Raw genomic sequence first — 55,407 nt, forward strand, 5'->3', positions numbered from 1 at the left:
TGGCGGGTGCGCGCGGCACCAGCCGCAATTTCCCGTTTCTGCCTTGGCGCGCTCTCCGATCGGGCGCCGAAAGTCAAGAATTATGCGCCCCCGCGCCCCGGAAATCAGCGTTTCGGCACCAGCGTCCTGAACGCGGCGATCGTACAGCGCGCGCCCGATCGCGAGCGGATCGAGTCGCGGCGTGCGCACATCTTCCCGTCGCCGGTCGGCTTCAGGTACAGCCCGGAATAGAAATCCAGCGTCGGGCAATCGTCGTTCAGCTTCGCGCGCACCCGCTTCGTGCCTTCCACGACCAGGTCGACCTCGCCCTCGCGATCCAGCATCGCGCCGGTGATCGCGGTCATCGTGACGCAGCGCGGCGCCTTGCGCTCCTCCCATGTCACCGGAGAGAAGGCGCGCGCCGACATCGCACTGGCCGCCGCTGCGCCGCGCGGCATCCGCGGGATGCGGATGATCAGGCGTTCGTGGATCGTCACCTGCGCCCAGCGGGCCGGCGGTGGCGGCGCGTCCGGCGCGCGCGCCGACACCGCCAGCGGCGCGACCAGCGCGAGGACGAGCGGGGGCAGGCGGGGGGACACGGCGAACGTCATGGCACGGGTGCCGTCCCTGCGGCGAGTCGATTGAACAACCGATGAATTGTCGGCAGGAGAGGGGGGATGACCCCGGCGCTCTCCCGTCTCGCCGATCGCCTCGCGGCGCACATGCCCGCCGCCGCGATCGTCACCGACCGCGATGCGATCGCGCCCTGGGAAACCGACTGGCGCCGGCGCTACCACGGCCATGCCCCGCTGCTGCTCGCCCCGCGCGACGTGGCGCAGGTGCAGGCGATCGTCGCATTGGCGCGCGAGGAAGCCGCACCGCTGGTGCCGCAGGGCGGCAATAGCTCGATGGTCGGCGGCGCCACCCCGCCCGCGGACGGCAGTGCGGCGATCCTGTCGCTGCGCGCGCTCGACCGTATCCGCGCGATCGACCCCGCCGCCGGGCTGGCGGTGGCGGAGGCGGGCGTGATCCTCGCCACCCTGCATGCCGCGGCGGAAGGCGAGGGGCGGCGCTTCCCGCTGTCGCTGGGGGCAAAGGGGTCGGCGACGGTCGGCGGGCTGGTGTCCACCAACGCGGGCGGCGTGCAGGTGCTGCGCTTCGGCACGATGCGCGGGCTGGTCGCGGGCGTCGAGGCGGTGCTGCCCGACGGCTCGCTCTATGAAGGTCTTTCCGCGCTGAAGAAGGACAATCGCGGCTACGATCTGACGCAATTGCTGATCGGTGCGGAGGGGACGCTGGGCGTCGTCACCGCCGCGACGCTGCGGCTGGTCCCCGCGATCGGCGCACGTACCGTCGCCTGGGTCGGCCTCGCCTCGCCCGATGCCGCGATGGCGCTGCTCCACCGGTTCCAGGCGCGCGCGGCCGGACTGGAGAGTTTCGAGCTGCTGCCGGCCAAATCGCTCGATGCGGTGCTGCGCTATCTTCCCGGCGCGCGTGCGCCGCTGGCGGGCGCGCATCCGTGGCATGTCCTGCTGGAGGTCACCGCCCCACCCGGCGACGCCGACCCCGCCGCGCTGGTCGAGCAATTGCTCGCCGACGGCCTGACCGCGGGCGAGGCGCAGGATGCCACGATCGCCGCCAGCGAGGCGCAGGCCGCCGCCTTCTGGCGCCTGCGCGAATCGATCTCCGACGCGGAACGCGCGACCGGCCCCGCGGCGCAGCACGACATCTCGGTCCCTCCCGCCGCGATGCCGCGCTTCATGGTGGAGGCGGCGGCGGCGTGCGAGGCGCGCTTCCCCGGCACGCACGCGTCGGGCTTCGGGCATCTGGGCGACGGCAACGTCCACTTCCACGTCCGCGCCGCGCCGGGCACCGATCCCGCGCATTGGTATGCCGATCAGGTGCCGGTGGTGTCGCGCTTCGTCCACGACCTCGTCGTCGCAGCCGGCGGGTCGATCTCCGCCGAACATGGCATCGGCCAGATGAAGCTGCACGAGCTGGAGCGGCTCGCCGCGCCCGCACGGCTAGCGGCGCTGCGCGCGATCAAGCAGGCGTTCGATCCCGGCGAGCTGTTCAACCCCGGCAAGCTCGTGACGCTTGCGCCGCGCGACGCCAATCAATAGGCCCGGCGACCGTCCGGGCAGCGACAGGACGCGACGCGCCCGCCAGAGACACGACACCTTCCACGTCCGCTACGGAGATTCCCATGGCCAGCGCGCCGCAGCTTCCGATTTTCTACAACGGCCTCGAACCGCTTTCGAGCGAGACCCACGCCCATTACAAGGTCCGCGCCGCCAACACCGCGCCGTTCCTGGCGACGCAGCACGCGATCCCGGTCACGGTCGAGGAATTTCCGCTGATCCAGCGCTACATGCCGATCGTCTTCTCCGCCGGCGACGATCCCGTGCCGATCGCGCTGATGGGCCTGAACGACGGCGTCAACGTCTTCGTCGACGATGCCGGGACGCTGGTGGACGAGAATGTCTATATCCCGGCCTATGTCCGCCGCTATCCGTACATGCTCGCCCGCCTGCGTCCGGAGGCGGAGGAACTGTCGCTGTGCTTCGATCCCACCTCGCCCACGATCGGCGACTTCGAGGATGGCGAGCCGCTGTTCGTCGACGGCCAGCCCAGCGAACTGACGCGCAACATCCTCCAGTTCAACGAGAATTTCGAGCAGGCCGCGGCGCGTACCAACCAGTTCATGAAGGAGATCCGCGAGCTGGGTCTGCTGATGGACGGCGAGGTCACGATCCAGCAGGAGGGCAACGAGCAGCCCTTCGTCTATCGCGGCTTCCAGATGGTGGACGAGGCGAAGCTGGCGGACCTGCGCGGCGACCAGCTGCGCAAGATGTCGCAGTCGGGCATGCTGCCGCTGCTCTACGCGCATCTGTTCTCGCTGTCGCTGATGCGCGACATCTTCGCACGCCAGATGCGCACCGGCCGCGTCCCCGCCCCGCTGCCGATGTAATCCTCCACGCCCTCTCCCCCTTGGGGAGAGGGCCGGGGTGAGGAGCCACCGTCGCCGTCCGCCGGCACCAACCCCCGCCGCCACGCCCTCTCCCCCTTGGGGAGAGGGCCGGGGTGAGGAGCCACCGTCGCCGTCCGCCGGCACCAACCCCCGCCGCCACTCCCTCTCCCCACCGGGGAGAGGGCCGGGGAGAGGGGCCGCCGTCACCGATCCGCCAGCGCCGACCCACGACGGCAATTTCATCGCTCCCGCCGTTACCCCCCTCTCCCCACCGGGGAGAGGGTCGGGATGAGGCACCGGCGTCACCATCCGCCAGCGCCGACCCACAACCGCGATGTCATCGCCCCCGCCGCCCCCAACAACTCGCCGCCCGAAAAAAACATTTCGTCGCCCCGACCCGCGCGGGTCTTGCAACCGTTTGCCGTCTTCCTATGTTGGTGCTGTACGGTTTCGTGTCCCCCCTTTCGCGAGACCGTATGACACGCCTCTGGCGTGTCTCCTCCCTGAACCTCGGCCACCGCGTGCTCTGCACGCGGTGGTTTTTTTATCGGCTCACTCCGCCGCCAGCGCGGCCGGGGGGCGTCCGGCGAAGGCCTCGTCCGCCAGCGCGTCGATCATCGCGCGCACCAGTTGCACGACCGAGGGCATCCCCGTTCCCGGCGCGTCCAGCGCGCGGTCCAGGTAGAGCGAGCGGTCGATCTCCAGCTGGATGCCGTGGACTCCGCCGCGCGGGTCGGCGTGCCGCTCCAGGATGTGCCCGCCGGCATAAGGCGTGTTGATCGCATAGGCGATGCCGTGCGCGCGCGTCGCCGCCTCCAGCCGCCGCACGAAGCGATGCGCCGCGGCACGCCCGAAGCGGTCGCCGATCACGACCCGTGCCGCGCTGCCCGCGATCGGCGGCATCGAATGCACGTCGAGCAGTACCGCCACGCCGAAGCGCGCGCGCGTCCGTTCCAGCAACGCGGCGAGCGCCTCGTGATAGGGGCGGTGGTCGGCGGCGATCCGCTCCTCCACCTCGCCGCCCGCCAGCCGGCGCGACCACAGGTCGCCCGCCGCCGCGGTACGCCGCGGGATCAGCCCCAGCCCGGCGCGCACCTTCGCCGACAGGGGCGAGCCGCGCGCGCCGTCGTCGATCAGCGGGTCGCGCTCGTGCTCGCCGCGGTTCAGGTCGATCCAGGCGCGCGGGCGATGCTGGATCAGCAGCGCCTCGTTGCTGCGCGCGGCCAGCGCGATCGCGTCGACATGGCGGTCCTCCAGCGTGCGCAGGCTGGCCGCCGGCGCGCGCAACGTCGCGTGCAGCGCGGGTGGATAGTCGCGCCCGGCGTGGGGGACCGACAGCACCACCGGGCTCTGCGGATCATCGGCATCGAGGAGGACGAACGAATCCGGCATCGCGCGCCAGCCTATGGGACGTGTCGCGCAGGGGCAACCGCCCGGCGCGCGACGGGTTGACGCCGTGGATGGATGGTTAACGTCTTGGTATGTGACGTCCGTTCACCATCTCCGCTGGTGGAAAGTTCAACGCAGGCAGGGCATAGGCATGGCGACGGGAGTAAGCGACGACATGATACGGATTCTGCTGGCCGAGGACGACGCCGTGATGCGCGAGTATCTGACACGCGCGCTGGAGCGATCGGGCTATGCCGTCACCGCGGTGGACCGCGGCACGGCGGCGCTGCCGCTGATCGAGCAGGAGCGGTTCGACCTGCTGCTGACCGACATCGTGATGCCGGAGATGGACGGCATCGAACTGGCGCAGAAGGCGCAGGAGATCGCGCCGGGGATGCGGGTGATGTTCATCACCGGCTTCGCCGCTGTGACGCTGAAGGCGGGCAGCGCGATGCCGCACGCGCGCGTCCTGTCGAAGCCGTTCCACCTGCGCGATCTGGTGCTGGAGGTGGACCGCCTGTTCGACGTCGGCACCGCGAACGAATTCATCTGACGAAATCGCGTCGCGGACGGCGGAATAGCGCTTGCGCCCCCCGCCAACCCCCGCTAGACGCGCCTCCTCCGGCGGGCGTGTAGCTCAGTGGTAGAGCACTGTGTTGACATCGCAGGGGTCGCAAGTTCAATCCTTGCCACGCCCACCACTTCTAAAAACCCCGTTAGGCCTTCGGCTTGGCGGGGTTTTTGCTATGGCGGGCGAACACATGCCTATCGGGCATGGCGTTGCAGCGTCCACGCGATCAGCCGGGCGTGGAGCAGCTGGATCGCGAGCAGCGTTACGCCGATTCCCGCCAGCACGGGCAGGACCAGCCCCTCCTGGCCGGGGCGAGGGTCGACGGTGATCGCCATGATGAGCTGGAAGCCCGACATCCCCGCCACCAACAGCGGCATGACCGCGAACGCCACGCGGCGCGGTGCCGACCATGTCACCTTGCCCGTGATCCCCCATTGCATCGGGATCCTGTCCTCGCCGCGAAACCGCGCGTTCGCGCGCACGGCGAGCACGACGCTGATCGCCACCAGCATCAGTGAGACGATCAACAGCACCATCCCGTCCCCGGCGTTCACCCCGCATTCTCCACGAACTGCGGCACGCCGGCGGGCACCTCGACCCACGCCACCTTCGATCGCGTGAACACATGCAGCGCCGGGGCATAGGGGTCGGGATCGTCCAGCGTTCCGGCCTTCACCGCGGCGATGCCGGGGCTGGCGTCGATCAGCGAGCGGATCGGCGAGCCGCAGGTGCCGCAGAATTCGCGCTGCACCGCCGCCCCGCTGGTGGTGTCGCGGTCGGTGAACCGCGACAGCGCGCCCGTGACCGTCATCTGCGCGATCGGCACCACCAGATTGACCGAGAAGGTGCCGCCCGACTGGCGGCGGCAGCGGGTGCAGTGGCAGGCCGCGACCGTGATGGGCGCGCCCTCGATCCGATAGCGCACGCCGCCGCAATTGCATCCGCCCTCGATCATGCCCGCTCTCCTCGTCCGTGTTCTCGAACGGGCAGCGTGCGCGATCAGCGCGCCGGCGTCCAGCGTTGCGTCTGGCAGAAGAAGGCGATGCACCCCTTCACGGTCAGCGATCCGTCGCCCTCGCGCATCACGATCGACTTGTAGGTCTTGCCGTTGCGGGGATCGTAGATCTGGCCGCGCCAGTCCTTCCCCTTGTCCGCGAACCCCGACAGGATCGGCATCCCCAGGATCGGGCGCGAGCGCAGCGCGGGGTCGCCGTTGTTGACGTCGGTCCTGGGCGCGCCCGGCGTCGCCTTCAGGATCGTGACCAGCCGCCCGCACACGCTGCCGCCGCTCCCGCCGCACGGCCCGACCTGGATCACGCCGGACCCGTCCGCGGTGACATAGCGCCCCGCGATCGGCGTCGCGGCGGTGGCGGGGAGCGCGGCGACGAGGGTCGCGAGCGCGGCGGCGGGGGCAAGCAAATGACGCATGGCGGCGATGATGCGGAGCAAGCGCGCCGCGCGCAAGCCGGCCGGCGTACAAAGCCGGCGCGCATCATAATGTTGTAATGCCCCGCCGGCTCCCGCATGCAGGCGGCGATGACCGTCGGCACCCGCTCGCTCGAAGACAGTTTCGCGACCATTCCGGTGCCGCAGGGCGCCGGCTTCTGGCGCCGCCTTCTCGCCTTCGTCGGCCCCGGCTGGCTGGTCGCGGTCGGCTATATGGACCCGGGCAACTGGGCCACCGACATCGCGGGCGGGTCCGCGTTCGGCTATACGCTGCTCGCGGTCGTGCTGTTGTCGAACCTGATGGCGATCGTGCTGCAATCGCTGTCGGCGCGGCTGGGGATCGGCGCGGGGCTGGACCTGGCGCAGGCCTGCCGCCGCCATGCGTCGCGTCCGGTGGCGATGATGCTGTGGGCGCTGGCGGAGATCGCGATCGTCGCGTGCGACCTGGCGGAGGTGCTGGGCACCGCGATCGCGCTGAAGCTGCTGTTCGGGCTGCCGCTGGTCTGGGGCGTGATCGTCACCGGGCTCGACGTGTTCCTGATCCTCGCGCTCCAGCGCTTCGGCTTCCGCCGGCTGGAGGCGTTCATCGCCAGCCTGCTGGTGATCATCGCGGGCTGTTTCGCGCTGGAGCTGTTCTGGGCCGGGCCGGACTGGGCCGCGGCGGCGGGCGGGCTGGTGCCGTGCAGCGAGATCGTGACCAACCCGGCGATGCTCTACATCGCGATCGGCATCCTGGGCGCGACGGTGATGCCGCACAACCTGTACCTCCATTCCTCGATCGTGCAGACCCGCGCCTATGGCGAGGGCGAGGCGCAGCGGCACGACGCCTTGAAGCTGGCGACGATCGATTCGACCGTCGCGCTGGGGCTCGCCTTCTTCATCAACGCCGCGATCCTCATCCTCGCCGCGGCCACCTTCCACACCGCCGGGCGCACCGACATCGCGGAGATCGAGGAGGCGCATCGCCTGCTCGCGCCGATGCTGGGGGTCGGCGCGGCCAGCGCGGTGTTCGCGATCGCGCTGCTCGCCAGCGGGCAGAATTCCACCGTCACCGGCACGCTCGCCGGGCAGATCGTGATGGAGGGGTTCCTCGACATCCGCCTGCCGCTGTGGCTGCGGCGGCTGGTGACGCGCGGGATCGCGATCGTGCCCGCGGTGATCGTGGTGGCGGCGACCGGCGACCGCGGCGCGACCGACCTGCTGGTGCTGAGCCAGGTGGTGCTGAGCCTCCAACTGCCGTTCGCGGTCATCCCGCTGGTGGCGTTCACCGCCAACCGGCGTCTGATGGGGTCGTTCGCGGCGCCGCGCTGGCTGGGCGCGCTCGCCTGGGCGATCGCGGCGGTGATCGTGGGGTTGAACGGCTACCTGCTTTGGGGAATGGTCGCGTCGTAAACGTTCGCCCGCGAAGGGCGGCACGGGGGGAAGCGGGGGCGCGATGCGGACGATAGTGGACGATCCGATGTACAGGATCCGCGTCGATGTGGCGCGGCGTCTGATGGACCTCGACCTGCGGGGTCTGTGGGATCAGGCGATCGCCGGCCGCTTCCTCGCTCATGTGGTGGAGGCGATGGCCGTCCTCAACCGCGCAGGCTGCGCCGCGGGGCAGCAGGCGGCGCTCGTCGACATCACCGGCTTCGTGGTGCAGACGCAGGACATCGTCGGCATGATCCAGGGGATGCTGGCCGACCCGCGGCTGGCGACGCGACGGCTGGCGGTGGTGGTGACCGCCCCGCTGCTCAAGATGCAGGCGAAGCGGGTCTCGTCCAGCGAGGGGTTCTTCGCCACGCGCGAGGAAGCGGAGACGTGGCTGTTCGTGCCCGAAGGCGCCGATCACTCCGCCTGATATTTGATCTCCAGGAAGCGCCCGCGCGTCTCCAGCGCGTCCAGGTCGCCCTGCGCCAGCCGCTCGCTCATCTCGCCCATCTCGCGCTCGATCACCGCCAGCCCGTCGACCAGCTGCTGGTCGGGCGTCTTGCCGTTGCGCGGGGTGGCGCGCAGGTCGCGCGGCACGCGCTGATAGTCGCGCACGAAGTCGGGCAGTTGCTCCCCCACCAGCCGCCGCACCTCTGATGCCGCCGGGCTGGCCTCGTCCAGCGCCGCCAATTGCACCCCCAGCGTGTCCAGCCGCCGGTCGACACGGTCCAGCACGTTCAGCGCCGGCGCGGGCAGGGCAGGGCGCTGCGCGTCCAGCCAGCGCGCGGTCTGCATCGGCAGTGCCTTCAGCTCGGCCCGCGCGATCCGCTCCGGCGTCGGCACCGGGGTGGCCGGCGCGAACGCGATCAGCAGCGTGACCGCCAGCATCAGCAGCATCACCGCCAGCGCGCCGAACATGCCCAGCGGCATCACCACGCCACCGACGATCGCCGCCACCAGCAGGATCGCGGCATTGGCGACCGCGATCGCGGCCACCCGCGCCTTCACCCCGCCGCGCCCGCGTCGCGGGCCGCGCGCCAGCGGGATCAGCGCGTCGCCGCGCCGCCGCTCGACCGCCGCCTGCGCGGTGGCGACCGCGTCGTCCACGTCGGTCACAGCGACTCCAGCCGGAACTGGTCGGCGGGGCCGGCGACCGCATTCTGCGTCGCGCCCTCCGCACGCGCGATATAGCCGCGCGATTTCTCCACCTCGTTGCCCAGCGTGTTGACGGTCGCCTTCATGCTGTCCAGCGCCTTCAGCTTGAACGTGTCGATCGCGTCCATCGTGTCATAGATGTTCTGGAACGCGCGTTGCAGCGTCTCCAGCGGGATCGTCGCCGCGGCGGCCTGTTCGTGGATCTGCGCGGTGTTCTGGCGCAGCAGCTTGCCGGTCGAATCGATGATGTTGGCGGTGGTGGTGTTCAGCTGCGTGATCTGCTCCAGCACCAGCTTCTGGTTGGTCAGCGCCTGCGCCACCGTCACCGCGGTGCGCAGCGCGGCGACCGTCGTCGTGCTGGCGCGATCGACGCCCTTCACCAGCTCGACATTGTTCTTCTTGACCAGGTCCAGCGCCAGATAGCCCTGCACCGTCACCGCCATCTGCGTCAGCAGGTCCTGCGTGCGCTGGCGGGTGTAGAACAGCGCCGTCTCACGGATCGCCTTCGCCTTGGCGGGGTCGCTCGCGTCCAGCTCGTTCGCCTTGTCCTCCAGCCGCGCGTCCATCGTGCGCGACAGATGGATCATCTGCTCCAGCCGCCCCATCGCGGTCCACAGGTTCGCGCGCTCGGTATCGATCGCGGCATTGTCCATCAGCAGCTCGTCCTTGCCGCTGGACAGGCTCTTCAGGATCGAGGCGATGTGCGTCTGGCTCGACTTGTAGCTGTCGAAATAATTCCGCATCCTGTTGCCGAAGGGCAGAATACCGAACAGCTTCTGCGGCGCGGTCAGATTGCCCTTCTTGCCGGGGTCCAGATCCTCGACCACGCGGCGCAACTCGGCCAGATCCTTGCCGACGCCCGTCTCCTGATCCATCGCCTTGACCGGGCGGTCGAGGAAACGGTTGGACTGGCCCGCCGCCTCGCGGATCTCCTTCTGCCCCATTGCGGTGATCGCATCGACGCGCTTGCCGAAATCGGGGCTGTTGACGTCCTGCGCGATCAGTTCGTCGACGAACTGGTCGACGCGCTTCTCCAGCTCGCTGCGCGTGCCGCTGTCGACCGGCACCAGCCCGGCGGCCTTTTCGGCGGCCAGCTGCGGCACCGGGGCGGGGGGCGTCAGCACCAGCGCCGGTTCTGCGGTCGCGGTGTCGGACCCGGTCGCGGACGGGGAAGCCATCGTCATGTTCCTTCGCTTGCAAAACCGCGCGCCATTCTCCACGACGCGCGCGCGCCAATCAACTGTATTGCCGATGTAAGACGCCACGACCGCGAAGTCGAGAGCGACACGGACCTGTCATCAATCATCGATAGCGCAGCGCCAACACACGATAAACAAGGGGGAACATCATGTCGCGCTTCATCCGCGGCAGCGTCGTCGCGCTGCTGTCGCTCACCGTGTCCACGCCCGTGCTGGCGCAGGCGATGGCCCAGCCGGACGGCCCCGCCAGTGACGAGATCATCGTCACCGCGCAGAAGACCGAGCAGCGGATCGAGGACGTGCCGCTGACTGTCAGCGCGGTCACCGGACAGCGGATGGCGGATATCGGCGTCAATTCGCTGGCGGAGGTCGCGATGTACGTCCCCGGCCTGCGCATCCAGGAGCAGAGCGCGAACAACCCCGGCTTCGTCATCCGCGGCATCACCTCGGATTCGGGGTCCGCGCAGCAGGGCGCGCGCGTCACGCTCTATTACAACGGCATCGACATCTCGCGCTCGCGCGGCGCCTATCAGGATCTCTACGATATCGAGCGGGTCGAGGTGGTGAAGGGGCCGCAGGCGACGCTGTTCGGCACCGCCGCCGCGATCGGCGCGGTGTCGGTCATCTCGGCGAAGCCGCGCCCCGGCTTCTCCGACGCGATCCAGGCGTCCTACGGCAATTTCAACCGCGCGCAGGTGTCGGGCTTCGTCAACGCCGGCAACGACACGATCGCCGCGCGGCTCGCCTTCGGGTCAAGTATCGCGACGGCTATGTCCGCAACATCGCGGGCGACCCCAACGTCCCCAACCAGAACCAGGGCCGCGTCGATCAGGACGATCTCTACGGCCAGAAGCAGGCCGGCGCGCGCCTGTCGCTGCGCTACACGCCGTCCGACGCGGTCACCGCCGACCTCGTCCTCACCTATGACGGCCAGCGCAACACCGGCACGCCGTTCAAGAGCCGCGCCTTCGCTCCCACCGGCGGGCAGACCGGCGATTATGGTGATGCCGAACTGTCGGGCTCGCCGTACAGCGCGCAGGTGCTGGGCCGCCGCGAGCTCGGCCTCAACCGTGACGTCTATGACGCCAACCTGACCGTCGCGGTCGATATCGCGCCGGGCGTCACCTTCACCACCGTCAACGGCTATCGCCGCTTCGACAGTCTGGAGATCTTCGACGCCGACGGCGGCCCCGCCTGGTATCTGGAGTTCGCCGAGGACGCGCGCGGCGACCAGTGGAGCCACGAAGGCCGCTTCAATGTCGAGGGCGACCGCGCGCGCGCCTCGTTCGGCTGGAACGGCTTCTTCGAAAACGGCATCCAGCGCGTGCCTTTCTCCACCGAGGAGGGGACGTATCTCGCCTGCTCCGTCGCGCCGGCCTATGCCGCGATCCGCGGCGCGCTGAACGCCGCTGGCCTGCCGACCGGCACCGCCTGCGTCGCGGCGAACGGCACCATCCCCGCCACCCGCGCCACCGCCTTGCTGACCCGCGGTGCGGCGACGCAGATCCCCTACGCCTCCTATTTCGCCAATGACGGGCGCAACGCCGCTTACTCGGTCTTCGCCGACGCCACCGTGCTGCCCGATCCGCGCATCGAGCTGACCGCGGGCGCGCGCGTCCTGATCGAGAAGCGCCGCTCGGGCTATATCAACGTCCAGCCCAATTCGCAGATCCTGGCGGCGCTCGGCGTCCGCACCAGCCTGCTCGGCACCGCCAACACCAATGGCGTCCGCTACGTCGCGCAACAGAGCTATTCCGCGGTCCTGCCGCGCTTCAACGCGCTGTTCCGCGCCACCGACGCGCTCAACCTTTACGCCACCGTGTCGAAGGGCCGCCGCTCGCCGGTGGTCCAGCTCGACGCGCAGGCGAGCGGCGGCGTCACCATCCCGCGCGTCCAGCTGGTGCCGGAAGAGAATGTCTGGAACTACGAGGCCGGGATCAAGGTCGCGACCGCGACGCTGACCGGCACGCTGTCCGCTTTCTATCAGAAATATAGCGGTTTCCAGGTCTCGGTCGTCGGCACCGACGGTGTGACCCGGACGCAGAGCGCCGGCTCCGCCTCCAACCCCGGCGTCGAGCTGGAGGCGACATGGCGCCCGGTCCGCCCGCTGCAAGTGTTCGGCGCCTTCGCCTTCGTCGACGGCAAGATCGACCGTAATTCCGCGCTCGCCGCCAGCTATTCCGGCGCGCGCTTCCGGCTCCAGCCGAAATACACCGCCTCGGGCGGCGCGACGCTGCGGCTGCCGGTGGGGGAGGGGGCGACCTTCTATGCCACGCCGTCCGCGACCTACCAGAGCAAGGTGTTCTTCGAACTCCCCAACAGCGAGGCGATCAGCCAGGGCGGCTACACGCTCGTCAACCTGCGCGCCGGGGTGGAGCTGGCCGGCGGCCGCTACACCGTGGGCGGCTTCGCCCGCAACCTGACCGACAAGCGCTATCTGCTCGACGCCGGCAACACCGGCGGCGGCTTCGGCGCGCCGTCGTACATCGCGGGCGAACCGCGCTTCTACGGCGTGGAGGTGTCGGCGCGCTATTGAACATCCCCGTCACCCCGGCCTTGAGCCGGGGTCCCGCTTCTCCCTTACGTCGCCGAAGAAGCGGGACCCCGGGTCAAGCCCGGCGTGACGGCACCTGCTGCACCCGCGAACGCCCCACTGGCGTCGCGCGCAACTTTCGGCTATGCGCGCCCCCGACACAGCGCCTGCGCCAACCGCGGGCCACCCTCAGGAACCCGTATGAACCTGCGCAACATCGCCATCATCGCGCACGTCGATCATGGCAAGACGACCCTCGTCGACCAGCTCTTCCGCCAGTCCGGCACGTTCCGCGACAACCAGCGCGTCGAGGAGCGCGCGATGGATTCGAACGACCTGGAAAAGGAGCGCGGGATCACCATCCTCGCCAAGCCCACGTCGATCGAGTGGGAAGGCACGCGCATCAACATCGTCGACACGCCCGGCCACGCCGACTTCGGCGGCGAGGTGGAGCGCATCCTCTCGATGGTCGACGGCGTGATCCTGCTGGTCGACGCGGCCGAGGGCGCGATGCCGCAGACGAAGTTCGTGACCGGCAAGGCGCTGGCGCTGGGCCTGCGCCCGATCGTCGTCGTCAACAAGGTCGACCGTTCGGACGCCCGCATCCAGGAAGTGCTGGACGAGGTGTTCGACCTGTTCGTGGCACTGGAGGCCAGCGACGAGCAGCTCGACTTCCCGGTCCTCTACGCCTCGGGCCGCAACGGCTACGCCTCGGAGGATATGGACCGTCGCGAGGGCACGCTGACGCCGCTGTTCCAGAAGATCGTCGATCACGTCCCGCCCCCTGCGCTGGACCAGGACGCGCCGTTCAGCTTCCTGGTGACGCTGCTCGACCGCGACAACTTCCTCGGCCGCATCCTCACCGGCCGCGTCCAGTCGGGCGTGGTGAAGCTGAACCAGCCGATCCATGCGCTCGACAATCAGGGCAATGTGATCGAGACCGGCCGCGCGTCGAAGCTGATGAGCTTCCGCGGGCTGGAGCGTGTTCCCGTCGAGGAGGCACGCGCGGGCGACATCATCTCGCTCGCCGGCCTGACCGTCGCGACCGTGGCGAACACGATCGCGGATACGTCCGTCAGCACGCCGATCCAGGCGCAGCCGATCGATCCGCCGACGCTGTCGATGCGCTTCGCGGTCAACGATTCGCCGATGGCGGGGCGCGAGGGCAGCAAGGTCACCAGCCGCATGATCCGCGACCGCCTGATGCGCGAAGCGGAGACCAACGTCGCGATCAAGGTGACCGAGGCCGCAGACCGCGACAGCTTCGAGGTCGCCGGCCGCGGCGAGCTTCAGCTCGGCGTTTTGATCGAGACGATGCGCCGCGAGGGCTTCGAACTCGGTATCAGCCGCCCGCGCGTGCTGTTCGGCGAGGACGAAACCGGCAAGAAGACCGAGCCCTACGAAACCGTCATCATCGACGTCGACGAGGAGCATTCGGGCACGGTCGTCGAGAAGATGAACCTGCGCAAGGCGGAGATGACCGACATGCGCCCGTCGACCGGCGGCAAGACGCGCATCACCTTCTCCGCGCCCAGCCGCGGCATGATCGGCTATCACGGCGAGTTCCTGTCGGACACGCGCGGCACCGGCATCATGAACCGCCTGTTCGAGAAGTACGGCCCCCACAAGGGCAATATCGAGGGCCGCAAGAACGGCGTGCTGATCTCGAACGGCGCCGGCGAGGCGCAGTCCTACGCGCTCGGCCCGCTGGAGGATCGCGGCATCCTCTTCGTCGGCCATGGCGAGGCGCTGTACGAGGGCATGATCATCGGCGAGAACGCCAAGACGGATGACCTGGAGGTCAATCCGATGAAGGCGAAGCAACTGACCAACTTCCGCGCGTCGGGCGGCAAGGACGATGCGATCCGCCTGACGCCGCCCAAGAAGATGACGCTGGAACAGGCGATCGCGTACATCGACGACGACGAGATGGTCGAGGTGACGCCCAAGTCGATCCGCCTGCGCAAGCGCCACCTGGACCCGCACGAGCGCAAGCGCGCCGGCCGCGCCAAGGCAGCGTGAGCCGGGCGGCGACGCCGACAGCGTAGCTGCCGGCGAGCGCCACCGCCCGGCTCCGGCCGGCGGCGCCACAGCGCCGTCCGACGACGCGGGCTTTGCCCGCGGCGAGCCTCCAGCTTCCCGTCACCCCGGGCTCGCCCCGGGGTCCCGCTTCTTCGCCGACGGTGAGGAAGAAGCGGGACCCCGGATCAAGTCCGGGGTGACGTATGTCCGGCCACTGCCGTGCTCCGGCGCAGGCCGGAGTTTAGGGCCTCCTGCGTTCCATCTGACCCTGATCGTTCCCCGGCGAAGGCCGGGGTCCAGTCGCGAGTGGTTTCAGCATCTTACGAGCCGACCGTTGCTGAGGTCTGCCCACCGCGGGCCGTGGCAGCGGCGGCGGGACGTTGCATCAGGCCCTACGCACTCCCGCGAACGCAGGAGCACGATGGCGATTCTGGCAAAGGGCGCGCCTGCGCTGCGAACCCCCAGCAACGCATCGTCACACCCCGCGCCGCGCGCCACCGCTATCTCCGCGCCATGTCCACCCCCACCACCGTCGCGCGCCTGTTCGGCGCCACGCTCGCGCTCACGTCCGCCACCCCCGCGCTCGCCGACACCGCCTATCCGCAGATCCCCGAGCCGATGATCTTCGACATGATGCGCCCGCTCGGCGCCGCGAAGGGCGAGCTGGAGGTGAACGCGCTCGCGGTCACCAATTCGCCGTTCCGCCCGCGCGAGGCGGAATGGGCGCCGGAGATCGAATATGCCTTCGCCGACGGCAAGGCGGTGGAGTTCGAGCTGCCGTTCGACGGCACGCGGCTGGAGGCGCTCAAGCTCGGCCTCCAGGCCGCGTTCGGCGCGTCGGCGGACGGGCGCAGCGCGCATGGCGTCCAGTATCTCGGCATCTACGACCGCGACGGCCGCCGCTACAGCAACAGCCTGCTCTACATGGCCGGGCATCGCTTCTCCGCGCGGTGGAGCATGATGACGATGGTCGGCGTCGACGACATCGCGCTGCGTCGCCGCGCGGGGCGCAACGCGCTGCTGCTCAACAACGCCACCTTCTACGACGTGCAGCCCGGCACCGTCGCGGGCGTGGAGCTGAACGTCGCGGGCGGCGCGGCGCGGCTGGTGCGCGTCGCGCCGCAGCTGCACCAGCGCATCACGCGCCACGTCAACGTCCAGCTGGCGGGCGGCGTGGAGAAGGCGCGCGCGCATCGTGCCCGCCCGATCGCCGGGGTGCGGCTGGTGCGCGAGTTCTGACGATGGCGATCGTCGCGCCGCGGGGGTAGGGGAGGGGGATGCCGATCGACCTCATCTGCCTCGATGCCGACGATACCCTGTGGCACAATATGCGCTTCTTCGCCGCGGCCGAGGAGGCATTCGCCGCGCTGGTCGCGCCCCACGCCGACGATGCCGCGGCGCGCGCGCGGATGCAGGCGATCGAGGTCCGCAACCTGAAGCGCTACGGCTATGGCGCGAAGAGCTTCACGCTGTCGATGATCGAAACCGCGCTGGAGTTGGCCGGCGATGCGCTCGCCGCGGCCGATGTGGCGCGCATCCTCGACATCGGGCGCACGCTGCTCGACCATCCGGTCGAGCTGCTCGACGGCGTCGGCGACACGCTGGAGGCGCTGGCGCGCCAAGGGGCCGGTCAGCGGCGGCTGGTGCTGGTGACCAAGGGCGACCTGCTCCATCAGGAGGTGAAGCTCGCCGCTTCCGGGCTGGGCGACCTGTTCACCGGGGTGGAGATCGTCAGCGACAAGCGCGCCGACACCTTCGTCCGCGTCTTCCACCGTTATGGCTGCGCGCCCGACCGCGCGGTGATGGCGGGCGATTCGATGCGCTCCGACGTGCTGCCCGCGCTGGCGGCGGGCGCGTGGGGCGCGTACATCCCGCAGCCCGGCGCCTGGAGCCACGAGGCGGCCGACGCCCCCACCGGCCACCCCCGCTTCCGCCAACTGGCGCGGCTAGGCGACCTGCCGGACTGGATCGCGACGATCGATAGCATCGCCTGACGCTGTATTCCGGCGAACGACGCAGCATCCATGCCGCAACCCGGACGCGTTCGGAACCTCTGCGAAAGGCCAAATCTCTTCTGTTCCCCGGCGAAGGCCGGGGGCCAGTTGGGAACGGTGTCAGCATCCGACGAGCCGGCCGTCACTGGACCCCGGCCTTCGCCGGGGAACAAGAGAGAGCTTTGCACAGGTTCCGCCATTTTCCGGGGGCCGCCGCTCCGCGCACCCAGCGGCCTTGAGGCGCGCGGTACCCTGGATGCCGGGACGAGCCCGGCATGACGGATAGTCCCGCGGGGCGACCGCCGCGAATCCGTCACCCCGGGCTTGACCCGGGGTCCATCGATCCGCGCACGCGGCGCCGGTGGCAGGATGGATGCCGGATCAAGTCCGGCATGACGGGTGGGGGCCGGACACCTCACCCCACGTGTTCCGGGGTCCAGGGTTCCGCACACCGTCAGGCGCAAGGCGTGCGATGCCGCCCAACGATGGCCCCCTCAACCCCCCGCGCGCGCCTTCGCGATCGCCTCGCGCAGCCGGTCGATCGGCAGCGCGCCGGTCAGCACCTGGTCGCCCACCACCCAGCTCGGCGTGCCGCTGATCCCCAGCTTCGCCGCGGTTTCCATATTCTCGCGGATCGTCGCGTCCGCATCCGCGGGCAGCTTCGCGGCATCGACTCCGCTCGCCTTCGCCGCCTGCGCGATCGTCGCGTCGCTTACTGGGCCGGCGGCGTAGAGCGCGTCGTGGAACGGCTTGAACCGCCCCTGTGCCGCCGCCGCCAGCGCGACGCGCGACGCGACGCGGCTCTCGTCCGACAGCACCGGCAGTTCCTTGAACACCACGCGCAGGTTGCGGTCGCCCGCCACCAGCTGCTCGATCACCGGCAGGCTCGCGCGGCAAAAGCCGCAATTGTAATCGTAATATTCGACCAGCGTCACATCGCCCTTCGGGTTGCCGATCCACGCCCCCGCATACGGCTCGGTGATCGCACCGCGCGCCGCGGCCACCGCCTTCGCGGCATCCTTCTCCTGCAACTTCTGCATCGCCTGCGGGATCAGTTCGGGGTTGGCGAGCACATAGTCGCGCACCACCTGCTCCACCCGCGCGCGATCGGCGCCATTCAGGTCACCCGGCGCCACCCGGTTCGCGATTCCCATGCCCGCGGCGCCGAACAGCGCCCCCAGCACCACCATCCCCAGCAGCAGCGCGCGGTTCACCTTTTCTTCTTCCGGTTCTTGTCGACGTCGTTCTGGCTGGTCATCGCGATATCCTGTGCCCGGATCCAGTCGGGCGAGTTCCTGGGCAGCCCTGCCATGGCATAGCGGGCGCGGTCCACCGCGGTGCGATGGTCGCCGGTCATGCTGGCCCGCTCCGCGCTCGCCAGCGCGGCGCGCGCCTCGTCCCCGGTCAGTTCGTACACGGTGCCGAGCTGGAACCAGGCGAACGGATTCTCGTCGTCGCGCCCCACCGCGGTGCGCAGCACGCGCTTGGCCTCGTCGTAATTCCGGGGGTCCTCGGTCGCGATCAGCGCATGGCCATAGGTGGTCGCGATCAGCGGGTCGGAGCGCGATCCCTCGGTCGCCGCCTTCAGCGGCGCCAGCGCCAGCTTCGGCTTGCCCGCCTCCAGCAGGATCTGTCCCATGATTTCCTGAAAATAGGGGTCGTCGGGCTTCGTCGCGACCAGCGCCTCCGCCTCGGCATCCGCCTTGTCGGGATAGCCTGCGCGATGGAAGGCATAGGCGCGCGCATAATGCGCCTCGGTCGACTGGTCGCTCTCGGGATATTTCTGCAGCGCCTGCGCGGGCGGCATCAGATAGCCGTCCAGCTTCGCCTTCACGCGCTTGAACCGCGCCTGCAACGCGGCGTCGGCGGGCCTGGCATAGGCCTTGGACGCCTGCACGTCCGCGCTCAGCGTCGCGATCCGCGTGCCCGACAGCGGGTGCGACTGCATGAACGGGTCCATGTTCTTCATGCCATAGCGATATTCCTGCTGTTGCAGCTTCTTGAAGAAGCTCAGCATGCCCTTGCCGGTGATGCCCGCGGTATCGAGGTAGCGCACCGCCGAGGCATCCGCGGTCGCCTCCTGCACGCGGCTGAACGACAGATATTTGCCCATCGCCGCCTGCTGCCCCGCGCCCAGGATGCCCGCGCCCGCCTCGCCCGCGCCGGCCGCCATCGCCGCCAGCCCCAGCACCATCGACAACAGATAGATGTGCATCGCGGGCTTCGCGCCCTGTTCGCCGGTGATGACATGGCCGTCGGCGATATGCCCCAGCTCATGCGCGATCACGCCCTGCACCTCATTGGCATTGTCCGCCGCCTGGAGCAGCCCGGAATGGACATAGACGATCTGCCCCCCCGCGACGAAGGCGTTGATCGAATCGTCGTTGATCAGCGCGATCTGCACGTCGGCGGGGCGCAGCCCGGCGGCGGTGATCAGCGGCGCGGACATGTCGCGCAACAGCGCCTCGGTCTCCGCATCGCGCAGGATCGACTGCGCCTGCACCGGCTGCGCGACGGCCAGGATCGCGGCAGCGGCGGCGGCGCACCAGCGGCGCACGGGGCGGAGGGAGGCGAGGCGAGTCATGGCAGCGTGCCACGCCGTGGCGCACCCCCGCTGAACCGCGCGTGAAGTGCGCTGCCGGCCCGCCACGACGGACGGGATCGCGCCACCGGCTGCCCCGCTCGCATCGTCACCCCGGACCCGTTCCGGGATCCACCGTGCCGCATCTCCGGCGGCGTCGGGTGGCGGAGGCGGGTGGATGCCGGATCGAGTCCGGCATGACGGGGCACGACGCCGGCCCCGTACACCCCGTCACCCCGGGCTTGCCCCGGGGGCCAGGGTGTTGCGGACCCAGCGGCGACAACGCGCGCGCAACCGAGGAAGCCGGGTCGACCCCGGGAGGACGGCGCAAATGGCACCGGAGCAGCCGGCCCCGCCCGCCGCCGCGTCGTGCCGATGGCGTGCGACGGGGGGCAGGCAGGGTCGGCGCGCCGGATCACCCGAAGGTGCGCTGCCACCAGCCGCGGCGCGGCGTGTCGCCGGCGTCGGCCGAACCGGACGCCTCGTCCGTCGCTTCCTCGACCGGGGCCGGCTCCGGCTCCGGCGCCACGGCGGCAGGTGCCTCCGCGACCACATCGGCCTTCTTGCGACGCGGTGCGCGCTTCGGCTTGGGTGCGGGTTCCGCCGCCTCTTCGGCCACCGTCTCGGCCGCGGGCAGGCCGTCGCTCACCGGCGCGGCATCGCCTGCCTCGACAACCGGGTCGGCCTTCTTGCGGCGGGTGCGCTTCGGCTTGGCCGGCGCCTCGTCGGTTGGCACGGCGGGGGTCGGCTCGGCGGGGGCCGGCGCAGTGGGGGCCGGCGCGGCGGGTGCCGGCTCGGCCGCGACGGGCGCCTCCGCGGTGGCGGGGCGCGCCCGCGGACGACGCCGCGTCTTGGGCGCCGGTGCCGCTTCCGCCTCGGCAGCGACCGGCTCGGCCGCTGGCTCGGGCGCCACCTCGACCGCCACGGGCTCCGGTGCCGAAGCGACCTCCGCCGGCGCCTCTGCCTCGCCCTCGCTCACCGCACGATCGCCCTCGCGACGACGACCGCGACGCCCGCGACGGCGACGGCGGCCGCCCTCGCGCTCCGCCTCGCCATCGGCGGCGACCGTCTCGACGTCCTCGACGCCGTCCGCGGCGACATCGGCCCCGGTCGCCTCGCCCTCGGGCTGCTCGTCCTCGACCGCCTCGGCGTCGGCCTGCTCGCCCTCGCCCGGCTCGCCCTCGGCGCGATTGCGACCGCGGCGCCCGCGGCGGCGCCGGCGGCGACGGCCGTTGCGGTCGCTATCGTCGCCCTCGTCGCGCGTGCGCTCGGGACGCGCCTCGGAGACGGTCTCCTCGACCTCCTCCTCCTCGATCTCCTCCTCGTCCTCGACGTCGTCGATGTCGTCCTCGATCTCCTCGATCGGGCGGTCGAACTTCGGCGCATGCGCCGGCGGCGGGCCGCTGGCCTCCACCGACATGCGTGCGCCTTCCTCTTCCTCGCCCGCCAGGATCTCGACCTGAACGCCGTAGCGATCCTCGATCTCGGCGATGTCCGCACGCTTGCGGTTCAGGACGTAGAACGCCGCCTCCTGGCTGCACCTGAGCGTCAGCAGCGAGCCGCGCCCGCGCGCCGCCTCGTCCTCGATCAGCCGCAGCGCCGACAGGCCCGACGACGATGCGGTGCGGACGAAGCCGGTGCCCTCGCAATGCGGACACGGGCGCGTCGACGCCTCCAGCACGCCGGTGCGCAGTCGCTGCCGGCTCATCTCCATCAGCCCGAAGGACGAGATGCGGCCCACCTGGATGCGCGCGCGATCGTTCTTCAGCGCTTCCTTCATCGCCTTCTCGACCTTCCGGACATTGGAATTGTTGTCCATGTCGATGAAGTCGATGACGACCAGACCCGCCATGTCGCGCAGGCGCAGCTGGCGCGCGATCTCCTGCGCGGCCTCAAGGTTGGTCGCGGTCGCGGTCTGCTCGATATTATGCTCGCGCGTGGAGCGGCCCGAGTTGATGTCGATCGACACCAGCGCCTCGGTCGGGTTGATGACCAGATAGCCGCCCGACTTCAGCTGGACGACCGGATGGTACATCGCCGCCAGCTGATCCTCGACCCCGGCGCGCTGGTACAGCGGCACCGGGTCGCTGTAATGCTTCACCTTCTTGGCGTGGCTGGGCATCAGCAGGCGCATGAAGTCCTTGGCCTGGCGATAGCCCTCGTCGCCCTCGACGATCACCTCGTCGATGTCCTTGTTGTAGATGTCGCGGATCGCGCGCTTCAACAGGTCGCTGTCGCCATAGACCAAAGCCGGCGCGCTCGACGTCAGCGTCTTGTCGCGGATCTCGTCCCACAGCCGGGCGAGATAGTCGAAGTCGCGCTTGATCTCGGTCTTGGTGCGCTGGAGGCCCGCGGTGCGCACGATGCAGCCCATCGACGGCGGCAGCGCCAGCTCCGCCATGATCGTCTTCAGCCGCTTGCGATCGCCCGAGTTGCTGATCTTCCGGCTGATCCCGCCGCCGTGCGACGTATTGGGCATCAGCACGCAGTAACGCCCCGCCAGCGACAGATAGGTCGTCAGCGCCGCGCCCTTGTTGCCGCGCTCCTCCTTGACGACCTGCACCAGCAGCACCTGCCGGCGACGGATCACGTCCTGGATCTTGTAGCGGCGGCGCAGGTTCATGCGACGCTGGCGCAGCGCCTCCACCTGATCGTCGTTGCCCGCCGCCTTGGCGCGGCGCGGGGCAGGGGCGCCCTCGCCGGCGTCCTCGCTGTCGCCCTCGCCAGCGTCGTCGTGATCGTGATCGTCGTCCTCGCCGATCTCCGCCTCGAAGCCGTCCTCGTCCGAATCGTCATCGTCCAGCGCGTCCTGCTCGGCGCGCAGCGCGGCTTCCTCGGCGGCGTGCTCCGCCTCCTCGCGCAGCAGCGCGTCGCGATCCTCCTTGGGGATCTGGTAATAATCGGGGTGGATTTCGCTGAACGCGAGGAAGCCGTGGCGATTGCCGCCGTAATCGACGAACGCCGCCTGAAGCGACGGCTCTACGCGGGTGACCTTGGCGAGGTAGATATTGCCCTTGAGCTGCTTGCGCTCGGCACTTTCGAAATCAAACTCCTCGATCCGGTTTCCCTTGACGACCGCCACGCGGGTTTCCTCCCGGTGGCGTGCGTCGATCAGCATGCGTATGGTCATTGAATGGTCTCCGCGCGCCGCATCCGCCGACGATGGGCGATGAGGCGCGGTGATAGGGCGCTGCCGGCCGCCCCATGGGGCCGGCGGCGCGGATGGTGATGGGTGCTGCTGTCGCCGGCCGCGAAACGCCGCGAGCCCGGATCGTCCGGGGCATCAGCGGCCTGGCCACGACCGCGCTGCCGCCGGCACGGGCCGGTCGGGACAGCGGTCGGGCGGAATACGGCATGGCGAGCGTCAACCTGATGGCCCGGCACCGGCGGAACTGCCGGGCGGGCGGTTATACCGTCGCAAGTTGCGCGCCAGGGCGCACCTTTGGTCCGGTAACCCATGCAGGTAGCACCGCGCGCGGCGCGCTTCAACCGGCACGATTCGGCCGTCGCGGCAGCGGGTTGCCGGCGGTGCTTCCGTCGCGCTCCCAGTCGTCACACCGGGCTTGACCGGGGTCCCGCTTCTTTTCCGACACCGGCAGAAGCGGGACCCCGGATCAAGTCCGGGGTGACGAAGTGATGACGACCGGATGAGGCACACCCTCTGGAATCCCCCTTAACCATTTGTTAACCATGACGGGTAACCATGTCGCAGGCGGGCCGGGCTACAGGTCCGCGCCGATATGGCGATCGGGGGTGGCGTTCGAATGCGGTGGGGAAGCACGGACTTGACGCGGGCGAGGGCGCTGCCGCAGGCGCGCCGCATGCCGCTTGTTCTCCCCCCGGCGATCCTCGCGCTGGCGTTCCTCTCCGCGGTCGCGCCCGCGCGCGCCGACACGGTCGAGCGGGTCGAGGTGGGGGCGGACAATGTCGTCATCCGCTTCGACACCGCGGTCACCCGCGCCTCCGGCTTCCTGCTCCCCGCGCCCGACCGGATCGCGATCGACGTCGACGGCGTGACGCCCGGCGCGCGCAGCGACGGCAACGGTGCGGTGGCACAGGTGCGCCAGGGCCGCCGCGACAGCGGGACGCGCATCGTGCTCGATCTCGCGCAGCCGATGGTGATCGAACAGGGCGTGCTGCGCGACGAGGGCAGGTCGCTCGCGCTCACGCTGCGCGCGACCGACAAGCGCGGCTTCACCGCCGCGGCGATGGCCGGCGCGCGCCGCTTCCTGCCATGGAACTGGGGGCGCGACACGCCCGCCGCGACCGCGGACTACAAGGTGTCGGTCCCCGTGCCCCCGCCCGCCCGCGCGGTCGCGCTGCCGAAGGTGGAGGGCGACGACGATCGCCCGCTGGTGGTGATCGACGCCGGCCACGGCGGCAACGATCCCGGCGCGATCAACCATGTCACCGGGCTGCGCGAGAAGGACGTCACGCTCAAGATCGCGCGCGCGATCCGCGACAATCTGCTGGAGGGCGGGCGCGTCCGCGTCGCGCTGACCCGCAACGACGACCGCTACATCCTCCACCGCGAGCGCTTCGGCATCGCGCGCCGGCTGAAGGCGGATCTGTTCATCTCGATCCATTGCGACAGCGTGGGCACCGGCACGCCGACCGGCGCGACCGCCTATACCTTGTCCGACGTCGCCTCCGACAAGGAAGCCGCGCTGCTGGCCGCGCGCGAGAACAAGTCGGACGTGATCGCGGGCGTCCGCCTCGACCGCAATCCCGACGTCTCCTCGATCCTGATCGACCTGACGCAGCGCGAGACGATGAACGCCTCGGCCGGCTTCGCGCGCCTGCTGGGGCGCGAGGCGAAGCCGCTGATGCCGACCAAGGCGAACTTCCACCGCACCGCGTCGCTGCTGGTGCTCAAGGCGCCCGACATGCCCTCGATCCTGTTCGAGACCGGCTATATCTCCACCCCCGAGGACGCCGCCTTCCTCGACAGCAAGGCCGGGCGACAGAAGATCGCGGAAAGCGTCCGCCGCGCGATCGACGTCTATTTCGCGAGAAGGCTGGCGGTGCGCTGACGCCGTCCACCCCCTCCGTTCGTGCTGAGGAGGCATTGAGCTTGTCGAAATGCCGTCTCGAAGCACAAGCGTTGCGCTTGCCCTTCGAGACGAGGCTTCGACAGGCTCAGCCTCTCCTCAGGGCGAACGGAGGGGATGAGTGAACTTGCCATCCCATCCCCCACCCCCTAACAGCCCGCCCGCGCCCCGCCTCTTCCGGGTTTCCGGCCGGGCGCCTCCCACCAGAGCCCGCCACCACAGGAGATCGCGCATATGGCGTGGCTCATCCTCGGCATCGCCGTGGTCACCGAAATCGTCTGGGCATTGAGCCTCAAATGGGCCGCCACGACCGGCACCGTCGCCGCCTCCGCGGTCCCGATCACGCTCAGCTTCGTCAACATGGCGCTGCTCGCGCTTGCGATGCGCGGGCTGCCCGCGGGCACGGCCTATGCGGTGTGGACCGGGCTGGGCGCGGTCGGCGTCACCCTCTTCGGCATGATCCTGTTTGGGGAGAAGGTGAACATCGTGCAGGGCGCGTTCATCGCGCTCATCATCGTCGGCGTCGTCGGCACGAAGTTCTTCGCTACCGCCTCCTGACCTTTCCGTTCGCGCAGGACATGCTACACGCCTGACCCAAGATGGCGTCCGAACCCACCGAACCGCACCGCGCGACCCTCTGGAGCCGCTGGTGGGTGCGCTGGTCCACCTACCTCGTGGCGCTCGCGCTGGTCGCGTTCGGCGTCTTCTGGTTCGTGTTCGCGCGCGACCTGCCCTCGGTCGACAAGCTGAAGGCGTATCAGCCGCCGCTGCCCACCAACGTGCGCGGCAACGACGGCGCGCCGATCTATTCCTATGCGCGCGAACGCCGCGTGCAGCTCGCCTTCGCCGAATATCCCCCGCTGCTGGTGCGCGCCTTCCTGGCGGCGGAGGACAAGACCTTCTTCGAGCATCACGGCGTCGACTTCCCCGGCCTCGCCGGCGCGGTGGTCGACTATGCGCGCAAGTTCGGCACCGGCGTGCGCGCCAAGGGCGGCTCCACCATCACCCAGCAGGTGGCGAAGAACCTGCTGATCGGCAACGAATATTCCCCCACGCGCAAGGTGCGCGAGGCGCTGCTGGCGTATAAGATCGAGCAGACGCTGACCAAGCAGCAGATCATCGAACTGTACCTCAACCAGATCTTCCTGGGTCGCAACGCCTATGGCGTGGAGGCGGCGAGCCACGCCTATTTCGACAAGGAGCTGGACCAGCTCACGCTTGGCCAGCTCGCCTATCTCGCCATCCTGCCCAAGGGGCCGGCCAACTACGATCCGTTCCGCAACACGCAGCGCGCGCTCGACCGCCGCAACTATGTGCTGCGCGAGATGGTCCGGAACGGCTTCGTCACGCAGGGACAGGCCAGCGCCGCCGCCGCCGAGCCGATCGGTGCGATCGCGCGGCGCACGCCCAAGTTCGAGCGCGTCGGCGGCTATTTCGTCGAGGAGGTCCGCCGCCAGCTGATCGACACGTTCGGCGAGAGCGCGGACGACGGCCCGCACAGCGTCTATGCCGGCGGTCTGTGGGTGCGCACCTCGCTCGACCGCAAGGTGCAGGCGGACGCGGCCGAGGCGCTGCGCAACGGCCTGCTCCGCTTCGACAGCGGGCGCGGCTGGTCCGGCCCGCTGCGCCATGTCGAGATCGATGGCGACAATTGGCTGGGGCCGCTCCTCAACACCAACATCCAGCTCGATTATTCCGACTGGCGCGCCGGCATCGCGATCGCGCGGGCCAATGACGGGGCGGGCGACGCCTGGCAGCTGGGCTTCACCGACGGTTCGACCGGCACGCTGCCGCGCTGGGCGGCGCAGACCCCGCAGCGCGGCACCGCCACCCCCGCCTTCGCCGCGATCAAGCCCGGCGACATCCTCGCGGTCGCGCCCTCCGGCGGCGCCTTCGCGTTACGCTCGGTCCCGCGTGTCTCGGGCGGGATGGTGGTGCAGGAGCCGGCGTCGGGCCGCATCCTCGCGATGCAGGGCGGGTTCGACGCCAGCGTGCAGTCGTTCAACCGCGCCACCCAGGCGCAGCGCCAGCCCGGCTCGACGATCAAGCCGATCGTCTATTCCGCCGCGCTGGAACACGGCATGACGCCCGCCTCGATCATCGTCGACGGCCCCTTCTGCGTCTATCAGGGCGCGCGGCTGGGGCAGAAATGCTTCCGCAACTTCGGCAATTCGCGCGGCGCCGGGCCGCACACGATGCGCTGGGGCATCGAACAGTCGCGCAACCTGATGACGGTGCGCGCCGCGGCACAGACCGGGATGGGCAATGTCGTCCGGCTGATGAAGGCGATGCAGATCGGCGATTACGCGCCCTATCTCTCCTATGCGCTGGGCGCGGGCGAGACGACGGTCGAGAAGATGGTCAACGCCTATGGCGTGCTCGCCAACAACGGTCGCTGGCACGATCCCTCGCTGATCGACTTCGTGCAGGACCGCAACGGGCAGGTCATCTGGCCGGAGAACTGGCGCGCCTGCGACGCGTGCAACGCCCCCGACTGGAACGGTCGCGCGATGCCGCGTCCCGCGCCGCGCGGGCGGCAGGTGCTGGATGCGATGAGCGCCTATCAGATGGTCCACATCACCGAGGGCGTGATCCAGCGCGGCACCGCCACCCAGCTGCGCGACCTGAACCGCCCGATCTTCGGCAAGACCGGCACCAATTCCGGCCCCACCGACGTGTGGTTCATCGGCGGCACGCCGCAGATGGTGGCGGGCCTGTACCTCGGCTACGACAGTCCGCGCTCGCTCGGCGGCTCTGCGCAGGGCGGCACGGTCGCGGTGCCGATCTTCAAGGAATGGGCGAGGAAGGCATATGACGGCCTGCCCGTGCTGCCGTTCCGCGCGCCGCCGGGGATCCGCATGGTCCGCATCGATCGCGCCAGCGGGCGTCCCGTCTATGGCACCTGGCCCGCCACCGACGATCCCAAGCCCGCGGTGATCTGGGAGGCGTTCAAGCCGCAGAGCGAGGCGCGCCGGCCGCGCCGCGCCGGCCCCGCCGCCGCGCCGACCGCCGCCCCCACCGCCAGTGCGACGCGCGCGACCGGCAGCGACAGCGACTTCTTGCAGAGGCAGGGGGGCATCTACTAAGTCCGCCCGGAACGTTCTTTTTCGTCATCCCAGCGCAGGCTGGGATCTCCCGGTTGCGAAGCGATGCTTGTGCCGCACGAGATTCCAGCTTCCGCTGGAATGACGTGACCTTTGGAGAGTCCCTATGCGCGCCGAAGCGCAGGCCCATGCCGATACGATCAACGAGGCGCTGGCGTTGCTGCGCCGCTTCCTCGACTGGGACCGCGCGCTGCGCCGCCTCGACGAGCTGAACGCGCGCGTCGAGGATCAGGCCTTGTGGAACAACCCCAGGGAAGCGCAGGAGGTGATGCGCGAGCGTCGTCGGCTGGACGAGGCGATCACCGCCACCCGCGCGATCGAACGCGACCTCAACGACACCGTCGAGCTGATCGAGATGGCGGATGCCGAGGGCGATCAGGAGATGGCGGCCGAGGGCACCGCCGCGCTCGCCGATCTCGCCACCCGCGCGCAGGCCGACAAGGTGAAGGCGCTGCTGGCGGGCGAGGCCGACGCCAACGACAGCTATATCGAGATCAACGCCGGCGCCGGCGGCACCGAGAGCCAGGACTGGGCCGAGATGCTCCAGCGCATGTACACGCGCTGGGCCGAGCGCCGCGGGCTGAAGGTCGAGCTGATCGACTATCATGCCGGCGAACAGGCCGGCATCAAGAGCGCGACCCTGCTGGTGAAGGGCGAGAACGCCTATGGCTATGCCAAGGTCGAGAGCGGCGTCCACCGGCTGGTGCGGATCAGCCCCTATGACAGTTCCGCGCGCCGCCACACCAGCTTCTCCAGCGTGTGGGTCTATCCGGTGATCGACGACAATATCGAGGTCGAGATCAACGAAGGCGACCTGCGCATCGACACCTATCGCGCGTCGGGCGCGGGCGGGCAGCACATCAACACCACCGATTCGGCGGTGCGCATCACCCACCTGCCCACCGGTATCGTCGTGCAGTGCCAGAACCAGCGCTCGCAGCACAAGAACAAGGCGGAGGCGTACAATCAGCTTCGCGCACGCCTCTACGAGCGCGAACTCGCCGAGCGCGAGGCCGCGGCCAATGCGGAGAATGCCAGCAAGACCGATATCGGCTGGGGCCACCAGATCCGCAGCTACGTGCTCCAGCCGTATCAGCTGGTGAAGGACCTGCGCACCGGCCACACCTCCACCTCGCCCGGCGACGTGCTCGACGGCGACCTCGACGATTTCATGGCCGCGGCGCTGTCGCAGCGGGTGAGCGGCGAGACCGTCGAGGTGGAGGACGTCGACTGATGATCGCGCGCGCGCGGCCCATCATGCTGATGGCGCTCGTGGCGATGGCGCTCGTGCTGGCGGCGTGCGACGGGTCGCAGCCGCTGATCAAGCCCAAGGTCAAGGAACCCGGCCCGTTCCCCGCGGCCGACCGCCCGGTCGCCAACATCGTCTCCTCGCGCTGGTCGACCGAGGAGGCGCGCGACCGGCTCAACGAGGCGGCCCGCGTCATGGACCTGGCGGAGATCCGCCCCGGCATGACGGTGGCGGATCTCGGCGCGGGCGAGGGCTATTACACGACCCGCCTCGCCGCGCGGGTGGGCGAGGACGGCCGCGTGCTGGCGGAGGATATCGTGCCCGCGGTGCGCGATGCGCTGGCCGAACGCGTCGCGCGCGAACGGCTGGAGAATGTCAGCGTCCGGCTCGGGCTGCCCGCCGATGCGCGGCTGCCCGCCAACAGCTTCGACCGCATCCTCATGGTGCATATGTACCATGAGATCGAGCAGCCCTACGAGTTCCTGTGGCGGCTGCGCCCCGCGCTGCGCACGGGCGGGCTGGTGGTGGTGGTCGACGCCGATCGCTCGACCCGCAACCACGGCACTCCGCCCGCGCTGCTGCGCTGCGAATTCGCCGCGGTCGGCTATGCGCAGGTCTCGTTCCGCGAGATGCGCTCCGCCGGCGGCTATTTCGCCACCTTCCGCGCCGCCGGCGAACGCCCCGAACCCGAAGAGATCCGCGCCTGCCGTATGGAAGGTCAGGCGAACTCCTGACACCCGTCGCCCGTGGAAGGGAAGGGGCAGCCCCACCCGCCGTCACCCCGGCCTTGAGCCGGGGTCCCGCTTCTTCTGCCACGTCGGTGAGAAAGCGGGACCCCGGATCACGTCCGGGGTGACAGGATCGGAGCGAACCGCCCCGTGCCCCTGTCCTACACCCACCCCCTCATGCGATACCGCCCCTCGCTCTTTCGCATCGTCACCCTCCCTGCGGAAACATCGCCAACATCCGCCCCAAAACCGTCTGACATCAAGACACTACGCCCGACACCGTAACACCTTTCACCCGTACCACCGTCACCATCCACCCCGTCACCACCAACAAACCGCCACCTTCCGCGCCCCTTCCACACCCGCTATCCTCGCCCCCGTGCAGCAATATCTCGACCTCATGCGCCGCGTGCTCGATTCGGGTGCGCCCCAGATGGACCGTACCGGCACCGGCACGCTCAGCGTCTTCGGCCACCAGATGCGCTTCGACCTGGCGGACGGCTTCCCGGTGCTCACCACCAAGAAGCTCCACCTGCGCTCGATCATCGTCGAGCTGCTGTGGTTCCTGCGCGGCGACACCAACGTCCGCTGGCTACAGGATCGCCGCGTCAGCATCTGGGACGAATGGGCCGACGAGCAGGGCGATCTCGGCCCCGTCTATGGCAAGCAATGGCGCGACTGGGCGACCGCCGACGGCCGCCACCTCGACCAGATCGCCGAGCTGGTCGAGCAGATCCGCACCAACCCCGCGTCGCGCCGCCAGATCGTCACCGCCTGGAACCCCGGCGACCTCCACGCCATGGCGCTCGCACCCTGCCACTGCCTGTTCCAGACCTATGTCGCGAACGGTCGCCTCTCGCTTCAGCTCTACCAGCGCTCCGCCGACATCTTCCTCGGCGTCCCCTTCAACATCGCCAGCTATGCGCTGCTGACGCACATGCTGGCGCAGCAATGCGGGCTGGAACCGGGCGAGTTCATCTGGACCGGCGGCGACTGCCACCTCTATTCCAACCACCTGGATCAGGCCCGCACCCAGCTCGACCGCGCGCCCACCGCGCTCCCCCGGCTGGAAATCGCCCGCCACCCCCCCTCGCTCGACGCCTATGAGGCGGAGGACTTCATCCTCCACGGTTACGAGGCGCAGCCGCATATCAAGGCCCCCGTCGCGGTCTGACCTAATTCCGTTCGTGCTGAGGAGAGGCTGAGCCTGTCGAAGCCTCGTCTCGAAGCACAGATGCGACGCTGTGTTCATCCCCCGTTCAGCCGCTCGATTACAAATGTAATCACAAGTTGATGAGGGAGGCGATGATGCGGGGTTACCTGATGCTGATCGTGGTCGCGACGCTCTGTGCGCTGGCGCTTCAGGTCGTCCACGCCTGACTGCCCGCCCTGACTGCCCAGCCCGACTGGACGTGACTGTCACGCGGGCGTAGCGCCTGCGGGCATGATCGTCTTCGTCCTCGCGCGTGCCGACAATGGCGTCATCGGCGTCGACGGCCGCCTGCCGTGGCACCTGCCCACCGACCTCAGGCGGTTCAAGGCGCTGACCATGGGCAAGCCGATGGTGATGGGCCGCAAGACCTTCGAGAGCTTCCCCGCGCCGCTCCCCGGCCGCCGTCACATCGTCCTCACCCGCGACCCGCACTGGCAGGCCGTCGGCGCCGAGGTCGCGCACACGCCGGCCGAAGCCCTCGCGCTGGCAGGGGAGGGCGAGGTCGCGGTGATCGGCGGTGCGGAGGTGTTCGCGCTGTTCCTCGACCGCGCCGACCGCATCGAACTGACCGAGGTCCATCTCGCACCCGAAGGCGACGCGATCGTCCCTGCGATCACCGGCTGGCGCGAGATCGCCCGCGACCCCCATCCGGCGGACGGCGACCGCCCCGCGCACGATTTCGTCACGCTGATACGTCACGACAAGCCGCTATGAACCCCACCCTCCGTTCGCCCTGAGGAGAGGCTGAGCGTGTTGAAGCCTCGTCTCGAAGGGGACGCGCGCAGTACGTCGAGACAGCATGTCGACAGGCTCGATGCCTCCTTGGAATTAACGGCTCGGATGTCGAGCGTGACGGCATACGGTTCCTCCCGGGATTGCCCCGCCCGCCGCACCCCCCTAGAGCCATGCGCATGGAGCGGCTGGACGGCGGCTCGGCGGTGCCCGCGCATCTCGCGGGCGGGATCGTCGCGCTCGGCAATTTCGACGGTTTCCACCTCGGCCACCAGGCGGTGGTGCGCCGTGCGGTGGAGCGCGCCCGCGCCGAAGGACGCCCGGCGCTGGTCGCCACCTTCGATCCGCACCCGGTGCGCTATTTCCGCCCCGATACGCCCCCGTTCCGCCTCACCACGCTCGATCAGCGTCAGCGGCTGTTCGCCGACGCCGGGGCGGACGCGATGGTCGTCTTCGCTTTCGACGATGCCTTTGCGCATCTCACCGCCGACGCCTTCGTCGCGGAGCGGCTGGTCGGCGCGCTTCAGGTCGGCGGCGTCGTCACCGGGGAGGATTTCACCTACGGGCTGAACAAGGGCGGCGATATCGCCACGCTGCGCGCCGCGGGGGCACGCGACGGCTTCTCGGTCGATACCGTCGGCGCGGTGACGCTCGACGGCGCGCCGGTGTCCTCCACCCGCGTCCGCGAGGCGCTGCGCAGCGGCGACCCACGCACCGCCGCGCGGCTGCTGACCCGTCCGTTCGCGATTCAGGGGCGCGTCCAGCATGGCGACAAGCTGGGGCGCACGATCGGCTATCCGACCGCGAACGTCGATATGGGTAATTACCTCCGCCCCGCTTACGGCATCTACGCGGTGCGCGCGCGCCTCGCCGACGGGCGGCGCGTGATCGGCGCCGCGAACCTCGGCATCCGCCCCACCTTCGATCCGCCCAAGGAGTTGCTGGAGCCGTATTTCTTCGATTTCTCGGGCGACCTGTACGACACCGTGATCGAGGTCGCGCTGATCGACTATCTCCGTCCGGAGGCGAAGTTCGACAGCCTCGACGCGCTGGTGGCGCAGATGGACCGCGATTGCGCACGGGCGCGCGAGTTGCTGGCGGAATAAGGGCGCGCTAAGGCCCGGTTTCCATGGCCGATGCATCCGACACGCCGCGCGACTGGCGCGATACCGTCTTCCTGCCGAAGACCGACTTCCCGATGAAGGCGGGGCTGCCGCAGAAGGAGCCCGCGATCCTCGCCCGCTGGCAGTCGCTCGACCTTTATCGCCGCCTGCGCGAGGCGCGTGCCGGGCGCGAGAAGTTCATTCTCCACGACGGCCCGCCCTATGCCAATGGCGACATGCACATCGGCCATGCGCTCAACCATATCCTCAAGGACATGGTGGTCCGCACCCAGTCGCTGCTGGGGAAGGATGCGCCCTACGTTCCCGGCTGGGACTGCCACGGCCTGCCGATCGAATGGAAGGTCGAGGAGGAATATCGCAAGAAGAAGCGCAACAAGGACGAGGTGCCGGCGGAGGAATTTCGCGCCGAGTGCCGCGCCTATGCGCAGAAGTGGGTCGATACCCAGCGCGAGCAGTTGAAGCGGCTGGGCATCAACGGCGACTGGGACAAGCCCTATCTGACGATGGACTTCGCCGCCGAGGCGACGATCGTTGCCGAGCTGTTGAAGTTCGCCGAAAGCGGCCAGCTCTATCGCGGCGCCAAGCCCGTGATGTGGTCCCCGGTCGAGAAGACCGCGTTGGCCGAGGCGGAGGTCGAATATGAGGATATCACCTCGACCCAGATCGACGTCGGGTTCGAGGTGATCCAATGCCCCGAATATCCCGGGCTGGCGGGCACGATCGCAGTCATCTGGACCACCACGCCCTGGACGATCCCGGTCAACCAGGCGCTCGCCTATGGCTCCGCGGTCGATTACCTCCAGTTCGAGAGCGGCGGGAAGCGCTACCTCGTCGCGGAGCCGCTGTTCCCCGCCTTCTCCAAGCGCACCGGCCTCAAGCTGGAGGGGATCGTCGCGCTGGTGAAGGGGCCGGTGCTGGAGGGCGCGACCGCCCGCCATCCCATGCACCATCTGGGCGGCTTCTTCGCCACCCCGCGCCCGTTCCTGGAGGGCGATTTCGTCACCACCGACGCGGGCACCGGGCTGGTCCATATGGCGCCCGACCATGGCGAGGACGATTTCGATCTGTGCAAGAAGCACGCGATCGAGCCGGTCTTCGCGGTCGACGCCGCGGGCATGTACCGCCCCGACTGGGCGTGGCTCGGCGGGCAGGGCAGCGTCATCAACAAGAAGTTCGTCGCCAGCGACGGCCCCATCTGCACCGACCTGCGCGATGCGGGGATGCTGCTCGCCGCGACCGACGACTTCCAGCACAGCTACCCGCATTCGTGGCGCTCGAAGGCGAAGGTGATCTACCGCTGCACCCCGCAATGGTTCATCCCGGTCGACAAGCCCTTATCTCCCTCTCCCCTCCGGGGAGAGGGTCGGGGTGAGGGGCAGGAGCCTCGCAGAGAGGTTCCTCTCGGTGAGACCTCGCCCCCTCACCCCAACCCTCTCCCCGCAGGGGAGAGGGAGCAGGGGTCCGACACGCTGCGCAACCGCGCCCTCGCCGCGATCGCCGTCACCCGCTTCGTGCCGGAGAAGGGCCGCAATCGCATCGGCGCGATGGTGGAGGGGCGCCCCGACTGGGTCATCTCGCGCCAGCGTGCGTGGGGCGTGCCGATCACGTTGTTCGTCGATCGCCGCACCGGCCAGTATCTGGTCGACCCCGCGGTCAACGCGCGCATCGTCGCCGCGATCGGCGAACGTGGCGTGGACGCGTGGAGCGACGGGGCGGCGGCGGCGCTGCTCGGCCCCGATTACGACCTCGCCGATTACGAGCGCGTCACCGACATCCTCGACGTGTGGTTCGATTCGGGCTGCACCCACGCCTTCGTCCTCGACAGCGGGCGCTGGCCGGAGCTGAGCTGGCCCGCGGACCTGTATCTGGAGGGGTCCGACCAGCATCGCGGTTGGTTCCAGTCGTCGCTGCTCGAAAGCTGCGGCACACGCGGGCGCGCGCCCTATGACGCGGTGCTGACGCACGGCTTCACGATGGACGCCAAGGGCATGAAAATGTCCAAGTCGCTCGGCAACACCATCAACCCGCTCGACCTGATGCGCGATTATGGCGCGGACATCCTGCGGCTGTGGGCGCTGTCGGTCGATTTCACCGAGGACCATCGCATCGGCAAGGAGATCCTGGCCGGGGTGGCGGACCAGTATCGCAAGCTGCGCAACACCTTCCGCTACCTGCTCGGCGCGCTCGACGGGTTCGCGGAGGAAGAGCGCGTGCCGGTCGCCGAATGGCCCGAGCTGGAGCGCTACATGCTCCACCTCACCCATGCGCTCGACGCCCAGTTACAGCGCGCGATCGGCGAGTTCGATTTCAACGGCTATGTCCGCCTGCTGACCGATTTCGCCAACGAGGATTTGTCCGCCTTCTTCTTCGATATCCGCAAGGACTCGCTCTATTGCGATGCGCCCACGGATCCGAAGCGGCGCGCCTATCGCACGATGCTCGACGTGCTGTTCCATGCGATGGTGCGCTGGGCCGCGCCGGTGCTGGTCTTCACCGCCGAAGAGGTGTGGCAGTCGCGCTTCCCGGCGGAGGACAAATCCGTCCACCTGCTCGAATGGCCTGAACTGCCCGCCCAAACCGGTGAGGACGTGGCGCAGCGCTGGGCCGCCGTCCGCGCGTTGCGCGAGCGCGTGACCGAGGCGATCGAGCCGCTGCGCCGCGAAAAGACGGTGCGTTCCAGCCTGGAGGCGGACGTGACCGTCCCCGACTTGCCGCTCGATGCGGATATGCTCGCAGAGGCGTTCATCGTCGCCAGCGTGTCGTCCGCCGAGACGGTCGATGTGACCCGCACCGACTACCACAAATGCGGCCGCTGCTGGCGCCATCTGCCCGAGGTGGCTGTCGACGATGGCCTGTGCGCACGTTGTGAGGCGGTGGTGGCATGACGCGTCTGCGTGCCGGATTGCTGGTCGCCGCAGTCGTCTTCGTGGTCGATCAGCTGGTGAAATGGGTCGTCACCGGGCCGATGGGGATCGATTTCCTCGGCGCGTACAAGACGATCCTGCCGGTCTTCGACCTGCGCTACACCCGCAACGAGGGCGTCTCGCTCGGCATGCTGCGGGCGGAAACGGAGACGATGCGCTGGCTGCTCGTCGCCTTCACCGGTGCGATCGCGATCGGCGTCGCGGTATGGATGTCGCGCGAGGAAAAGGCGGTCGACCGCGCCGCGCTCGGCCTCGTGCTGGGTGGCGCGATCGGCAATATCGTCGACCGCATCCGGCTGGGCTATGTCGTCGATTTCGCCGACCTGCACTTCGGCGAGTGGCGCCCGTTCCTCGTCTTCAACGTCGCCGATGCCGCGATTACGATCGGCGTGCTGATTCTGCTGGTGCGCGCGCTCCTGATCCGCGAAAAGCGCCCCGATCCTTCGGAGAATGTCCATGCGTAAGTCTGTCGTCGTGGTGACCTCGATCACGGCGCTCGCCCTGCTGGCGGGATGCGGGAAGCGCGGCTTCGACCGCGCGCGTCCCGACGAGTTCGCGGTGGCGCGCCAGGCGCCGCTCATCATCCCGCCCGATTTCGCGTTGGTCCCGCCGCAGCCGGGCGCTGCGCGGACGCAGGGCACCAACCCGCAGGCACAGGCGCTCGACGCGCTGTTCGGCGGCACTGCGCCGCGCAGCGGTGCGGAAGCGGGCGTGATCGATCAGGCCGGCGGCGCATCGGTGGGGCAGCCCGGCATCCGCTCCGCGGTCGGCGATCCGCAGACCAACGTCATCGACAAGGGCCAGACGACGCGCGACATCGTCGCCGCGCCGCAGGGCGACGGCCAGAACGCCCGCGCCTCGGCCGGCGCCCCGACCGCGACGGCGACGCCGCAGCCGTAACTCTTGCGTCACCCCGGCTCAAGGCCGGGGTGACGGTTCTCTCGCTGCTTCCCACCCGCGCACATACACCTCGCGCTGTGCGAAGGGGATCGCGATCCCCGCCTCCTTGAACGTCCACCACAGCCGGTTGAGCACGTCGGACTTCACATTGCCGACCCCGCTCTCCGGATCGCTGATCCACGCCAGTATCTCATGCTCGACACCGTCGGTGCCGAACGCGGTCAGCCACACGTTGGGCTTCGGGCTGTCCAGCACCCGCGGCGAATCGACCGCTGCCTTCAGCATCAGCGCCTGCGCCTGTTTCAGGTCGCAGTCGTAGGGCACGCGCACCGGGATGCGCACGCGCACGTTGCGATCGGAATAGGACCAGTTCTCGACCTCGCGGGTCATCAGGTCCTCGTTCGGGATCAGATGCTCCTTGCCGTCGCGCGTCACCACCGACACCGCGCGCACCCCGATCTTGTTGACCCAGCCGAAGCTGGTGCCCACCGCGATGACGTCGCCCGGCTTGATCGACCGGTCCATCAACAGGATGATGCCCGCGATCAGATTGCCGATCGTCTTCTGCATCCCGAACCCGACCGCGAGGCCGAACGCGCCGGAGAAGACCGCAAAGGCGGTCAGGTCGATCCCCAGCAGGTCGATGCCGAAGAAGAAGGCGATCACCACCGCCGCGATGCCCGCGATCTTCTGCGCCAGGATCTTCTGCGTCGGGTCCAGCGCGCGCGCGCCCTCGATCGAATGGCCCAGCACGCGCGTCGACAGCCGCACCAGCGCGATCAGCACGACGACCGTCACCAGCGTGCTGACCAGCGCCAGCAGCGACAGGCGGCGCGACCCCACCGTCACCCCGATCGCGTCCAGCGTCCGCGTGATCGGCTCCAGCCCGCCGACCGCGCGGCTGAACAGCGCGACGAAGACGATCGCCTCGACCGTCCACGACGCCCAGCGCGGAATGCCGACGCCGCGCATCAGGTGATGCACGGTCAGCGCCGCCGCCGCGCCCAGCGCGATGCCGATCGGCACGCCGGCCAGCGCGGACCAGGGATAGGCGGCGAGCGCCAGCGCCAGCAGCAGCGCGGCGGTGCCATGGCGCAGGATCGCGCTCAGCCGCGGGCGCAGCACGCTCGCGGTGCGCCCCGCATGCGCCGTCCACCAATCGACCAGCCGCGGGCCGAGCGTCCGCCCCGCCGCCACCCCGACCGCCAGCATCAGCAGTACCAGCCCGCCCGCGACCGCCGCCTCGATCAGGTCGGCGCGGCTGGGCACCGCGATGCCGGAGCGCGCGAGCCAGTCGGCGGCGACGTTCATCCGCGCGCGCGCCGGAACGCGTCGAGCCCGCGCGCCAGATCGGCGATCAGGTCGGCGGGATCCTCCAGCCCGATCTGGAGCCGGACGAGCGGCCCGGCGAACGCCGGCGTGGTCGCGGTGCGATAGCGCTGCGGATCGACCGGCAGCGCGAGGCTCTCATACCCGCCCCAGCTGTACCCGATCCCGAAATGGTCGAGCGAATCGATCAGCGCCGCGCGTGCCCGCTCGCCCCCGCCGTCGAGCACGAAGGAGAACAGCCCCGACGATCCCGCGAAATCGCGCCGCCACACGTCGTGGCCGGGGCAGGAGGGGAGGGCGGGGTGGCGCACCTCGACCACGTCGGGCTGGTCCGCCAGCCAGTGCGCGATCTCCAGCGCGCTCGTCTCATGCTGCTTCAGCCGGACCGCCATGGTGCGCAGCCCGCGGCTGCCGAGCCAGGCATCGTCGGGGCTCGCCACCTGTCCCAGCTGGTAGCTGGTGTCGCGCAGCGCCTCGAACCGTCCCGGTGCCGCGGTGACCGAGCCGAGCATGACATCGGAATGACCGACGACATATTTGGTGCAGGCCAGCATCGTGTAATCGACGCCGTGCGCGATCGCGGGGAACAGCAGCGGGGTGGCCCAGGTATTGTCGAGGATCGTCGCGATGCCATGCGCCCGGGCGACCGCGGCGATCGCGGGCACGTCCTGCACCTCGAAGGTCAGGCTGCCGGGGCTTTCCATGAAGATCGCGCGCGTGGCGGGGCCGATCAGCGACTCGATCCCGGCGCCGATCATCGGATCGTAATAGCGCGTGGTGATGCCGAACCGCCGCAGCAGCCCGTCCGCCAGCGAGCGCGTCGGATCATAGGCGCTGTCGACCAGCAGCAGTTCGTCGCCCGGCGACAGCACCGCCAGCATCACCGCCGCGATCGCCGCCACGCCGCTGGGATAGAGGAAGGTGTTCTCCGCGCCCGGTTCCAGTTCGGTCAGCGCATCCGCCAGCGTCCATTGCGTCGGCGTGCCGCGCCGGCCGTAGAACAGGCGATGGTGGGTGTCGCGCCCGCCCGAGGCGCGCAGGTGCGCGACATCGTCGTACAGGATCGTCGAGGCACGCCACACCGGCGTGTTGACGATCCCCTGCGTCCATTCGCGGCGTCGCCCGGCGCCGACCACCTGAGTCGCCGGCTTCTTCGATCGCGCGCTCATGCCGCCGCTCCGGTCGCCTTGGGCGTGTCGGCGAGGCCACCCCATTCGGTCCAGCTGCCGTCATAGACCGCCGCCTCGCGGCCCAGCAGATGGGCGCCGAACGCCAGCACGCTGGCGGTGATGCCCGAGCCGCAGGTCATCGCCAGCTGGCGGTCAAGGTCCACGCCCGCGTCCGCAAAGGCCGCGGCCAGCGCATCGCCGCGCTTCCATGTGCCGTCCGGGTTGAGCAGCCGGCCATAGGGCAGGTTGCGCGCGCCGGGCATGTGACCGGGGGCGATGCCCGGGCGCGGATCGGCTTCGTCACCGGTGAAGCGCGCCGCGGAGCGCGCGTCGACCACCTGCTCCGATCCGTCCGCGACGATCGCGCGCATCTGCGTCAGGTCGCGCAGGCCGGCGCCGGTGTCGCGCGGCGTGGCATGGCGCGGACGCGGCGCGACCGCGCCGGTTTCCAGCGGCAATCCCGCCGCCGTCCACGCGCCCAGCCCGCCGTCGAGGAGCGCGACGTCGGTGAAGCCAAACGCACGCAGCATCACCCACGCACGCGCCGCGGTGCGGTGCGCGGCATCGTCGTACAGGACGATCCGCGTGCCGTCGCCCAGCCCCAGCTTGCCCATGCGGCTGGCGAACTGCGCCGGCCCCGGCATGGTGGAGGGCAAGGGGCTGGCGGTGTCGGAGAAGCCGGCGAGGTCCATGAACACCGCGCCGGGGATGTGCCCGGTGGTGAATTCGGCGGCGGCATCGCGCACCGCCTCGCCCGCGAGCGAGACGTGATAGGTCGCGTCGGCGATGCGCAGGTCGGGGGCGCCGGCATTGGCGGCCAGCCATTCGGGGGTGACGAGCGGTTCCATTCCGCCTCCATAGCCGCCACCTGCCGCGGTGGAACAGGTCGCATTTCGGCCGCGGCGCGCCTATGTGCGCGCGCATGACCCCCAAACATCTCGGCCAGTCCACGCCGCTCCCCGCCTCGCCGGAGGAAGCGGAGCTCGATTACGTCCCCAACCCGCGTGCGGACCAGCTGTATCTGGTGCGCTTCACCAGTCCCGAATTCACCTCGCTGTGTCCGGTTACGGGGCAGCCCGATTTCGCGCATCTGGTGATCGACTATGCGCCTGCGGCGACGATCGTCGAATCGAAGTCGCTCAAGCTGTTCCTGGGCGCGTTCCGCAACCACGCCGCCTTCCACGAGGATTGCACCGTCGGCATCGGCGAGCGGCTGTTCCGTGAGATGCAGCCACGCTGGCTGCGCATCGGCGGCTATTGGTATCCCCGCGGCGGCATCCCGATCGACGTCTTCTGGCAATCGGGCGCCGCGCCGGAGGGATTGTGGCTCCCCGACCAGGGCGTCGCGCCCTATCGCGGCCGGGGGTGACGTCCACCGTCACCCCGGACTTGATCGGTGTTTGTGCCATTCAGACAAGTACGCCACCCCGGCGAAGGCCGGGGTCCAGTCGGGGGACAGGCGTTGGTGAGCGTGGTGCGTCGTCACGGCGACCTTCCCAACTGGACCCCGGCCTTCGCCGGGGAGGTAGGGAGAATCCTTGTCAGAAGGGGATAAGCCCCGACTTGTTCCGGGGTGACGGCGTCAGCCGAAGACCCGGTCGAAGATCGTGCCGACGTGCTTGAAGTGATAATCGAGGTCGAACTTCTCGTCGATCTCGGCCGGTGACAGGGCCGCCGTCACCTCCGCATCCGCCTTCAGCAGCTCCTGCAGCGACAGCTGGCCGTCCGATTCCCACACCTTCATCGCGTTGCGCTGGACCAGGCGATAGGAATCCTCGCGGCTCACCCCCGCCTGCGTCAGCGCCAGCAGCACGCGCTGCGAGTGGACCAGCCCGCCCATGCGGTCGAGGTTCTTCTGCATCCGCGCCGGATAGACCAGCAGCTTGTCGACCACCCCGGTCAGCCGCGCCAGCGCGAAATCGAGCGTGATCGTCGCGTCCGGGCCGATATAGCGCTCCACCGACGAATGGCTGATGTCGCGCTCGTGCCACAGTGCGACATTCTCCAACGCGGGCGTGACATAGCCGCGCACCATCCGCGCCAGCCCGGTCAGATTCTCGGTCAGCACCGGGTTGCGCTTGTGCGGCATCGCCGACGACCCCTTCTGGCCGGGCGAGAAATATTCCTCCGCCTCCAGCACCTCGGTGCGTTGCAAATGGCGCACCTCGGTCGCGACGCGCTCGATCGAGCCCGCGATCACGCCCAGCGTGGCGAAGAACATCGCATGGCGGTCGCGCGGGATGACCTGGGTCGAGACCGGCTCGATCGCGAGGCCCAGCTTCTGCGCGACATGCTCTTCCACCCGCGGATCGACGTTCGCGAACGTGCCGACCGCGCCCGAGATCGCGCAGGTCGCGATATCCTCGCGCGCGGCGGCCAGGCGGGTGCGGTGGCGGCGGAACTCGGCATGCGCCTGCGCCAGCTTCAGCCCGAAGGTCACCGGCTCGGCATGGATGCCGTGGCTGCGCCCGATCGTGGGCGTCAGCTTATGCTCCTTGGCGCGGCGCTCCAGCACCGCCAGCAGCTGGTCGATGTCCGCCAGCAGCAGGTCCGCGGCGCGCGCCAGCTGGACCGACAACGTGGTGTCGAGCACGTCGGACGAGGTCATGCCCTGGTGCATGAAGCGCGCTTCGTCGCCCACCTGCTCGGCGACCCAGGTGAGGAAGGCGATCACGTCATGCTTCGTCACCGCCTCGATCGCGTCGATCGCGGCGACGTCGATCGCGGGATTGGTCGCCCACCAGCGCCACAACGCCTCCGCCGCGCTCTTGGGCACCACGCCCAGTTCCGCCAGCGCGTCGGTGGCATGGGCCTCGATCTCGAACCAGATGCGATAGCGCGCCTCGGGCGTCCAGATCGCGGTCATCTCGGGGCGGGCGTAGCGGGGGATCATGGTCAAGGGTCCTGAGCGGTTGCGCGGTCGGTCGCGCGGGTAGCAGCGCGCGTGCGGCGGGGCAAATCGCGCTCAGTTTGGGAACCTGCGCTAAGTCTGATACATTAATGCGGCTCGAATTGCTGTTGCCGGAAGTCCGGTGACCGATCGCGATAGACGCAACGTCACGCGACCAATGGAGAGGATGAATGCTGAAGGAAATCGTCGCGGCCGTTGCCGTGACCGCCGCTACTCCCGCTCTTGCGCTCGATATGCCGCAGGACGATCAGGGTCAGGCGAACACTTCGACCGGCGATGCGGGTGCTTCGCCGCAGGAGGCGACACCCAGCAAGGCGGCGCCCGCAACCACCACGCCCGGCACGCCCAGCGCGGTGCCGCCGGCGCAGGCCTCGCGATCGGGCGCACCGGCCGCGACGACCCCGCCCGCCACGCCGGTAAAGACCACCGAGGGCACGCCGCAGACGCCCGCGCGACAGGTCGCCGCGATCGTCAGCCGCGAGTTCGCGGCCTATGACGCCAACCGCTCCGGCCGGCTGGAGAAAGAGGAGTTCGCCAAGTGGATGGCGGCGCTGAAGGCGCATGCGCCCAGCGTCGAGCCGGGCGAGACGGTCAGCAAGCCATGGACCGAGGCGGCGTTCAAACAGGCCAATACCAGCGGATCGGGCGCCGTCTCGCGCGAGGAGCTGACCGCCTTCTTCATCGGCGCGAAGCCGACCAGCGCGGGCGGATGACCGACCCGGCGCCGGCGGTCAGATCAGCCCCTTCGCGCGCAGGCTGACCTGCCCGCCGACCCCGACGATGATATGGTCGTGCACCGCGATGTTGAGCGGCTTGCCCGCAGCGATGATCGCGCGGGTGACGTCGATGTCGGCACGGCTGGGCGAGGGGTCGCCCGACGGATGGTTGTGGAGGAGGCGACTGCTGCCAGATAAGTAGCGGAAGTCAAACAATTTTCCAGTTTCCCGTCACCTGCTGCGGGCTGTGATTGCGAACCGTAGGGAATGATCGTCCATGATAATCACTGGCGGTCCCTACCGATCTCGGACAGTCGGTTGGACGCACGACAACTCACGAGGTTCTTCTCATCCCAGGCGTCGAGCTGGTCAACGGGGTAGAGGACGGCTTTGCCGATTTTGACGAACCCCGGACCCACGCGGGCCGATCGCCAATTCCGTAAGGTGCCGACACTAATTTCGCCGCGATACCGGTCGGCAACCTCAGCGGGCGTTAAAAATCGTTGGTCACTCACGATCACCTCCGGGGAAAATCAGTCCCCAGGAGGCAATCGTAATCAGACTTGATCATCAAGTGCCTACTAGCAACCGGCGTGCCCCCGCGAATGATCGGCGGTATATAGGCGGGTTTTGGCCGCGTATGTTTGACGAAGTTTGAGCCGCATGCATGGCAGCCGACCGATTCTCCCCGGCACGTTAGGCCCGAGCAGTACCGGCGAGGTCTTCCGGATCGCCGAACATTATCCTCTCGACCGTCGAGCGTAACTGGCCATCGACGGCATTTCGACAGACGAGTAAACCTCCTTCCTTCGCCAATATCGATCGGCTGTTCTGAAGGCCGTTATCCCAGTCGACGACATAGCCGCCGTCTTCCACTCTATACACGCCCGCCATGAGCTTACCGGAAGGTAGACGGGCCGCGGCCCGGCCATTCGGATCGAAGTAGAAGATGGCGACGCCAGCCCCGTGCGAGGCGCCTTCGGCAAGCGTGTGGTAGAGCGTTGCCCCTCGTACGAGAGCACCGATCTGTTCTTTCGTCATAGCGCATCCAACCTGCCGATCATACGTGCAGGCTAGACCCATCGGCCGATGTGGAAGAGTGGCCAAGTTTCGATGGCTGCAATAGGCTCAAACCTATGATCGATCTCGAACCACGTCTGCTCCGTGCCTTCCTGGCGATTTATGATGCCCGCGGCGTGGCGGCCGCCGGGCGTCGACTTGGCGTGACACAGCCGACCATGAGTGGTCACCTCAAACGTCTGCGGTCGCACTTTAAAGACCCTCTCTTCGTTGCCGGCAGAGGCGGACTGGCCCCCACAGCCAAGAGCGAGGAAGTTCGATCGATCATCGCCGAGGTAATCGAGGGGCTGAACAAGCTCGCGGCGGCCGCGAGCGGGTGGTCGCCCACCACTTCGGATCGGCGCTTTCGATTGATGGCCAGCGGGTATGTGCAGGCCGTCGTCTCTGAAAAGCTGGATGAGAGGCTTGGACGCGCGGCGCCTCGCGTCAGCGTGGAGTTCGTCCAGCCTGCTTCGGGCGCGGAGCTTGCGTTCTGCGACGCTTATATTCTTCCCGTGGAAGTAACACCCAATCACCACAAAAGAGCAGTAGCGTTCCGTGACCGGTTTATCTGCGTGATCAACCAAAGGTCTGCGTCGTCCGCACCACCTCTGACGCTAGACGCTTTCTGCCAATCGGAGCATATTCTGCTGGCTCCTGCGCCGTCGCCACCACATGCGGCAGTCGATGCGGCCTTAGCCAAGCTCGGACGCAATCGGCGGATTGCCCGCGTAGCGTCGGACCTCAGCAGCATACAGCGCCTGCTCGCCAAGCCCAACCGACTGGCGATGATCCCGGCGAGGCTGGCGGTCCAGCTAGGGCAGGATCTGTCGGTGTTTCCTCCTCCGCTTCCACTCGCGCCTATCGACTTCGCTTTGAGTTGGCCGGACATCGCAGACGATGACAGCGGCCGTACATGGTTCAGGCAGACCTTATCGACATGCATGAGCCGCATCGACCAAATCGAAAATACAGAGTCCTGCTAAGCCGATGCAGTGCCGAATCGATCCGCGCGGTGAGGTCTATAGTTTAGCGCACCGGGTGTTTGGAGACGCAGATGACGTTTGCAAGTGAACTGCAGATCATCAAGGACTTGGAAGAGCGACTGCATATTCCCGCTCTTCGTAAGAACCAGGGCATGGTCGACGCGCTCCTGGCGGACGACTTTCTGGAGTTTGGCAGATCAGGTCGCGAATATGGAAAGGCGGAGATCGTCAGAGCGCTTGCGACAGAGGAGGTTCAAGAACTGCGGAAACTGACCGCCTACGGCTACGAGTTGAGGAAGCTCGCGGCGGATGTCCTTCTCCTCACCTATCGCACCGTTCAGAGGCAGCCCGGCGCACCGGATCTGCACACTCTGCGCAGTTCGATATGGAAACAGGTTGGCAACCGTTGGCAGATGGCGTTCCATCAGGGAACGCCGACTGGCCCGGAGGGCTGATGCGGCTGACCATCGGCGCCAGTGCGTCTCGGGTTCGACGATTGACCGAGGCAAAGTAGAGATTCCGCGACAGCACAGGCTTTCCTGCCCAGGTTGTACCCGGATCAATCCTCTGTCGCTCGATCCATAACCTGTCCAGCCGGCATTTGGCCTTACTCCTTCCTCTTCCACTCCGCGGTCCGCTGCACGACGTAGTCCCGAAGAAGCCGGACCCGACGCGGTCGGAAGCTGCGTCCGACCCGCTCCAGCGCTTCGATCCGCGGCACCTCGAACGTCCGATGGGCCTCGCGCAACAGGCACCAGGCGACCAGCATCAACGTCCTGGGGCTGTAGGACATGCCGAGCGGCAGGATCTCGCGATCGGTCCGCTGCCCGTGCGCGTCGCGATACGCTATCCGCACGCTGAACTCGTCCCAGCAGGCTTCGCGCAGCAGATCGAGGTCGATCGCGATGGCGGCACGCGGCTCGGGCGGGCGCCAGGATCGCATGGTCGCATGGGCTGCCTGCCGGGCCTGTCGATCGGGCAAGGTCGCGACGATCCGCGCGAGCGCGTTGCGTCCCGCAGCCGTCAGCGCATCGTCGCCGAAGTCGCCGAGACCCGCCACGCCCAGCATCAGCGCCTCAATCTCGAGGCGCGAAAAGCTCTGTGGTGGCAGCGCCGGGTCCTCGGTCAGCGTGTAGCCGTAGCCCGCAGCCCCGTCGATCAGCACGCCGCCGGCGCGCAGCGTGGCGATGTCGCGATACAACTGCCGTATCGAGACCTCCGTCTCGGCCGCGAGGCGAACTGCCGTCACCGGCTTGGGAAGCCGGCGCAGCGCCCCCAGCAACCGCATCAGCCGGTCCGATCGTGCCATCTCTGCTGCCCGAAATTGTCAGGAGCCCTTTCGTAGAAGGGCGGCGTCATTCCTCGCAAGGAGCAACAGATGCGCACCCTATACTATTCGCCGCAATCCCGATCCGACACGGTGGTGGCGCTCGTCCGCATGCTCGGCGCAGATATTGCGATGCGCGAGGTCACCATCGCGCGGCAGGACGGGTCGGGCGGCCGCGATCCGGCAAATCCGCACCCGGAAGGCAAGGTGCCCTATCTGACCGACGGAGAGGATGCGATACGCGAGCGCGGTGCGATCATGCTCTATCTGACCGATGCCTATCCCGCTGCCGTTCTCGGGCCGCTGCCAGGGGAAGCGACGCGTGGCGCTTACCTGTCGTGGCTGTTCTACTATCAGGGCGTCATGGAACCGCTGCTCATCCTGAAATGGGCGGGCGTCACGCATCCTGCGCTCACCGCGAGCCTGCGCGACGTCGACACGATGATCGAGCGGCTGGCCGAGCCGCTCCGACGCGGGCCGTGGCTGCTCGGGGAGCGTTTCTCCGCCGCCGACATATTGTGCAGTTCGCCGTTCTTCTGGTTCGCCGACATGACCCCCGCGGACCCGGCGATCCGCGACTGGGTCGCGCGCTGCGGCGAACGGATGGGCAAAGACGCAAGGTAGCGGCATCCCGCATAGTCCCGGCGGCATCGCCGAAGGTGCACGCTTGGGGGCACCACAGCCTATTGCGATGGCTCATGGCCTGTCTAAAGTCTTGCCGGCTTTTTAGGAAGGATCATGCGGCGGGTCTGGAAACGGCAGTTGGCGGTTGTTTCGCTCTGCACGAGCTTGGCCACCGCTGGCGGCCTGGCAGCGAAGGTGCCTCGTCCGCCAAGCTACGTCGATCTCGCGACACCGTTCGAAACAACCGTGACCGAGACGGTCGGCCAGACCGAGGCAATGCGGATCGCGACGATCCGTGCGCGAATGAACGCGCTGCTGCCCGGCCTCTACCCAGATGGCGCAGGCACGGACCAGCGGATCGCCAGTGCCGTGCGTCAGTTCCCGGCCGACAGCCCGGGTTACGACCGCGTCATCGCCGCATTTCCGATGGCGTTGAACGGCGTGATCGTCCGGTTCCGGAAAGTCTTTCCAGACTTCGCGGCGCCGCTGCCGATCTACCTGTATCATTCGCTGGGCCAGCGCGATGGCGGTTCGGATTATCTCCAGCCCGGCAAGCGGCACGTCATGCTGTTCGGCGCCGATATGATCGCCAGATATCATTCCGACGATTCGTTTGAGCCCTTCCTCGTCCACGAGATCTTCCACCTCGAACATGCGCGGCATTTTGCGGATTGCGATCAGCTCTGGTGTACGGTCTGGCAGGAAGGATTGGCGGTGGATGCGACCGCCACGATGATACCGCACGCGACGGACCATCAGCTGCTGCTCGATATCCCGGCTCCGGTTCGTGCGCCGACGGAGGCTCGGTGGACGGACGCCCTCTGCTTCGTCGCCGCCCACTTCGACGACACCGACAGTGCTACAACGGCGAGCGCCCTGCAGATGGGCGGTAATCCGCCGGACGGGCTACCGGATCGCTTCGGATATTACGTCGGCTTCCGACTGACTCAAGCCACGGGTCTCAAGGTGACCCGGCTTTCCCGTCTTGGTAACATGGACGCCAGGACTGTTGCTCGCGACGGATTGCTCAAGCTTATGCATGACGCTCATGCTGGCTGCGCGGTGCCTCCGACCGCCTCACCGACCAGGAGTCTTCGAGCTCGAGTTGGCCGGCATGCCGATGAAAAGGAGGGCTCGTGAGAAAGCTGCATAACGGTTCGTGCCACTGCAAGGCGATTGTCTTTACGGCCGTGCTGGATCTGTCGTCGGGCACGTTTAAATGTAACTGCCGCCTGTGCTGGAAGCAGCGCATGTGGAAGACGAACAGGATCGCGATCAAGGACTTTTCGTTAGTCGCCCAGCCTGGACGATTGGACGGCTTCATGGGAAAGCATCAGGGCACGCACCATTTCTGCAACGCTTGCGGCATCTCCACCCACACGCATGTTCGCCGCCCGGACAGTGGTGAGGAGTACGTCGTGGTACAGGTTGCAACCTTTGACGACCTTCCGGTCGATGAGCTTCTCGCCGCCCCGCTGACGATCGTCGATGGCCTGCACGACGATTGGACGCATGTGCCAGCGGAAACGCGCCACCTGTAGCCAACGTAGGACGGCGATCCGCCGCGTCCGACCGAGCGTCGGCCGTTTGCGAGCCGAGCATACCGCTGCCAGGCGCCGATAGGGTCTCAACTGGTTTACTAACAGCGTTGATCAGGCCGCTTCCTGGCTTAGGGTCGTGTCGATGTCAGCAACATGCGATCTCACGGCACTTGACCATACGATTGTTCCGCGAAGGAAAAGTCAGGATCCGGCACTGTTGCGCCGCCTGCTTCGCGCCAAGGACAGGATGGACGTCGCGTCACATGAGCCGTGGACGGTGCGCAGTCTCGCCGCGGTAAGCGGCACATCGCAGGCTCACTTCGCCCGATCGTTCAGGGACGCCTTCGGCATACCCCCGCATCGCTATCTTCTCTCGCGCCGGATCGAACGTGCGAAGGCCTTGCTTCGCGACACGGAAACTTCGGTCACGGACATAGCCTTCCAGACCGGCTGGAGCAGCCTCGGTACGTTTGGCCGCGTCTTCCGTGATATCGTCGACGAGAGCCCGACCGACTATCGGGCACGCGAAGGGAACAGCCCGAACGGACTGCACGAGGTGCCACATTGCTTCGTCATCGCCGCATACCGGCCTGATCTCACCAGCGCAGTTTCGGAGAAGCGCCGGCAGAAGGAGGAGGATATGCTCGCCCCATGAAAGACGGAGCGGATCATGACTGATGGCGTCGGGGTTGCCGGCATCTACGTGCGCGATCAGGACGAAGCGCTCGCCTTCTACGTCGAGCAGCTGGGCTTCGTTGTTCACACGGACGCGAAGAACGGCGAGTTTCGCTGGCTGACGGTGCAGCATCCGGATCAGCCCGGCCTCCAACTGGGTCTGTTCAGGCCGGGGCCGCCGATGGTCGATAAGGACACCGCAGACACGCTGGACGCGGCGGTCGCCAAGGGTGCCATGCCGCCGTTGGTGCTGACCGTTGGCGACTGTCGTGCTGCCTACGAGCGCTTTGCGGCGAAGGGTGTCGAGTTCACCCAGGAACCAGTCAGCCGTTTCGGGAGCGTCGACGCCAGTTTCCGCGATCCTTCGGGCAATGGGTGGAAACTGGTGGAAGCGCGGTGACGGGCGCGCATCGCAGGGGGCCGGGACCGGTCGGGTCGCGAAGCCGAGTGGACGAAAGGCGGCATCCGCATGTCTGACGACGACAATGCGAAGATCGCGAGCTTGGGCGATTGGCGCGGGGCGCTGCTGACGCGCATTCGTCGCCTTGTCAGGGATGCGGTGCCCGACGTGATCGAGGAGGTGAAATGGCGGAAACCGACCAACCCGCTCGGCGTCCCGACCTGGTCGCATCATGGGATCATCTGCACCGGCGAGAGCTACAAGGACAAGGTCAAGCTGACCTTCGCCAAGGGGAGTGCGCTGACTGATCCGAGCAACCTGTTCAATGCCAGCCTCACGGGGGTCAGACGCGCGCTCGACATTCGCGAGCATGACGAGCTCGACGAAGCGGCGTTGAAGGCACTCTTCCAAGAGGCGGCGGCCCTGAACGCGGCCGGCATCTCCCGGTGACGGGCAAACGCTGCGCCGCGCGGCCAGGTGTCTGCCAAGCCGCGATCGTCCCATTCAGGTTGAACGGCATCGCCAGCTCGGCACACCCGACGCTTTCTGTGAGACTTTTCGGCTGAACGTCGTTTGATCGTGACGACCCATTCAAATGCCGAAGGTCACGAGGCCGCGTTCGTCGATAGGCCAAGCAGGATTCCAGGCGATCTCCCATGCATGTCCGTCGGGATCGGCGACATAGCCCCGAAAGCCGCCGTGAGGGGGCGCATCGGCCTCGCGGAGCAGCATGCCGCCAGCTTTGACAAGGCGCTGCATGACAGGATCCACGTCGGCTTGATTCAAGACGTTGTGGCCGAGGGCGACAGCGGATGGAGCACGCTCGCTGCGGCGCCCCATGTCGCCGTCGAGACCCGGATTCACCCACGTTCCCAGCATGAGCCCATTCATCTGGTAGAAGGCGATTTCTTCGTTCTCAAAAACCGGTGTCCACCCGAAGCCGTCCACGTAGAACCTACGCGAACGGACCATCGACGATACACCCAGGGTGATGACGGAGATTTGCTGCTGCATGTTCCAATCCCTTCCAATCGCCGAAGCCACATTGCTCCGAACGTTAAAGGTCTTGGGCCGTCATCGGAGCGACGGAAGGACCCGCTCTCGCGGGGGCCGGGCCAACCGCACCGACCTAACCTGTTTCAGACGATCGGATGTTGGCGAGTTTTTGTTTCGAGATCAAGCGCCCTGACCGCAGTTTCTTTTTCCAACAGAGATTTGCGGTCGATGCGCCCTACATCGCCGCTGACGAAGCCGGGCTTATGTCTACTTGCTGGGGCGGCGTTCGGCGCGGAAGAGGTCGGGCGAAGCACGGCGCCGGACGGACGGATCGCTCATTGCGAACTCCGGTGCAGCTCGGCGACGATCATGGTGCGTGAGCCGTCGCGGCATTTCCTGCAAGCCGCGCTGCGCTGCATCTTTATGTTGCTTCAGCCGACGAGGCAGTCGCGCAAGCCGTCGCCGACGGTGCCAGGATAATCATGGACGTGGCCGACATGCCCTACGGCGATCGGCAAGGCGGGGTCCGCGATCCGGCGGGAACTATTCGGTGGATATCGCAATGCCGTAGCGCCAAGCTGTACATCTGAAGCGTTCAGCGACCATGCAGTTGAGGAAGCGATGCGGATTGAATGTCTCAACCACGTCCAGTTGACGATGCCGGTCGGTGAGGAGGACGCGGCGCGTCATTTCTACGCGGAAATTCTTGGCATACCGGAGGTAGCCAAGCCGCCGCATCTGGCGAAACGGGGTGGATGTTGGTTTGAACGCGGCCCGCTTAAAGTCCATCTCGGAGTAGAGCAGAACTTTCGACCGGCGAAGAAGGCCCATCCGGCATTCACGGTGACGGGATTGCCTTTATTGATCGCCCGGATCGAAGCTGCCGGATTTTGTGTGGTCGAGGACGAACCGCTCGAAGGCTACAACCGGCGCTACATCACCGATCCATTTGGAAATCGGATCGAACTGATGGAGCCGGTTTGATCCAAACCCTCAATGCCCGTCGACCCTGTCAGCAAGAAGCCTCTGACTGGCTGCGATGAGTTGGTTCGTGGGAAGGATCGGTCGCGCTGTGGGAGGCCAGCCTTCCAACCGACGTGATCAGGTTCTATATACAGGCAATCCAAGCCGAGGAGCGCAGACCCGTGAACGACAGGAAGAAGATCGCACGTCCCCTTCCTTTTGCTCCGGTGTTCTATGTCCGCCTTTCTCACTCTGGACGCAGTTTCGTTCTCCACGCCTGACGGCAAGCCACTAGTCGACGGTTTGACGCTCGCCTTCGGGCGTGAGCGGACCGGCATCGTCGGCCGCAATGGTTGCGGCAAGACAAGTCTGCTCAACATGATGGCCGGTTTCGCAGAGCCGGGCTCGGGGAGCATCATGCGGTCCGGCACGATCGCGGTGCTGGATCAGGCATGGGCCGATCCATCCATCAGCGTCGCCGTCGGACTGGGCGTGGCGGACGGCCTGGCGCGGTTGGAAAGGCTGGCACGGGGGGATGGATGCGCCTCCGATGCCGCCGACGCCGACTGGACGCTTGAGGCCCGTATAGACGCGGCGCTTCGCGAGATCGGTCTTGAACCCGCCATTCTCGCCCGGCGCATCGACACCCTGAGCGGTGGTGAGCGGACCCGGCTTGCCATCGCACGAGCGACACTGACCGACGCCGATCTACTCCTCCTGGACGAACCGACCAACAATCTCGACGCCGAAGGCCGGTCGCTCATCGGCGAATTGGTCGGCAGGTGGCATGGAGGCGTCGTCGTCGCCAGCCATGATCGCGCCCTGCTGGAAGGGATGGATCGCATCGTCACCCTGTCATCGACCGGTGCCGAAACCTTCGGTGGAGGATGGAGCGCCTATATCGCTGCTCGCGATGCGGCGCGCGCGCACGCTGCGGCCGAATTGGAACGAACTGACCGGGAGGTTCGCAACGTCGGCCGTGCGGTCCAGCAGCAACGCGAACGCAAGGCGCGGCGCGACAAGGCCGGGCGGGCGTGGCGCGCCAAGGGCATCGACAACAAGATGTTCCTGGATGCCGAGAAGGGGCGTGCCGAACGCAGCGCGGGGCGCGACCACGATCTCGCCGGCCGGTTGCTGGAGGACGCAGTGACCGAGCAGGACGCGGCACGCCGGCGCGTCGAGGTGTTGACGCCGCTGTCGATGGTGTTGCCGCCGAGCCGCCTGCCTGCCGACCGCCGGCTGGTCGCGTTTGAGGGGGTGACGCTGCGACGCGATGGGCGACGTATCGTCGGCCCGTTGTCGTTCGAGGTGAGAGGCCCCGAGCGGGTAGCGCTCGCGGGCCGCAACGGCGCCGGCAAGACTTCGGTGATCGGGCTCATTCGCGGCACGCTCTCGCCTGACGAAGGGTCGGTGTGGACGATCGGGCGAGGGATCGCGCTGCTCGATCAGCATGTCGGCCTGCTGGAGCGGGACGAGAGCATCCTGGCCAATCACCGGCGATTGCATCCCGATCTGACCGAGCATGACGCGCGTGCCGCACTGGCCCGTTTCGCCTTTCGCAACCGCGCCGTCGATCAGTCCGTCGCGACCCTCAGCGGCGGCGAACGGCTGCGGGCCGGACTGGCGTGCGCGATGGGCGGCACCACGGTGCCGCAACTCCTGCTGCTGGACGAGCCGACCAACCATCTGGACGCCGACGCGATCGAGGCCTTGGAGACGGCGCTCGGGAGCTACGACGGTGCGATCATCGTCGCCAGCCACGATGCTGGGTTTCTCGATGCCGTGAAGGTGGACCGGGTCATTCGCCTCTGATGCGCATGTGCCTCGCCGTCCCATTGATCGGGAGCATTGGCCGCGACGACATGCTATCGTTGAAGGAACGTCACCACCTTCGGCCACGCATCGGCGCGCGCTCGATTATTCCCCTCGGATGTTCCCCCGAGCGAAGCCAACGAGTGATACCCCGGCGTGTCCGTCTGGACCGGCGGACCGAACACCGCGTGACCCGCGTCGTCGTACGCCAGGACGAGGGCGGCCTTGCCCATCTTGCGCTTCACCAGTTCGGCCATCGGGCAGGACGGCCATAAGGTGTCGGCGCGACCGCAGATGAGCATGACCTTCGCCCTGATCCTCGCCACCGGAATGGCCGCGTCGCGATGCGCCGGCAAGGTGGCGACGCCGGTCCGATACCCGTCGAAGGTGCTAGTGGCGCCTTCCCCATAGCGGAGATACGGAAGGGGGTGTCCGTCCACGGTCCAGGACGAGCCCGTGTCCCCGCCGGAGAAATCGATCCCCGGCCAGACCGCGGCCGACGGCGCACCGACGACCACCGCGCGGAGTTCGGGGTGGCGCGTCGCAATGAGCAAAGCGGCTTCGGCCCCCTTGGACGCACCGACGATGGCGATCCGCTTGGGATCGACCCCCGGCTGCCGTTTGATCCAGGCCAGCGCCTTATCGAAATAGGAGAGCGGGACGAGGTCCAGCTTCGGCGGCAGGCCAGGTGCGCCGAAATAGGCAAGCTGCAAAACCGCCATGCCGTGTGCTGACAGATCGGCGGCCTGGCGTGCGGCACCGCTGCCGATGCCGCCCTCGGATCCGCCGAGGAGCAAGACAGCCGGAGCCTTCTTTTCACCTGAAGGACCCGCGTACCAGTTGGCGACAAGGCCGTCCTCTTCTACGCGGATACCGCCGTTGGAGGGCTGCACCAATTCGGGCGGAGGCATTCGAGACGGTTGCTGCGCCACCGCAGGAAGCGCGAAGATGCCAAGCGCAATCAGCGAGGCCGTCCGCCATGTTAAGTTTGCACGCCGGTGCTTCATGACCAAGTCGTAGCTCCTGCCAAATTTGCGTCAATGCGGGTTGTAGGAAACCCACGACGGCTGCCGGCACTATCAGCAGTGAAAACGGCGGACGCATTGCACATGCGTCCGCATCGTCCTTCTCTCAGCGCAGGAAATTGTCTAACGCTTTGGCAAACGCCGTCGGTTGGTCGAGCATAACAAAGTGCGCCGAGTTGCCGATGTCGATGAAGGTGACGTGCGGCGCAGACCCATATTCGCGCTTGTACAGCCCCTCGGCCACAGCTTTGGGCAGGCCATCGCTCCACGGGTAAATCAGCGTGATCGGCACCGTGATCTTCGCCATGTCGGGGCGAAGATCGGTGGTCAGGTCCTCGTACATCGCTTGCCCCGTCACGCGCGGATCGGCCGCCACGCCCCAGGCCTTGACCTTGGCGCGTGCATCGGGCGTCGCGGCAAGGCCGTTGGCAGTGCGCTCGGCATTGGCAGCCCGCTTCGCGGGATCGCTAGCCGTTGCCGCCAGCATGTCGCGCATCGCCGCTGCCTGTGGGCGGACAGCGTCGATTGTGGCCGTCGGGGCGAACAACGCACCATAGAAGGGCAGCGAGTCGACGATCATCAACCGGCCGACATGGTCGGGATGCGCCTTGGCGAACATCAGGCTGACGAGTCCGCCCATCGAGTGGCCGACGATGGCCGGCTGGCCGAGCTTCTCCTTGACGATCAGCGTCTCGAGATCGGAGACTACGCCATCGAGGACGCCCGGCTTCAGATTGTCGCCCGGCGCGTCGCCGCCGAAGCCGTTGACCTGGACGACATAGACCCGGTGCGAACGGGCAAGGCCAGGCACGACGCCATCCCATACCGCCCGCGGGGAACTGAGGCCGGGTATCAGGATGACCGGGCTACCCCGGCCTGTCGCGACGACCGATATATGCGGCATCTGCATGACAGGTGCTTCGGTAGCGGCGGACGGAGCGCAATGACCCTGCGTCGGATGGAGGACGACGGCCAGCGTCATCATCGAAGCGGCGATGCGGAGTGGCAGGTGGCTAATCATGATTCACTCTCCCTTGGATGGACGGACGAAGACGTCTTCGATGGCGAGGTCGAAAACCTCGGCGATGCGAAATGCGAGCGGCAGCGACGGATCGTAGCGGCCGGTCTCGATGGCGATGACGCTCTGTCGCGACACCCCCAGTCGTTCACCGAGATCGGCCTGGCTCCACCCTCGCTCGGCGCGAAGCCGTTTCAGATGGTTCTCCATCAGCGGCGCTCGATCACGCGATTAATCAGCGCCCCGATTGCAAAGCCCGCGAACCAGATGACTGCAACCCAGAAGACCGCGAGGTGCGGGGCGAGGCCGTAGTTCTCGAGGAACCCCCAGACGGTCGACAGTCCCAGCGCGACCGCCGAAGCGATGAGGGCCTGCCGGATCCGCAGCATGCGCAGATACTCGTCGTGTTCCTCGACCAGATACCGGCCTATCACACCGAAGATGGCCACGATCGACAGGCCCGGCACCAGCGCCGCTAGAAAGGCCAGGACGCCCGAATTGCCAGGATGATCGCGGAACCAGATTGAGCCGAGGATCAGCGACGCACCATAGACCGCGGATGCGATCAGGATGTCACG

General features: G+C 68.1%; 53 protein-coding genes, 1 tRNA gene and 2 pseudogenes (1 of these 56 running past the window's edge). 33 read left to right on the plus strand and 23 right to left on the minus strand.

The features are described from left to right. Nucleotides 1-104: 104 nt before the first annotated feature. Nucleotides 105-590, minus strand: coding sequence for a hypothetical protein (locus PGN14_RS05675; protein ID WP_335298450.1), 486 nt, complete (start codon nucleotides 588-590; stop codon nucleotides 105-107). Between the two features lie 66 nt (nucleotides 591-656). Between PGN14_RS05675 and PGN14_RS05680 the strand changes: the two genes are divergently transcribed. Together PGN14_RS05680 and PGN14_RS05685 are read left to right on the plus strand one after the other, a co-directional pair. Next, nucleotides 657-2,102, plus strand: coding sequence for an FAD-binding oxidoreductase (locus PGN14_RS05680; protein ID WP_335298451.1), 1,446 nt, complete (start codon nucleotides 657-659; stop codon nucleotides 2,100-2,102). 83 nt (nucleotides 2,103-2,185) lie between these two features. Beyond that, a complete protein-coding gene (locus tag PGN14_RS05685; RefSeq protein WP_335298452.1) occupies nucleotides 2,186-2,950 on the plus strand; it encodes a SapC family protein in 765 nt (254 codons plus the stop codon). Between the two features lie 552 nt (nucleotides 2,951-3,502). On the opposite strand, the gene PGN14_RS05690 is transcribed toward PGN14_RS05685, so the two are convergent. Then, nucleotides 3,503-4,342 carry an N-formylglutamate amidohydrolase gene (locus tag PGN14_RS05690; RefSeq protein ID WP_335298453.1) on the minus strand — a complete coding sequence of 280 codons (840 nt, stop codon included), beginning with the start codon at nucleotides 4,340-4,342 and terminating at the stop codon, nucleotides 3,503-3,505. Nucleotides 4,343-4,514: 172 nt separating this feature from the next. Here PGN14_RS05690 and cpdR point away from each other — a divergent pair, with 172 nt between their 5' ends. Continuing rightward, nucleotides 4,515-4,892 (plus strand): cell cycle two-component system response regulator CpdR, encoded by a 378-nt coding sequence (gene cpdR, locus PGN14_RS05695; protein ID WP_335298454.1) that lies wholly within the window; start codon nucleotides 4,515-4,517, stop codon nucleotides 4,890-4,892. A 73-nt stretch (nucleotides 4,893-4,965) separates the two neighbouring features. After that, a tRNA-Val gene (locus tag PGN14_RS05700) sits at nucleotides 4,966-5,040 on the plus strand. Nucleotides 5,041-5,104: 64 nt separating this feature from the next. Here the strand turns inward: PGN14_RS05700 and PGN14_RS05705 are convergent. The 3 genes from PGN14_RS05705 to PGN14_RS05715 are packed head-to-tail and all read right to left on the minus strand — an operon-like array spanning nucleotide 5,105 to nucleotide 6,338. Beyond that, a complete protein-coding gene (locus PGN14_RS05705; RefSeq protein WP_335298455.1) occupies nucleotides 5,105-5,464 on the minus strand; it encodes a hypothetical protein in 360 nt (119 codons plus the stop codon). Further along, a complete protein-coding gene (locus PGN14_RS05710) occupies nucleotides 5,461-5,865 on the minus strand; it encodes a GFA family protein (protein WP_335298456.1) in 405 nt (134 codons plus the stop codon). Before PGN14_RS05710 ends, PGN14_RS05705 begins: the two co-directional genes overlap by 4 nt. A gap of 44 nt (nucleotides 5,866-5,909) precedes the next feature. Beyond that, nucleotides 5,910-6,338, minus strand: a complete 429-nt coding sequence (locus PGN14_RS05715) for a DUF2147 domain-containing protein (RefSeq protein WP_335298457.1) — start codon at nucleotides 6,336-6,338, stop codon at nucleotides 5,910-5,912. Between the two features lie 108 nt (nucleotides 6,339-6,446). Here PGN14_RS05715 and PGN14_RS05720 point away from each other — a divergent pair, with 108 nt between their 5' ends. Together PGN14_RS05720 and PGN14_RS05725 are read left to right on the plus strand one after the other, a co-directional pair. Next, the gene (locus PGN14_RS05720) at nucleotides 6,447-7,748 is read left to right on the plus strand and encodes an Nramp family divalent metal transporter (protein WP_335298458.1); all 1,302 of its coding nucleotides are present in this window, start codon (nucleotides 6,447-6,449) and stop codon (nucleotides 7,746-7,748) included. A 43-nt stretch (nucleotides 7,749-7,791) separates the two neighbouring features. Then, nucleotides 7,792-8,199, plus strand: coding sequence for a hypothetical protein (locus PGN14_RS05725; RefSeq protein ID WP_335298459.1), 408 nt, complete (start codon nucleotides 7,792-7,794; stop codon nucleotides 8,197-8,199). Here PGN14_RS05725 and PGN14_RS05730 read toward each other — a convergent pair. Together PGN14_RS05730 and PGN14_RS05735 are read right to left on the minus strand one after the other, a co-directional pair. Beyond that, nucleotides 8,187-8,885: a hypothetical protein gene (locus PGN14_RS05730; protein ID WP_335298460.1), complete on the minus strand. Its 699-nt coding sequence runs from the start codon at nucleotides 8,883-8,885 to the stop codon at nucleotides 8,187-8,189. The two genes, PGN14_RS05725 and PGN14_RS05730, sit on opposite strands and share 13 nt — an antisense overlap. Next, a complete protein-coding gene (locus PGN14_RS05735) occupies nucleotides 8,882-10,102 on the minus strand; it encodes a toxic anion resistance protein (protein WP_335298593.1) in 1,221 nt (406 codons plus the stop codon). Before PGN14_RS05735 ends, PGN14_RS05730 begins: the two co-directional genes overlap by 4 nt. Nucleotides 10,103-10,272: 170 nt before the next feature. On the opposite strand from PGN14_RS05735, the pseudogene PGN14_RS16835 reads away from it, so the two are divergent. The 4 genes and pseudogenes from PGN14_RS16835 to PGN14_RS05760 all read left to right on the plus strand — a co-directional run bounded on the left by PGN14_RS16835 (nucleotide 10,273) and on the right by PGN14_RS05760 (nucleotide 16,672). Next, nucleotides 10,273-12,659: pseudogene (locus tag PGN14_RS16835) on the plus strand (TonB-dependent receptor). A gap of 198 nt (nucleotides 12,660-12,857) precedes the next feature. Further along, nucleotides 12,858-14,678 carry a translational GTPase TypA gene (typA, locus tag PGN14_RS05750; RefSeq protein ID WP_335298463.1) on the plus strand — a complete coding sequence of 607 codons (1,821 nt, stop codon included), beginning with the start codon at nucleotides 12,858-12,860 and terminating at the stop codon, nucleotides 14,676-14,678. 513 nt (nucleotides 14,679-15,191) lie between these two features. Continuing rightward, on the plus strand, nucleotides 15,192-15,917 hold the full coding sequence (locus PGN14_RS05755) for a hypothetical protein (protein WP_335298464.1): 726 nt from the start codon (nucleotides 15,192-15,194) through the stop codon (nucleotides 15,915-15,917). A 38-nt stretch (nucleotides 15,918-15,955) separates the two neighbouring features. Then, nucleotides 15,956-16,672: an HAD family hydrolase gene (locus tag PGN14_RS05760; RefSeq protein WP_335298465.1), complete on the plus strand. Its 717-nt coding sequence runs from the start codon at nucleotides 15,956-15,958 to the stop codon at nucleotides 16,670-16,672. 494 nt (nucleotides 16,673-17,166) lie between these two features. On the opposite strand, the gene PGN14_RS05765 is transcribed toward PGN14_RS05760, so the two are convergent. The 3 genes from PGN14_RS05765 to PGN14_RS05775 form a co-directional block, all read right to left on the minus strand. Next, the gene (locus tag PGN14_RS05765; RefSeq protein ID WP_335298466.1) at nucleotides 17,167-17,886 is read right to left on the minus strand and encodes a DsbA family protein; all 720 of its coding nucleotides are present in this window, start codon (nucleotides 17,884-17,886) and stop codon (nucleotides 17,167-17,169) included. Next, nucleotides 17,883-19,256 (minus strand): M48 family metalloprotease, encoded by a 1,374-nt coding sequence (locus PGN14_RS05770; RefSeq protein ID WP_335298467.1) that lies wholly within the window; start codon nucleotides 19,254-19,256, stop codon nucleotides 17,883-17,885. The genes PGN14_RS05765 and PGN14_RS05770 overlap by 4 nt, the downstream gene beginning before the upstream one ends. Before the next feature lie 412 nt (nucleotides 19,257-19,668). Next, nucleotides 19,669-22,383, minus strand: coding sequence for an Rne/Rng family ribonuclease (locus tag PGN14_RS05775; protein ID WP_443019459.1), 2,715 nt, complete (start codon nucleotides 22,381-22,383; stop codon nucleotides 19,669-19,671). Nucleotides 22,384-23,074: 691 nt separating this feature from the next. On the opposite strand from PGN14_RS05775, the gene PGN14_RS05780 reads away from it, so the two are divergent. From PGN14_RS05780 to PGN14_RS05830, 11 genes are all read left to right on the plus strand, one after another. Next, the gene (locus PGN14_RS05780; protein ID WP_335298468.1) at nucleotides 23,075-24,286 is read left to right on the plus strand and encodes an N-acetylmuramoyl-L-alanine amidase; all 1,212 of its coding nucleotides are present in this window, start codon (nucleotides 23,075-23,077) and stop codon (nucleotides 24,284-24,286) included. Between the two features lie 252 nt (nucleotides 24,287-24,538). Continuing rightward, complete coding sequence (locus PGN14_RS05785) at nucleotides 24,539-24,862, plus strand: DMT family transporter (protein WP_335298469.1); 324 nt, start codon at nucleotides 24,539-24,541, stop codon at nucleotides 24,860-24,862. A 41-nt stretch (nucleotides 24,863-24,903) separates the two neighbouring features. Next, complete coding sequence (locus PGN14_RS05790; RefSeq protein ID WP_335298470.1) at nucleotides 24,904-27,390, plus strand: penicillin-binding protein 1A; 2,487 nt, start codon at nucleotides 24,904-24,906, stop codon at nucleotides 27,388-27,390. A 124-nt stretch (nucleotides 27,391-27,514) separates the two neighbouring features. Further along, on the plus strand, nucleotides 27,515-28,642 hold the full coding sequence (prfB, locus tag PGN14_RS05795; RefSeq protein ID WP_335298471.1) for a peptide chain release factor 2: 1,128 nt from the start codon (nucleotides 27,515-27,517) through the stop codon (nucleotides 28,640-28,642). Further along, entirely contained in the window at nucleotides 28,642-29,391 is a 750-nt protein-coding gene (locus PGN14_RS05800) for a class I SAM-dependent methyltransferase (RefSeq protein WP_335298472.1), read from the plus strand. Before prfB ends, PGN14_RS05800 begins: the two co-directional genes overlap by 1 nt. Nucleotides 29,392-29,764: 373 nt before the next feature. Then, nucleotides 29,765-30,559, plus strand: a complete 795-nt coding sequence (locus PGN14_RS05805; protein WP_335298473.1) for a thymidylate synthase — start codon at nucleotides 29,765-29,767, stop codon at nucleotides 30,557-30,559. Nucleotides 30,560-30,829: 270 nt separating this feature from the next. After that, a complete protein-coding gene (locus tag PGN14_RS05810) occupies nucleotides 30,830-31,312 on the plus strand; it encodes a dihydrofolate reductase (RefSeq protein ID WP_335298474.1) in 483 nt (160 codons plus the stop codon). A gap of 197 nt (nucleotides 31,313-31,509) precedes the next feature. Continuing rightward, nucleotides 31,510-32,436 (plus strand): bifunctional riboflavin kinase/FAD synthetase, encoded by a 927-nt coding sequence (locus PGN14_RS05815; RefSeq protein WP_335298475.1) that lies wholly within the window; start codon nucleotides 31,510-31,512, stop codon nucleotides 32,434-32,436. 23 nt (nucleotides 32,437-32,459) lie between these two features. Beyond that, complete coding sequence (gene ileS / locus PGN14_RS05820; protein WP_335298476.1) at nucleotides 32,460-35,339, plus strand: isoleucine--tRNA ligase; 2,880 nt, start codon at nucleotides 32,460-32,462, stop codon at nucleotides 35,337-35,339. Then, nucleotides 35,336-35,842: a signal peptidase II gene (gene lspA, locus PGN14_RS05825; RefSeq protein WP_335298477.1), complete on the plus strand. Its 507-nt coding sequence runs from the start codon at nucleotides 35,336-35,338 to the stop codon at nucleotides 35,840-35,842. Before ileS ends, lspA begins: the two co-directional genes overlap by 4 nt. Further along, the gene (locus tag PGN14_RS05830; protein ID WP_335298478.1) at nucleotides 35,835-36,278 is read left to right on the plus strand and encodes a DUF3035 domain-containing protein; all 444 of its coding nucleotides are present in this window, start codon (nucleotides 35,835-35,837) and stop codon (nucleotides 36,276-36,278) included. Before lspA ends, PGN14_RS05830 begins: the two co-directional genes overlap by 8 nt. An 18-nt stretch (nucleotides 36,279-36,296) precedes the next feature. Here PGN14_RS05830 and PGN14_RS05835 read toward each other — a convergent pair whose 3' ends face one another. Genes PGN14_RS05835 through PGN14_RS05845 form a run of 3 tightly spaced genes read right to left on the minus strand, consistent with a single transcriptional unit; the run spans nucleotide 36,297 to nucleotide 39,624 of the window. After that, nucleotides 36,297-37,589, minus strand: a complete 1,293-nt coding sequence (locus tag PGN14_RS05835) for a mechanosensitive ion channel family protein (RefSeq protein ID WP_335298479.1) — start codon at nucleotides 37,587-37,589, stop codon at nucleotides 36,297-36,299. Next, nucleotides 37,586-38,776: a cystathionine beta-lyase gene (gene metC, locus PGN14_RS05840; protein WP_335298480.1), complete on the minus strand. Its 1,191-nt coding sequence runs from the start codon at nucleotides 38,774-38,776 to the stop codon at nucleotides 37,586-37,588. Before metC ends, PGN14_RS05835 begins: the two co-directional genes overlap by 4 nt. Beyond that, nucleotides 38,773-39,624: a sulfurtransferase gene (locus PGN14_RS05845; RefSeq protein WP_335298481.1), complete on the minus strand. Its 852-nt coding sequence runs from the start codon at nucleotides 39,622-39,624 to the stop codon at nucleotides 38,773-38,775. Before PGN14_RS05845 ends, metC begins: the two co-directional genes overlap by 4 nt. Before the next feature lie 74 nt (nucleotides 39,625-39,698). Between PGN14_RS05845 and queF the strand changes: the two genes are divergently transcribed. After that, entirely contained in the window at nucleotides 39,699-40,145 is a 447-nt protein-coding gene (queF, locus tag PGN14_RS05850; RefSeq protein ID WP_335298482.1) for a preQ(1) synthase, read from the plus strand. Between the two features lie 213 nt (nucleotides 40,146-40,358). On the opposite strand, the gene purB is transcribed toward queF, so the two are convergent. After that, nucleotides 40,359-41,669 (minus strand): adenylosuccinate lyase, encoded by a 1,311-nt coding sequence (gene purB / locus PGN14_RS05855; RefSeq protein WP_335298483.1) that lies wholly within the window; start codon nucleotides 41,667-41,669, stop codon nucleotides 40,359-40,361. Between the two features lie 188 nt (nucleotides 41,670-41,857). Between purB and PGN14_RS05860 the strand changes: the two genes are divergently transcribed. Next, nucleotides 41,858-42,400: an EF-hand domain-containing protein gene (locus tag PGN14_RS05860; RefSeq protein ID WP_335298484.1), complete on the plus strand. Its 543-nt coding sequence runs from the start codon at nucleotides 41,858-41,860 to the stop codon at nucleotides 42,398-42,400. An 18-nt stretch (nucleotides 42,401-42,418) separates the two neighbouring features. Here the strand turns inward: PGN14_RS05860 and PGN14_RS05865 are convergent. The 3 genes and pseudogenes from PGN14_RS05865 to PGN14_RS05875 form a co-directional block, all read right to left on the minus strand. Continuing rightward, nucleotides 42,419-42,583: pseudogene (locus PGN14_RS05865) on the minus strand (JAB domain-containing protein); the annotation flags it as partial. 104 nt (nucleotides 42,584-42,687) lie between these two features. After that, nucleotides 42,688-42,924, minus strand: coding sequence for a helix-turn-helix transcriptional regulator (locus tag PGN14_RS05870; protein ID WP_335298485.1), 237 nt, complete (start codon nucleotides 42,922-42,924; stop codon nucleotides 42,688-42,690). Nucleotides 42,925-43,099: 175 nt separating this feature from the next. Further along, a complete protein-coding gene (locus PGN14_RS05875; RefSeq protein WP_335298486.1) occupies nucleotides 43,100-43,444 on the minus strand; it encodes a hypothetical protein in 345 nt (114 codons plus the stop codon). Between the two features lie 95 nt (nucleotides 43,445-43,539). Here PGN14_RS05875 and PGN14_RS05880 point away from each other — a divergent pair, with 95 nt between their 5' ends. After that, nucleotides 43,540-44,448, plus strand: coding sequence for a LysR family transcriptional regulator (locus PGN14_RS05880; protein WP_335298487.1), 909 nt, complete (start codon nucleotides 43,540-43,542; stop codon nucleotides 44,446-44,448). A 71-nt stretch (nucleotides 44,449-44,519) separates the two neighbouring features. Beyond that, nucleotides 44,520-44,903, plus strand: a complete 384-nt coding sequence (locus PGN14_RS05885; RefSeq protein WP_335298488.1) for a nuclear transport factor 2 family protein — start codon at nucleotides 44,520-44,522, stop codon at nucleotides 44,901-44,903. Nucleotides 44,904-45,055: 152 nt separating this feature from the next. On the opposite strand, the gene PGN14_RS05890 is transcribed toward PGN14_RS05885, so the two are convergent. Continuing rightward, a complete protein-coding gene (locus tag PGN14_RS05890; RefSeq protein WP_335298489.1) occupies nucleotides 45,056-45,736 on the minus strand; it encodes a helix-turn-helix transcriptional regulator in 681 nt (226 codons plus the stop codon). Nucleotides 45,737-45,826: 90 nt separating this feature from the next. On the opposite strand from PGN14_RS05890, the gene PGN14_RS05895 reads away from it, so the two are divergent. The 6 genes from PGN14_RS05895 to PGN14_RS05920 all read left to right on the plus strand — a co-directional run bounded on the left by PGN14_RS05895 (nucleotide 45,827) and on the right by PGN14_RS05920 (nucleotide 49,465). Then, complete coding sequence (locus tag PGN14_RS05895) at nucleotides 45,827-46,399, plus strand: glutathione S-transferase family protein (RefSeq protein WP_335298490.1); 573 nt, start codon at nucleotides 45,827-45,829, stop codon at nucleotides 46,397-46,399. A gap of 114 nt (nucleotides 46,400-46,513) precedes the next feature. After that, entirely contained in the window at nucleotides 46,514-47,539 is a 1,026-nt protein-coding gene (locus tag PGN14_RS05900; protein WP_335298491.1) for a hypothetical protein, read from the plus strand. Then, complete coding sequence (locus tag PGN14_RS05905) at nucleotides 47,536-47,940, plus strand: GFA family protein (protein ID WP_335298492.1); 405 nt, start codon at nucleotides 47,536-47,538, stop codon at nucleotides 47,938-47,940. The genes PGN14_RS05900 and PGN14_RS05905 overlap by 4 nt, the downstream gene beginning before the upstream one ends. A gap of 217 nt (nucleotides 47,941-48,157) precedes the next feature. Further along, nucleotides 48,158-48,595, plus strand: coding sequence for a helix-turn-helix transcriptional regulator (locus PGN14_RS05910; RefSeq protein WP_335298493.1), 438 nt, complete (start codon nucleotides 48,158-48,160; stop codon nucleotides 48,593-48,595). 15 nt (nucleotides 48,596-48,610) lie between these two features. Next, nucleotides 48,611-49,015 (plus strand): VOC family protein, encoded by a 405-nt coding sequence (locus tag PGN14_RS05915; RefSeq protein WP_335298494.1) that lies wholly within the window; start codon nucleotides 48,611-48,613, stop codon nucleotides 49,013-49,015. 69 nt (nucleotides 49,016-49,084) lie between these two features. Next, nucleotides 49,085-49,465, plus strand: a complete 381-nt coding sequence (locus PGN14_RS05920; protein WP_335298495.1) for a DUF1801 domain-containing protein — start codon at nucleotides 49,085-49,087, stop codon at nucleotides 49,463-49,465. 141 nt (nucleotides 49,466-49,606) lie between these two features. Here the strand turns inward: PGN14_RS05920 and PGN14_RS05925 are convergent, their stop codons facing one another. Beyond that, complete coding sequence (locus PGN14_RS05925; RefSeq protein ID WP_335298496.1) at nucleotides 49,607-50,029, minus strand: VOC family protein; 423 nt, start codon at nucleotides 50,027-50,029, stop codon at nucleotides 49,607-49,609. A 603-nt stretch (nucleotides 50,030-50,632) separates the two neighbouring features. On the opposite strand from PGN14_RS05925, the gene PGN14_RS05930 reads away from it, so the two are divergent. Further along, entirely contained in the window at nucleotides 50,633-50,995 is a 363-nt protein-coding gene (locus PGN14_RS05930; RefSeq protein ID WP_335298497.1) for a VOC family protein, read from the plus strand. 213 nt (nucleotides 50,996-51,208) lie between these two features. After that, entirely contained in the window at nucleotides 51,209-52,786 is a 1,578-nt protein-coding gene (locus PGN14_RS05935; protein WP_335298498.1) for an ATP-binding cassette domain-containing protein, read from the plus strand. 53 nt (nucleotides 52,787-52,839) lie between these two features. On the opposite strand, the gene PGN14_RS05940 is transcribed toward PGN14_RS05935, so the two are convergent. The 4 genes from PGN14_RS05940 to PGN14_RS05955 all read right to left on the minus strand — a co-directional run. Next, nucleotides 52,840-53,793 (minus strand): acyl-CoA thioester hydrolase/BAAT C-terminal domain-containing protein, encoded by a 954-nt coding sequence (locus PGN14_RS05940; RefSeq protein ID WP_335298595.1) that lies wholly within the window; start codon nucleotides 53,791-53,793, stop codon nucleotides 52,840-52,842. A 124-nt stretch (nucleotides 53,794-53,917) separates the two neighbouring features. Beyond that, nucleotides 53,918-54,832 (minus strand): alpha/beta fold hydrolase, encoded by a 915-nt coding sequence (locus tag PGN14_RS05945; protein WP_335298499.1) that lies wholly within the window; start codon nucleotides 54,830-54,832, stop codon nucleotides 53,918-53,920. Between the two features lie 3 nt (nucleotides 54,833-54,835). Then, nucleotides 54,836-55,039 carry a helix-turn-helix transcriptional regulator gene (locus PGN14_RS05950; protein ID WP_066708276.1) on the minus strand — a complete coding sequence of 68 codons (204 nt, stop codon included), beginning with the start codon at nucleotides 55,037-55,039 and terminating at the stop codon, nucleotides 54,836-54,838. Beyond that, a protein-coding gene (locus PGN14_RS05955) for a hypothetical protein (RefSeq protein WP_335298500.1) crosses the window boundary here: on the minus strand, nucleotides 55,039-55,407 show its 3' portion. It continues 33 nt past the right edge of the window; only the last 369 of its 402 coding nucleotides appear in the window; its start codon lies off the right edge, out of view; the stop codon is at nucleotides 55,039-55,041. The genes PGN14_RS05950 and PGN14_RS05955 overlap by 1 nt, the downstream gene beginning before the upstream one ends.

This window comes from Sphingomonas adhaesiva, from assembly GCF_036946305.1.
In the GTDB taxonomy this organism is placed as follows: domain Bacteria; phylum Pseudomonadota; class Alphaproteobacteria; order Sphingomonadales; family Sphingomonadaceae; genus Sphingomonas; species Sphingomonas adhaesiva_B.

Excerpts from the sequence above, each read along its gene's own strand:
- PGN14_RS05715 (WP_335298457.1), bottom strand. The coding sequence starts at position 6,338 with ATGCGTCATTTGCTTGCCCCCGCCGCCGCGCTCGCGACCCTCGTCGCC.
- PGN14_RS05895 (WP_335298490.1), top strand. The coding sequence starts at position 45,827 with ATGCGCACCCTATACTATTCGCCGCAATCCCGATCCGACACGGTGGTG.
- PGN14_RS05785 (WP_335298469.1), top strand. The coding sequence starts at position 24,539 with ATGGCGTGGCTCATCCTCGGCATCGCCGTGGTCACCGAAATCGTCTGG.
- PGN14_RS05890 (WP_335298489.1), bottom strand. The coding sequence starts at position 45,736 with ATGCGGTTGCTGGGGGCGCTGCGCCGGCTTCCCAAGCCGGTGACGGCA.
- cpdR (WP_335298454.1), top strand. The coding sequence starts at position 4,515 with ATGATACGGATTCTGCTGGCCGAGGACGACGCCGTGATGCGCGAGTAT.
- PGN14_RS05875 (WP_335298486.1), bottom strand. The coding sequence starts at position 43,444 with ATGACGAAAGAACAGATCGGTGCTCTCGTACGAGGGGCAACGCTCTAC.
- PGN14_RS05810 (WP_335298474.1), top strand. The coding sequence starts at position 30,830 with ATGATCGTCTTCGTCCTCGCGCGTGCCGACAATGGCGTCATCGGCGTC.
- PGN14_RS05815 (WP_335298475.1), top strand. The coding sequence starts at position 31,510 with ATGGAGCGGCTGGACGGCGGCTCGGCGGTGCCCGCGCATCTCGCGGGC.
- metC (WP_335298480.1), bottom strand. The coding sequence starts at position 38,776 with ATGAGCGCGCGATCGAAGAAGCCGGCGACTCAGGTGGTCGGCGCCGGG.
- PGN14_RS05770 (WP_335298467.1), bottom strand. The coding sequence starts at position 19,256 with ATGACTCGCCTCGCCTCCCTCCGCCCCGTGCGCCGCTGGTGCGCCGCC.
- PGN14_RS05725 (WP_335298459.1), top strand. The coding sequence starts at position 7,792 with ATGCGGACGATAGTGGACGATCCGATGTACAGGATCCGCGTCGATGTG.
- PGN14_RS05780 (WP_335298468.1), top strand. The coding sequence starts at position 23,075 with ATGCCGCTTGTTCTCCCCCCGGCGATCCTCGCGCTGGCGTTCCTCTCC.
- PGN14_RS05885 (WP_335298488.1), top strand. The coding sequence starts at position 44,520 with ATGACGTTTGCAAGTGAACTGCAGATCATCAAGGACTTGGAAGAGCGA.
- prfB (WP_335298471.1), top strand. The coding sequence starts at position 27,515 with ATGCGCGCCGAAGCGCAGGCCCATGCCGATACGATCAACGAGGCGCTG.
- PGN14_RS05860 (WP_335298484.1), top strand. The coding sequence starts at position 41,858 with ATGCTGAAGGAAATCGTCGCGGCCGTTGCCGTGACCGCCGCTACTCCC.
- PGN14_RS05930 (WP_335298497.1), top strand. The coding sequence starts at position 50,633 with ATGCGGATTGAATGTCTCAACCACGTCCAGTTGACGATGCCGGTCGGT.
- PGN14_RS05915 (WP_335298494.1), top strand. The coding sequence starts at position 48,611 with ATGACTGATGGCGTCGGGGTTGCCGGCATCTACGTGCGCGATCAGGAC.
- PGN14_RS05925 (WP_335298496.1), bottom strand. The coding sequence starts at position 50,029 with ATGCAGCAGCAAATCTCCGTCATCACCCTGGGTGTATCGTCGATGGTC.
- PGN14_RS05690 (WP_335298453.1), bottom strand. The coding sequence starts at position 4,342 with ATGCCGGATTCGTTCGTCCTCCTCGATGCCGATGATCCGCAGAGCCCG.
- PGN14_RS05775 (WP_443019459.1), bottom strand. The coding sequence starts at position 22,383 with ATGACCATACGCATGCTGATCGACGCACGCCACCGGGAGGAAACCCGC.
- PGN14_RS05685 (WP_335298452.1), top strand. The coding sequence starts at position 2,186 with ATGGCCAGCGCGCCGCAGCTTCCGATTTTCTACAACGGCCTCGAACCG.
- PGN14_RS05760 (WP_335298465.1), top strand. The coding sequence starts at position 15,956 with ATGCCGATCGACCTCATCTGCCTCGATGCCGACGATACCCTGTGGCAC.
- PGN14_RS05680 (WP_335298451.1), top strand. The coding sequence starts at position 657 with ATGACCCCGGCGCTCTCCCGTCTCGCCGATCGCCTCGCGGCGCACATG.
- PGN14_RS05845 (WP_335298481.1), bottom strand. The coding sequence starts at position 39,624 with ATGGAACCGCTCGTCACCCCCGAATGGCTGGCCGCCAATGCCGGCGCC.
- PGN14_RS05735 (WP_335298593.1), bottom strand. The coding sequence starts at position 10,102 with ATGGCTTCCCCGTCCGCGACCGGGTCCGACACCGCGACCGCAGAACCG.
- PGN14_RS05835 (WP_335298479.1), bottom strand. The coding sequence starts at position 37,589 with ATGAACGTCGCCGCCGACTGGCTCGCGCGCTCCGGCATCGCGGTGCCC.
- PGN14_RS05880 (WP_335298487.1), top strand. The coding sequence starts at position 43,540 with ATGATCGATCTCGAACCACGTCTGCTCCGTGCCTTCCTGGCGATTTAT.
- lspA (WP_335298477.1), top strand. The coding sequence starts at position 35,336 with ATGACGCGTCTGCGTGCCGGATTGCTGGTCGCCGCAGTCGTCTTCGTG.
- PGN14_RS05920 (WP_335298495.1), top strand. The coding sequence starts at position 49,085 with ATGTCTGACGACGACAATGCGAAGATCGCGAGCTTGGGCGATTGGCGC.
- ileS (WP_335298476.1), top strand. The coding sequence starts at position 32,460 with ATGGCCGATGCATCCGACACGCCGCGCGACTGGCGCGATACCGTCTTC.
- PGN14_RS05720 (WP_335298458.1), top strand. The coding sequence starts at position 6,447 with ATGACCGTCGGCACCCGCTCGCTCGAAGACAGTTTCGCGACCATTCCG.
- PGN14_RS05935 (WP_335298498.1), top strand. The coding sequence starts at position 51,209 with ATGTCCGCCTTTCTCACTCTGGACGCAGTTTCGTTCTCCACGCCTGAC.
- typA (WP_335298463.1), top strand. The coding sequence starts at position 12,858 with ATGAACCTGCGCAACATCGCCATCATCGCGCACGTCGATCATGGCAAG.
- PGN14_RS05940 (WP_335298595.1), bottom strand. The coding sequence starts at position 53,793 with ATGAAGCACCGGCGTGCAAACTTAACATGGCGGACGGCCTCGCTGATT.
- queF (WP_335298482.1), top strand. The coding sequence starts at position 39,699 with ATGACCCCCAAACATCTCGGCCAGTCCACGCCGCTCCCCGCCTCGCCG.
- PGN14_RS05900 (WP_335298491.1), top strand. The coding sequence starts at position 46,514 with ATGCGGCGGGTCTGGAAACGGCAGTTGGCGGTTGTTTCGCTCTGCACG.
- PGN14_RS05710 (WP_335298456.1), bottom strand. The coding sequence starts at position 5,865 with ATGATCGAGGGCGGATGCAATTGCGGCGGCGTGCGCTATCGGATCGAG.
- PGN14_RS05755 (WP_335298464.1), top strand. The coding sequence starts at position 15,192 with ATGTCCACCCCCACCACCGTCGCGCGCCTGTTCGGCGCCACGCTCGCG.
- PGN14_RS05830 (WP_335298478.1), top strand. The coding sequence starts at position 35,835 with ATGCGTAAGTCTGTCGTCGTGGTGACCTCGATCACGGCGCTCGCCCTG.
- PGN14_RS05790 (WP_335298470.1), top strand. The coding sequence starts at position 24,904 with ATGGCGTCCGAACCCACCGAACCGCACCGCGCGACCCTCTGGAGCCGC.
- PGN14_RS05800 (WP_335298472.1), top strand. The coding sequence starts at position 28,642 with ATGATCGCGCGCGCGCGGCCCATCATGCTGATGGCGCTCGTGGCGATG.
- PGN14_RS05675 (WP_335298450.1), bottom strand. The coding sequence starts at position 590 with ATGACGTTCGCCGTGTCCCCCCGCCTGCCCCCGCTCGTCCTCGCGCTG.
- PGN14_RS05945 (WP_335298499.1), bottom strand. The coding sequence starts at position 54,832 with ATGATTAGCCACCTGCCACTCCGCATCGCCGCTTCGATGATGACGCTG.
- PGN14_RS05950 (WP_066708276.1), bottom strand. The coding sequence starts at position 55,039 with ATGGAGAACCATCTGAAACGGCTTCGCGCCGAGCGAGGGTGGAGCCAG.
- purB (WP_335298483.1), bottom strand. The coding sequence starts at position 41,669 with ATGATCCCCCGCTACGCCCGCCCCGAGATGACCGCGATCTGGACGCCC.